56 protein-coding genes (1 of these 56 only partly in view) are annotated in these 55,564 nt (G+C 66.3%); 20 read left to right on the plus strand and 36 right to left on the minus strand.

Translation table 11 applies throughout. The annotated features are described in order from the left end of the window. Positions 1-62: 62 nt before the first annotated feature. The 3 genes from purL to AC4ELH_RS31180 are packed head-to-tail and all read left to right on the plus strand — an operon-like array spanning position 63 to position 4,707. Positions 63-2,333, plus strand: coding sequence for a phosphoribosylformylglycinamidine synthase subunit PurL (purL, locus tag AC4ELH_RS31170; protein ID WP_498889501.1), 2,271 nt, complete (start codon positions 63-65; stop codon positions 2,331-2,333). Further along, complete coding sequence (locus AC4ELH_RS31175; RefSeq protein ID WP_498888624.1) at positions 2,330-4,057, plus strand: alpha/beta hydrolase; 1,728 nt, start codon at positions 2,330-2,332, stop codon at positions 4,055-4,057. The genes purL and AC4ELH_RS31175 overlap by 4 nt, the downstream gene beginning before the upstream one ends. Beyond that, positions 4,057-4,707, plus strand: a complete 651-nt coding sequence (locus AC4ELH_RS31180; RefSeq protein WP_498888626.1) for an Rv0804 family intramembrane glutamic endopeptidase — start codon at positions 4,057-4,059, stop codon at positions 4,705-4,707. The genes AC4ELH_RS31175 and AC4ELH_RS31180 overlap by 1 nt, the downstream gene beginning before the upstream one ends. Here the strand turns inward: AC4ELH_RS31180 and AC4ELH_RS31185 are convergent. Next, positions 4,628-5,893, minus strand: coding sequence for a hypothetical protein (locus tag AC4ELH_RS31185; RefSeq protein ID WP_498888628.1), 1,266 nt, complete (start codon positions 5,891-5,893; stop codon positions 4,628-4,630). The two genes, AC4ELH_RS31180 and AC4ELH_RS31185, sit on opposite strands and share 80 nt — an antisense overlap. Positions 5,894-5,955: 62 nt before the next feature. Then, the gene (locus tag AC4ELH_RS31190) at positions 5,956-7,161 is read right to left on the minus strand and encodes an MCE family protein (protein ID WP_498888630.1); all 1,206 of its coding nucleotides are present in this window, start codon (positions 7,159-7,161) and stop codon (positions 5,956-5,958) included. 18 nt (positions 7,162-7,179) lie between these two features. Between AC4ELH_RS31190 and AC4ELH_RS31195 the strand changes: the two genes are divergently transcribed. Next, positions 7,180-7,566, plus strand: coding sequence for a sterol carrier family protein (locus tag AC4ELH_RS31195; RefSeq protein ID WP_064884766.1), 387 nt, complete (start codon positions 7,180-7,182; stop codon positions 7,564-7,566). Here the strand turns inward: AC4ELH_RS31195 and AC4ELH_RS31200 are convergent, their stop codons facing one another. Continuing rightward, positions 7,567-8,919, minus strand: a complete 1,353-nt coding sequence (locus AC4ELH_RS31200) for a DoxX family protein (protein WP_498889503.1) — start codon at positions 8,917-8,919, stop codon at positions 7,567-7,569. 211 nt (positions 8,920-9,130) lie between these two features. Here AC4ELH_RS31200 and purF point away from each other — a divergent pair, with 211 nt between their 5' ends. Further along, complete coding sequence (gene purF / locus AC4ELH_RS31205; protein ID WP_448447494.1) at positions 9,131-10,675, plus strand: amidophosphoribosyltransferase; 1,545 nt, start codon at positions 9,131-9,133, stop codon at positions 10,673-10,675. 104 nt (positions 10,676-10,779) lie between these two features. Continuing rightward, the gene (gene purM / locus AC4ELH_RS31210) at positions 10,780-11,871 is read left to right on the plus strand and encodes a phosphoribosylformylglycinamidine cyclo-ligase (protein WP_064884772.1); all 1,092 of its coding nucleotides are present in this window, start codon (positions 10,780-10,782) and stop codon (positions 11,869-11,871) included. Between the two features lie 82 nt (positions 11,872-11,953). Here purM and AC4ELH_RS31215 read toward each other — a convergent pair whose 3' ends face one another. Together AC4ELH_RS31215 and ygfZ are read right to left on the minus strand one after the other, a co-directional pair. Then, a complete protein-coding gene (locus AC4ELH_RS31215; protein WP_082449106.1) occupies positions 11,954-12,127 on the minus strand; it encodes a DUF3073 domain-containing protein in 174 nt (57 codons plus the stop codon). A 263-nt stretch (positions 12,128-12,390) separates the two neighbouring features. Next, positions 12,391-13,485, minus strand: a complete 1,095-nt coding sequence (gene ygfZ, locus AC4ELH_RS31220; RefSeq protein ID WP_498888633.1) for a CAF17-like 4Fe-4S cluster assembly/insertion protein YgfZ — start codon at positions 13,483-13,485, stop codon at positions 12,391-12,393. Between the two features lie 66 nt (positions 13,486-13,551). Between ygfZ and AC4ELH_RS31225 the strand changes: the two genes are divergently transcribed. After that, the gene (locus tag AC4ELH_RS31225; protein WP_064958893.1) at positions 13,552-14,430 is read left to right on the plus strand and encodes an aminodeoxychorismate lyase; all 879 of its coding nucleotides are present in this window, start codon (positions 13,552-13,554) and stop codon (positions 14,428-14,430) included. 248 nt (positions 14,431-14,678) lie between these two features. On the opposite strand, the gene AC4ELH_RS31230 is transcribed toward AC4ELH_RS31225, so the two are convergent. The 9 genes from AC4ELH_RS31230 to lmeA all read right to left on the minus strand — a co-directional run bounded on the left by AC4ELH_RS31230 (position 14,679) and on the right by lmeA (position 19,534). Continuing rightward, positions 14,679-15,140 (minus strand): hypothetical protein, encoded by a 462-nt coding sequence (locus AC4ELH_RS31230; protein WP_498888635.1) that lies wholly within the window; start codon positions 15,138-15,140, stop codon positions 14,679-14,681. An 82-nt stretch (positions 15,141-15,222) separates the two neighbouring features. Further along, on the minus strand, positions 15,223-15,471 hold the full coding sequence (locus AC4ELH_RS31235; RefSeq protein ID WP_055117705.1) for a hypothetical protein: 249 nt from the start codon (positions 15,469-15,471) through the stop codon (positions 15,223-15,225). Continuing rightward, a complete protein-coding gene (locus AC4ELH_RS31240) occupies positions 15,471-16,154 on the minus strand; it encodes a heme-binding beta-barrel domain-containing protein (RefSeq protein ID WP_088304623.1) in 684 nt (227 codons plus the stop codon). The genes AC4ELH_RS31235 and AC4ELH_RS31240 overlap by 1 nt, the downstream gene beginning before the upstream one ends. A 263-nt stretch (positions 16,155-16,417) precedes the next feature. Beyond that, complete coding sequence (locus AC4ELH_RS31245) at positions 16,418-16,720, minus strand: DUF1416 domain-containing protein (RefSeq protein WP_003884652.1); 303 nt, start codon at positions 16,718-16,720, stop codon at positions 16,418-16,420. Between the two features lies 1 nt (position 16,721). Beyond that, the gene (locus AC4ELH_RS31250; protein ID WP_498888639.1) at positions 16,722-17,558 is read right to left on the minus strand and encodes a sulfurtransferase; all 837 of its coding nucleotides are present in this window, start codon (positions 17,556-17,558) and stop codon (positions 16,722-16,724) included. Between the two features lie 48 nt (positions 17,559-17,606). Continuing rightward, positions 17,607-18,089, minus strand: a complete 483-nt coding sequence (locus AC4ELH_RS31255) for a DUF4395 domain-containing protein (RefSeq protein ID WP_064884786.1) — start codon at positions 18,087-18,089, stop codon at positions 17,607-17,609. A gap of 91 nt (positions 18,090-18,180) precedes the next feature. Further along, on the minus strand, positions 18,181-18,270 hold the full coding sequence (locus AC4ELH_RS31260; RefSeq protein ID WP_350222965.1) for an Ms5788A family Cys-rich leader peptide: 90 nt from the start codon (positions 18,268-18,270) through the stop codon (positions 18,181-18,183). Positions 18,271-18,299: 29 nt separating this feature from the next. Further along, positions 18,300-18,722: a thioredoxin family protein gene (locus tag AC4ELH_RS31265; RefSeq protein WP_064958897.1), complete on the minus strand. Its 423-nt coding sequence runs from the start codon at positions 18,720-18,722 to the stop codon at positions 18,300-18,302. After that, positions 18,719-19,534, minus strand: a complete 816-nt coding sequence (lmeA, locus tag AC4ELH_RS31270; RefSeq protein ID WP_064884790.1) for a mannan chain length control protein LmeA — start codon at positions 19,532-19,534, stop codon at positions 18,719-18,721. The genes AC4ELH_RS31265 and lmeA overlap by 4 nt, the downstream gene beginning before the upstream one ends. A 161-nt stretch (positions 19,535-19,695) precedes the next feature. Here lmeA and AC4ELH_RS31275 point away from each other — a divergent pair, with 161 nt between their 5' ends. From AC4ELH_RS31275 to pstB, 6 genes are all read left to right on the plus strand, one after another. Further along, positions 19,696-20,499 carry a winged helix-turn-helix transcriptional regulator gene (locus AC4ELH_RS31275; protein ID WP_498889505.1) on the plus strand — a complete coding sequence of 268 codons (804 nt, stop codon included), beginning with the start codon at positions 19,696-19,698 and terminating at the stop codon, positions 20,497-20,499. Continuing rightward, positions 20,496-21,389, plus strand: a complete 894-nt coding sequence (mshD, locus tag AC4ELH_RS31280; RefSeq protein WP_064884794.1) for a mycothiol synthase — start codon at positions 20,496-20,498, stop codon at positions 21,387-21,389. Before AC4ELH_RS31275 ends, mshD begins: the two co-directional genes overlap by 4 nt. 121 nt (positions 21,390-21,510) lie before the next feature. Next, positions 21,511-22,638, plus strand: coding sequence for a phosphate ABC transporter substrate-binding protein PstS (pstS, locus tag AC4ELH_RS31285; RefSeq protein WP_448447481.1), 1,128 nt, complete (start codon positions 21,511-21,513; stop codon positions 22,636-22,638). A 54-nt stretch (positions 22,639-22,692) separates the two neighbouring features. After that, entirely contained in the window at positions 22,693-23,748 is a 1,056-nt protein-coding gene (pstC, locus tag AC4ELH_RS31290; protein WP_064884798.1) for a phosphate ABC transporter permease subunit PstC, read from the plus strand. After that, positions 23,745-24,659 carry a phosphate ABC transporter permease PstA gene (gene pstA / locus AC4ELH_RS31295; RefSeq protein ID WP_064884800.1) on the plus strand — a complete coding sequence of 305 codons (915 nt, stop codon included), beginning with the start codon at positions 23,745-23,747 and terminating at the stop codon, positions 24,657-24,659. Before pstC ends, pstA begins: the two co-directional genes overlap by 4 nt. Before the next feature lie 9 nt (positions 24,660-24,668). Continuing rightward, entirely contained in the window at positions 24,669-25,445 is a 777-nt protein-coding gene (pstB, locus tag AC4ELH_RS31300) for a phosphate ABC transporter ATP-binding protein PstB (RefSeq protein ID WP_055117691.1), read from the plus strand. Between the two features lie 88 nt (positions 25,446-25,533). On the opposite strand, the gene AC4ELH_RS31305 is transcribed toward pstB, so the two are convergent. Further along, positions 25,534-26,508 carry a quinone oxidoreductase family protein gene (locus AC4ELH_RS31305; protein ID WP_498888645.1) on the minus strand — a complete coding sequence of 325 codons (975 nt, stop codon included), beginning with the start codon at positions 26,506-26,508 and terminating at the stop codon, positions 25,534-25,536. A gap of 81 nt (positions 26,509-26,589) precedes the next feature. Between AC4ELH_RS31305 and AC4ELH_RS31310 the strand changes: the two genes are divergently transcribed. Next, positions 26,590-27,111, plus strand: a complete 522-nt coding sequence (locus AC4ELH_RS31310) for a MarR family winged helix-turn-helix transcriptional regulator (RefSeq protein ID WP_448447476.1) — start codon at positions 26,590-26,592, stop codon at positions 27,109-27,111. A gap of 3 nt (positions 27,112-27,114) precedes the next feature. Here AC4ELH_RS31310 and phoU read toward each other — a convergent pair whose 3' ends face one another. The 4 genes from phoU to AC4ELH_RS31330 all read right to left on the minus strand — a co-directional run bounded on the left by phoU (position 27,115) and on the right by AC4ELH_RS31330 (position 32,618). Next, positions 27,115-27,780 (minus strand): phosphate signaling complex protein PhoU, encoded by a 666-nt coding sequence (gene phoU, locus AC4ELH_RS31315; protein WP_064884804.1) that lies wholly within the window; start codon positions 27,778-27,780, stop codon positions 27,115-27,117. An 84-nt stretch (positions 27,781-27,864) separates the two neighbouring features. After that, positions 27,865-30,198, minus strand: coding sequence for an LCP family protein (locus AC4ELH_RS31320; RefSeq protein ID WP_448447474.1), 2,334 nt, complete (start codon positions 30,196-30,198; stop codon positions 27,865-27,867). 237 nt (positions 30,199-30,435) lie between these two features. Then, positions 30,436-31,620, minus strand: coding sequence for a tRNA dihydrouridine synthase DusB (gene dusB / locus AC4ELH_RS31325; RefSeq protein ID WP_110777516.1), 1,185 nt, complete (start codon positions 31,618-31,620; stop codon positions 30,436-30,438). Next, positions 31,617-32,618 carry an acyl-ACP desaturase gene (locus AC4ELH_RS31330; RefSeq protein ID WP_064884807.1) on the minus strand — a complete coding sequence of 334 codons (1,002 nt, stop codon included), beginning with the start codon at positions 32,616-32,618 and terminating at the stop codon, positions 31,617-31,619. Before AC4ELH_RS31330 ends, dusB begins: the two co-directional genes overlap by 4 nt. A 210-nt stretch (positions 32,619-32,828) precedes the next feature. Here AC4ELH_RS31330 and AC4ELH_RS31335 point away from each other — a divergent pair, with 210 nt between their 5' ends. After that, complete coding sequence (locus AC4ELH_RS31335; RefSeq protein ID WP_064884809.1) at positions 32,829-33,275, plus strand: hypothetical protein; 447 nt, start codon at positions 32,829-32,831, stop codon at positions 33,273-33,275. A 170-nt stretch (positions 33,276-33,445) separates the two neighbouring features. Next, a complete protein-coding gene (locus AC4ELH_RS31340) occupies positions 33,446-33,886 on the plus strand; it encodes a hypothetical protein (RefSeq protein WP_064884811.1) in 441 nt (146 codons plus the stop codon). 22 nt (positions 33,887-33,908) lie between these two features. Here the strand turns inward: AC4ELH_RS31340 and AC4ELH_RS31345 are convergent, their stop codons facing one another. Beyond that, complete coding sequence (locus AC4ELH_RS31345; protein WP_055117677.1) at positions 33,909-34,493, minus strand: TetR/AcrR family transcriptional regulator; 585 nt, start codon at positions 34,491-34,493, stop codon at positions 33,909-33,911. Between the two features lie 80 nt (positions 34,494-34,573). On the opposite strand from AC4ELH_RS31345, the gene AC4ELH_RS31350 reads away from it, so the two are divergent. Further along, positions 34,574-35,584 carry an oxygenase MpaB family protein gene (locus AC4ELH_RS31350; protein WP_498888650.1) on the plus strand — a complete coding sequence of 337 codons (1,011 nt, stop codon included), beginning with the start codon at positions 34,574-34,576 and terminating at the stop codon, positions 35,582-35,584. Between the two features lie 10 nt (positions 35,585-35,594). Here the strand turns inward: AC4ELH_RS31350 and AC4ELH_RS31355 are convergent, their stop codons facing one another. Beyond that, positions 35,595-35,921, minus strand: coding sequence for a DUF732 domain-containing protein (locus AC4ELH_RS31355; RefSeq protein ID WP_498888652.1), 327 nt, complete (start codon positions 35,919-35,921; stop codon positions 35,595-35,597). 260 nt (positions 35,922-36,181) lie between these two features. On the opposite strand from AC4ELH_RS31355, the gene AC4ELH_RS31360 reads away from it, so the two are divergent. The 3 genes from AC4ELH_RS31360 to AC4ELH_RS31370 all read left to right on the plus strand — a co-directional run bounded on the left by AC4ELH_RS31360 (position 36,182) and on the right by AC4ELH_RS31370 (position 39,784). Beyond that, on the plus strand, positions 36,182-36,547 hold the full coding sequence (locus tag AC4ELH_RS31360) for a group I truncated hemoglobin (protein ID WP_498888654.1): 366 nt from the start codon (positions 36,182-36,184) through the stop codon (positions 36,545-36,547). A 629-nt stretch (positions 36,548-37,176) separates the two neighbouring features. Then, positions 37,177-37,692 carry a tyrosine-type recombinase/integrase gene (locus AC4ELH_RS31365; protein WP_498889507.1) on the plus strand — a complete coding sequence of 172 codons (516 nt, stop codon included), beginning with the start codon at positions 37,177-37,179 and terminating at the stop codon, positions 37,690-37,692. A gap of 580 nt (positions 37,693-38,272) precedes the next feature. Next, positions 38,273-39,784, plus strand: a complete 1,512-nt coding sequence (locus AC4ELH_RS31370; RefSeq protein WP_498888656.1) for a hypothetical protein — start codon at positions 38,273-38,275, stop codon at positions 39,782-39,784. Here the strand turns inward: AC4ELH_RS31370 and AC4ELH_RS31375 are convergent. From AC4ELH_RS31375 to AC4ELH_RS31445, 15 genes are all read right to left on the minus strand, one after another. Beyond that, positions 39,753-40,655, minus strand: a complete 903-nt coding sequence (locus tag AC4ELH_RS31375) for a DNA adenine methylase (RefSeq protein ID WP_498888658.1) — start codon at positions 40,653-40,655, stop codon at positions 39,753-39,755. The genes AC4ELH_RS31370 and AC4ELH_RS31375 overlap by 32 nt on opposite strands. A gap of 349 nt (positions 40,656-41,004) precedes the next feature. After that, positions 41,005-41,391, minus strand: coding sequence for a hypothetical protein (locus AC4ELH_RS31380; protein ID WP_497429779.1), 387 nt, complete (start codon positions 41,389-41,391; stop codon positions 41,005-41,007). Then, on the minus strand, positions 41,388-41,786 hold the full coding sequence (locus AC4ELH_RS31385; protein WP_498888660.1) for a phage holin: 399 nt from the start codon (positions 41,784-41,786) through the stop codon (positions 41,388-41,390). Before AC4ELH_RS31385 ends, AC4ELH_RS31380 begins: the two co-directional genes overlap by 4 nt. A 16-nt stretch (positions 41,787-41,802) precedes the next feature. Further along, entirely contained in the window at positions 41,803-42,984 is a 1,182-nt protein-coding gene (locus AC4ELH_RS31390) for a hypothetical protein (RefSeq protein ID WP_498888662.1), read from the minus strand. 1 nt (position 42,985) lies between these two features. Next, positions 42,986-43,915 (minus strand): peptidoglycan-binding domain-containing protein, encoded by a 930-nt coding sequence (locus AC4ELH_RS31395; protein WP_498888664.1) that lies wholly within the window; start codon positions 43,913-43,915, stop codon positions 42,986-42,988. 77 nt (positions 43,916-43,992) lie between these two features. Next, entirely contained in the window at positions 43,993-44,121 is a 129-nt protein-coding gene (locus AC4ELH_RS31400) for a hypothetical protein (protein WP_498888666.1), read from the minus strand. Beyond that, on the minus strand, positions 44,118-44,285 hold the full coding sequence (locus tag AC4ELH_RS31405; RefSeq protein WP_498888668.1) for a hypothetical protein: 168 nt from the start codon (positions 44,283-44,285) through the stop codon (positions 44,118-44,120). The genes AC4ELH_RS31400 and AC4ELH_RS31405 overlap by 4 nt, the downstream gene beginning before the upstream one ends. Positions 44,286-44,310: 25 nt before the next feature. After that, on the minus strand, positions 44,311-44,637 hold the full coding sequence (locus AC4ELH_RS31410; RefSeq protein ID WP_498888670.1) for a hypothetical protein: 327 nt from the start codon (positions 44,635-44,637) through the stop codon (positions 44,311-44,313). A gap of 11 nt (positions 44,638-44,648) precedes the next feature. Continuing rightward, positions 44,649-46,802: a DUF7257 domain-containing protein gene (locus AC4ELH_RS31415; RefSeq protein WP_498888672.1), complete on the minus strand. Its 2,154-nt coding sequence runs from the start codon at positions 46,800-46,802 to the stop codon at positions 44,649-44,651. Continuing rightward, the gene (locus AC4ELH_RS31420) at positions 46,786-47,070 is read right to left on the minus strand and encodes a hypothetical protein (RefSeq protein ID WP_498888674.1); all 285 of its coding nucleotides are present in this window, start codon (positions 47,068-47,070) and stop codon (positions 46,786-46,788) included. The genes AC4ELH_RS31415 and AC4ELH_RS31420 overlap by 17 nt, the downstream gene beginning before the upstream one ends. Then, positions 47,070-48,134: a phage tail protein gene (locus AC4ELH_RS31425; protein ID WP_498888676.1), complete on the minus strand. Its 1,065-nt coding sequence runs from the start codon at positions 48,132-48,134 to the stop codon at positions 47,070-47,072. Before AC4ELH_RS31425 ends, AC4ELH_RS31420 begins: the two co-directional genes overlap by 1 nt. Further along, a complete protein-coding gene (locus tag AC4ELH_RS31430; RefSeq protein ID WP_498888678.1) occupies positions 48,131-48,523 on the minus strand; it encodes a phage gene 29 protein family protein in 393 nt (130 codons plus the stop codon). The genes AC4ELH_RS31425 and AC4ELH_RS31430 overlap by 4 nt, the downstream gene beginning before the upstream one ends. A 73-nt stretch (positions 48,524-48,596) precedes the next feature. Then, the gene (locus tag AC4ELH_RS31435; RefSeq protein ID WP_498888680.1) at positions 48,597-50,315 is read right to left on the minus strand and encodes a Gp37-like protein; all 1,719 of its coding nucleotides are present in this window, start codon (positions 50,313-50,315) and stop codon (positions 48,597-48,599) included. Further along, the gene (locus tag AC4ELH_RS31440) at positions 50,315-51,412 is read right to left on the minus strand and encodes a hypothetical protein (protein ID WP_498888682.1); all 1,098 of its coding nucleotides are present in this window, start codon (positions 51,410-51,412) and stop codon (positions 50,315-50,317) included. The genes AC4ELH_RS31435 and AC4ELH_RS31440 overlap by 1 nt, the downstream gene beginning before the upstream one ends. Further along, on the minus strand, positions 51,409-55,564 hold the 3' portion of the coding sequence (locus AC4ELH_RS31445; RefSeq protein WP_498888684.1) for a phage tail tape measure protein. It continues 140 nt past the right edge of the window; only the last 4,156 of its 4,296 coding nucleotides appear in the window; its start codon lies off the right edge, out of view — the gene reads right to left on this strand; its stop codon occupies positions 51,409-51,411. The genes AC4ELH_RS31440 and AC4ELH_RS31445 overlap by 4 nt, the downstream gene beginning before the upstream one ends.

Genomic DNA, 55,564 nt, shown 5'->3' on the forward strand with positions numbered 1-55,564 from the left:
GTCGGACGCGCGCGAGCGGCAACGATAGACTCTTGGGCGTGACGTCTGAGCTCACCCACGCTATCGACACGGTGCAGCGGGCAGCCGCCACCCCTGATCAGCCCCAGCCGTACCGCGAACTCGGCCTCAAGGACGACGAGTACGAGCGAATCCGCGAGATCCTGGGTCGCCGCCCCACTGATGCCGAGCTGGCCATGTACTCGGTGATGTGGAGCGAACACTGCTCCTACAAGTCCTCCAAGGTGCACCTCCGCTACTTCGGCGAGACCACCACCGACGAGATGCGCGCCGGCATGCTGGCCGGGATCGGCGAGAACGCCGGCGTCGTCGACATCGGCGGCGGCTGGGCGGTCACCTTCAAGGTCGAATCGCACAACCACCCGTCCTACGTCGAGCCCTACCAGGGCGCGGCGACCGGCGTCGGCGGCATCGTCCGAGACATCATGGCGATGGGCGCCCGGCCGGTGGCAATCATGGATCAGCTGCGCTTCGGCGCGGCCGACGCACCCGACACCCGCCGCGTGCTCGACGGCGTGGTCCGCGGGGTCGGCGGCTACGGCAACTCGCTGGGCCTGCCGAACATCGGCGGCGAGACGATCTTCGACCCCTCCTACGCGGGCAATCCGCTGGTCAACGCGCTGTGCGTCGGTGCGCTGCGCAAGGAAGACCTACACCTGGCGTTCGCCTCGGGTACCGGCAACAAAATCATCCTGTTCGGTGCGCGCACCGGCCTGGACGGCATCGGCGGTGTCTCGGTGCTGGCGTCGGACACCTTCTCGGGTGACGAATCCGGCGCGGGCCGCAAGAAGCTGCCGAGCGTGCAGGTGGGCGACCCGTTCACCGAGAAGGTACTCATCGAGTGTTGCCTTGAGCTGTACTCGGCCGGCCTGGTGGTCGGCATCCAGGACCTCGGCGGAGCCGGATTGTCCTGTGCCACATCCGAACTCGCTTCTGCCGGCGATGGCGGCATGCGCATCGAGCTGGACCAGGTGCCGCTGCGGGCCAAGGACATGACCCCAGCCGAGGTGCTGTCCAGCGAGTCGCAGGAACGCATGTGTGCGGTGGTGACGCCGGAGAACGTCGAGGCGTTCATGGCCGTCTGCCGCAAATGGGACGTGCTGGCCACGGTGATCGGAGAGGTCACCGACGGGGACCGGCTGGAGATCACCTGGCACGGTGACACCGTGGTGGACGTCCCGCCTCGCACCGTGGCCCACGAAGGCCCGGTCTACCAGCGGCCGGTGGCGCGCCCCGACACCCAGGACGCCCTCGTCGCAAACACCTCGGCCAACCTGTCGCGGCCCAAGACCGGCGACGAGCTCAAGGCCACCCTGCTGGCACTGATCGGCAGTCCGCACCTGTGCAGCCGGGCGTTCATCACCGAGCAGTACGACCGCTACGTCCGCGGCAACACCGTGCTGGCCGAGCATGCCGACGGTGGCGTGCTGCGCATCGACGAGACCACCGGCCGCGGCATCGCGGTCTCCACCGACGCGTCGGGCCGCTACACCCAGCTCGATCCGTACACCGGCGCGCAGCTGGCGCTGGCCGAGGCCTACCGCAACGTCGCGGTCACCGGGGCCACCCCGGTCGCGGTGACCAACTGCCTCAACTTCGGGTCCCCCGAGGACCCTGGGGTGATGTGGCAGTTCAGCCAGGCCGTCCGGGGGCTGGCCGATGGCTGCGCGGCCCTTGGCATTCCGGTCACCGGCGGCAACGTCAGCTTCTACAACCAGACCGGCTCGACCGCGATCCTGCCGACCCCGGTGGTCGGCGTGCTCGGCGTGATCGACGACGTGAAGCGACGCATCCCCACCGGCCTGGGTACCGAACCGGGTGAGACGCTGCTGCTGCTCGGAGACACCCACGACGAGTTCGACGGGTCGGTCTGGGCGCAGGTCACCGCCGACCATCTGGGCGGGGTCCCGCCGAAGGTGGACCTGGCCCGCGAGAAGCTGCTCGCCGAGGTGCTGACCGCGGCCTCGCGCGACGGACTGATCTCGGCCGCCCACGATCTGTCCGAGGGCGGGCTGATCCAGGCCGTGGTCGAGGCTGCGCTGGCCGGTGAAACCGGTTGCCGGGTAATCCTTCCGGAAGGCGCCGATCCGTTTGTCACCCTGTTCTCCGAGTCCGCCGGCCGGGTCCTGGTGGCCGTGCCCCGCACCGAGGAGAGCCGGTTCCGGTCGATGTGTGAGGCCAGGGACCTGCCGGTGACCCGGGTCGGCGTGGTGGACCAGGGAAGCGATTCGATCGAGGTCCAAGGGCAGTTCAGCATTACGCTCGCGGAGCTACGGAGCACGTCGGAGGGCGTGCTGCCCGGGCTGTTCGGGTGACGGGGAAAACCCTCGACGAACGTCATCCCCTGCTGCGCTGGGCCTGGAGCCTGGTGCGACTGGACTTCACCGGCATCGCCGTCGGAGCCCTGTTCTTCTGTCTCTCACTGACCCCGTCCCTGCTGCCGCGCGACTGGCTGTTCGCCGGTTTGATCGGCGGCATCAACGCAGCGATCGGCTACGGCATCGGGGTCTTGCTGGGAAAAGCGCTGTACCGCTTCGTGTTACGGCGCAGGACGTGGTGGCCCCCGGGTAAGCGGGTGCTGCTGGGCCTCAAGGTGGTTGTCGTCGCCGGGGCGATCACGGCATCGATCCTGATGCTGATTCCCGCCGCGGCCTGGCAACGGCAGGTCTCGGCGCTGATGGGCATGGAAGGTCCGGCCACGGCGGGCTATCTGCGGACCCTGATCATCGCGGTCGCGGTGGCGGCAGGTTTGATCGCCACGGCGCGGATGCTGCGCGACTTCGTGCGACTGCTGGCCAAGGTGTTCATCCGGCGCTGGCATCTGCACCGGGAGGTTGCCCAGTTCATCGGTACCGCAATCGTGGTGGTGCTGGTGGTCACGTTGGTCAACGGTGTGCTCTACCGCGGATTCCTGGCCGGGGCCAGCCGGGTGTTCCAGCCGCAGAACTCCACCACCCGTGAAGGCGTCAGCCAACCTTCCGAACCCGAAAGGTCGGGCAGCCCAGCGTCATTCGCAGCCTGGGATTCTCTGGGATTCCAGGGCCGCAACTTCGTCGCGACCGGCCCGCGCGCGGCCGAGCTCGAAAAACTCAACGGCGCGCCCGCCCGCGAACCCATCCGGGTGTACGCCGGCCTGCATACCGCGGACTCCGACGATCAGCGGATCGCGGTGTTGCTCAGCGAACTTGAGCGCACCCACGCGTTCGACCGCAAGCTGCTGGTGATCGTCCCGACCACCGGCACCGGCTGGGTCAACCCGACGGCCGCCCGTGCGCTGGAGCTGATGTACAACGGGGACACCGCGATGGTCGGCATGCAGTATTCCTATCTGCCGAGCTGGATCTCGTTCATGGGCGACCGCGAGAAGTCGATGAACAACGGCAGATTGATGATCGACGCGATCCACGCCCGTTGGGAACAACTGCCCCCCGACCACCGTCCCAAGCTGGTGCTCTACGGGGAAAGTCTGGGATCCATGGCCGGGCAGGGCGCATTCAGCTGGCTGCCCGACATCTCCAGGATGGGCTTCTCCTCGGTGCTGTGGGTCGGCCCGCCCAACGCGAGCCCGCTGTGGCGTGGCCTGACCGTGCGCCGTGACCCGGGCACCCCGCAGGTGCGTCCCCGCTACGACAACGGCCGCACCGTCCGGTTCTCCGAGGCCGCCGACGCCGCCGAGATCGCTGCCGACGCCGCCGAACCGTGGGAGGGGACCAGGGTCCTGTTCCTGCAACACCCCTCCGACCCGATCATCTGGTGGTCGACGGATCTGCTGTTCTCCGAACCGGATTGGCTCGTCGAACCGCCAGGGACGGACCGCACCGCCTCGATGCGCTGGTACCCGATCATCACGTTCTGGCAGGTGGCCGCGGACATCACCAACGCCTCCAGCGTGCCCAACGGACACGGGCACAACTACGGCGAATCGGTACTCGACGGCTGGGCTGCGGTGGCCGCACCGGACGGCTGGACGCACGACGACACCGAACGCATCCGGCTGGCACTGGAGAAGACCGAAGCCGACAACGGGCCCGAATACTGATGGCAGCGAACCGTGTTCGCGCCGTGACGCTGGCGGCCGGCCTGGTGGCGTGGAACGGTCTGGTCGATCCGAGGCTGCCGGCCCGGTGGCAACCGCTGGTGCGCGCGGTCCTCGGCAGTGCGTTGATGTTCGGAACCGGGGCCCGGCCGGGGTTACGGCCACCGGCGTTGTGGTCGGGTGTGCGCCTGGGCGCGGCGGCCGCGACCGCGGTGAGCGCCGGTGTGGCCGCGACCTCGGCGGTGCCGATCGTCCGCACCGGCATGCGCGAAAAGACCCTGCCTGCAGCGCCCGGCAGCTGGTTGCTGCTGCGGATCCCGCTCGGGACCGTCTGGCCGGAGGAGGCCGCCTTCCGCGCCGCACTCGGCAAGGTCGCTGCCGAAGCGTTCGGCCCAGCCGGCGGTCAGGTGCTGCAGGCGACCGCGTTCGGGCTGTCCCATATCGCCGACGCGCGCGCCGCAGCCCAGCCCGTGATTCCGACCGTGCTGGTCACCGGGCTGGCCGGATGGGTGTTCGGCCGGCTGGCGCAGCGGTCGGCGAGCCTGGCCGCGCCGATGCTGGCACACCTGGCGATCAATGAGGCGAGCGCGCTGGCTGTACTGGCCTTCCGAGCCGTGCCAACAGGGCTGCCACCGCGAGGATCGCGGCCGTGACGATCAGGGGCCACAAAGTGGGTATCGAGAAATCGGTGACCCGCAGCGGGATCAACACCACACAGACCGCCACCACGGCCAGGATCAACCGCGGCGCCTGCTGTGCCGCAGCCGAACCAGCTACACGCGAATTGGCCTCGGCGACAAGCACATAGACGGCCACCAGGAGCAGCGCGGGGACCACCACCGGCAGCCTGCCGACGTAATCCTGGAACCGGGAGAAGGTCACGGCCAGAACGCACATCACCGCGGGCACCAGGAGCGCCACCTCCGGGCCGGACCCGAACAGCCGTCCCGCGACCCGGGTGGCCGCCCACATCAGGGCCAGCAACGCAGCCGAGCCCAGGCACAATGCCCCGGTGGTGAACCAGTAGAAACCGGCATCGGCGAAGAACTGGGAGATGATCAGTGAGAGATTCACGGCGGTGCTGTGGAACCCGCCGGTCGCGCCGATGTTGGCGGCCGCCAGTAGGACCACTGCGCCCAGCGCCGTAACGCCCACCGCGGTGCCCACCGGCCGCGCCACCGACTCCAGACGACCGCTCACCACGGTCGCCGCCTCGAAACCGACCAGGCCGAGGCCGAGCGGGATGGCCGCCGCAGTTGCCAGCAGGACCGAATCGACGTGGGAGCTCCCCATCATCATCGGCGGTGTACCCGCCGCCACCCGGGCCATGATCGCCAGCGCCAGGTAGACGAAGATCAGCAGGCCCACGCCGGCCAGGGCGGCAGCCGTCGCACCCACCGCCCGGGTGGGCAGGTAGGCCACCACCGCACCCGCGATCACCACCACGGCCACCGACCAGCCGGGCCACCACCAGCCGGCCAGCGCGGTCTCCAGGTCCGGTGCGCCGGTCAGCGGCTGCAGTGCGAGAGTCAGGGCGGCGCCCACACCCAGAAGCGCATACGCGGCCAGTTGGACGAGGCTGGTGAACCGCCCAGCCGCCGGACCCACGGTGGCCGCGACCAGATCACCCGTCGACACCGCCTGCGGCGCGTACCGGTGCAGGCGGGCGAACGCGACGACCAATACCGCCGCGATCGCCGCGGCGCACAGGCCGGCGACCCCGTTGAAGATCGCAGCGCCGATCGGTGCGAGGGACAGTCCGACGGCACGCCACGCGGGCAGAGCGGGCGGCCAGGTCGCGGGCGGTTCGGGGCTCGCCGGTACTGCGCGTTTAGGCATCCGCACTGCCGTTCACAAAATCCCCTCTCACCCGAATCCCCTGGATCAAGATCGTAAGGCCGTCACGGATTGATCGTGGGCTCACCGATCTGACGGCCCCAGACGTAGTCGACAAAGATCGGTGAGCCCAGCTCGACATGGTTGTACGGCGCAATCGACAAACCGGTGTCCATCACCAGATACGGCGCAGGCCACAGGTCGGCCGTGATCGGCTTCCAACAGCCCGGCTTGCCCTCGGGCCCGCCCTTGGCGTTCACCCGCGGCAGATTGTCCGGATACACGTAGGTGTTGCCGACGCCGATGCTCGACAAGGTTCCCGTGCTCTCGAAGGAGTATCCGTTGTCGCCGCCGAACGTCGCATAGAAGGCGGGCGCCACGTCGTGGTAGTTGCGGATGGTGCAGAACAGTTGCCCCTGGTACTTGTCGAACAGCTTCGACGTCGGGATCAGGTCCTGCGCGCCGCGTTGCAGATACGGACCGCCGCGCTCGAGGATGTCCGAACCGGTTCCGGCGAAGCCAATCGCCGCGACCAGCGCGGCATCGAGGTTGCCGCGCTGGGAGTTGAAGGTGGCAGCGCTACGCGCCGCGTCGCCCAGGCCGTCGAACAGATCGGGACCGGCCGCCGCATAGCGTTCGCCGAGATCGGCCAGTGCGGTGATGTCGTGGCGCAGCGCGGGCATGCGCGGGTTCAGATCGTCGAGGATGGTGTTGCCGTCGGCCAGAGACTGGCCGAAGGCGCTGCCCAGCCCACTCAACGCCTGGGCCGTGGCAGACAAGGTCTGGTTCAGTTTGATCGGGTCGACCTGTTCGGTGATCGCGGTGATCGTCTCGAACAACGTGTTGAACTCGGTGGTGACCGCCGTGACGTCGAGTGGGGTCGAGATCGAAACCCGTTGCGGGCTGGGATGTTCCGGAGAGGTGAAGGCCACGTATTTGTTGCCGAACACCGTGGTCGCCTGGATCGAGGTCTGTACGTTGGCCGGGAGTAGGTCCAGGTATTTCGGGTTGATGTCGAGATGCACCAGAGCCCGGACCGGGTCGGAGTCGGCGTCCACCGAGCCCACCCGCCCGATCGGAACACCGTTGAAGGTCACCTTCGAACCCGGATCGAGCACCAGGCCCGCGCGTGAGGCCAGCAGTGTCAGTGGGGCCCTGGGCTCGAAGACGCCCCGGAACTGCGCCACGATCAACCCCAGTAGCAGCGCGATGATCACCAGAAACACGGCACCGGCCAAGCGGTACGGCGGATTTCGGTGATCGGCAGACATTTTGCGAGACTCTATGGCATGGCCGCGCGAGGCAATGTCGATCCGCAAAAGACCAGGGCGGCGGTCGCCGCCGTGGCCGACTGGCTGCGCGCACCCACTCACCCGGAGCCCGCCCGCACCGAACTGGCCGAGGCGGTCAGGTTGACCGCTCGCACCCTGGCCGCGATGGCGCCGGGTGCCAGCGTCGAGGTCCGGGTACCGCCCTTCGTGGCGGTGCAGTGCATCGAAGGGCCGCGGCACACCCGCGGCAATCCGCCCAACGTCGTGGAAACCGACCCGCGGACCTGGCTGCTGCTGGCCACCGGACTGCTCGATCTCGATGCAGCCGGATCCGCCGTGCAGATGTCAGGTTCGCGGGCCGGTGAAGTGGCCCGATGGTTGCCCGTGGTGCCGCTGGGGGCCTGATCACCGGAAGTAGGGATACTCCTGCACCCAGTGAAAGCCCCGATTACGCAGCGTGAACTCGTCGAGATCCATGCGATCCAGCCATATCGTGACGTTGCGACCGGACAACGTGCCGGTCAGCTGCAGCTGGTCCGGAGTCGGACAGGATGCGGTGAGTGTGGCCAGGGGCGTGCCGTCCGGTCCCGACACGGTGAGGTTGTGCCCGTCGACCTTGACCGGTGCGTCCACCAATTCGCCGCTCATGCGCTGATAGGTCACGACCTCGGGCAGGTCGAAAACGACTCGCTGCCAACGGTACTGGTCGGTGGTCAGCGGCGGTGCCGTCCTGTCGTCGACGTCGAACCGGCTCACCGTCCAGATCCCGTACAACTCGGGTTTGGCGCGCCCGCCGCCGTACTCGCTCCAGCTCTGCCATCCGGTCAGGACACAGCCGGCCACCATCCAGATGCCGAGTACGGCCTGGACCCGTGTCGCGATGGTGTTGGCCCTGGCACCGGCGAACAGTTCGGGTTGCACGGCCGGTTCCGTGTTGCGCTGCAGCACCAGGAAGTCGGCCAGCCGCCGGTACTGCGGCGCCAGCAGCACCAGGCCCATCAACATGAGATGCCCGGACAGGATCTTGACCGGCACGTCGAACGTCATGTTCAGCAGGAACACCTGGACCATGCTGGCCAGGGCGAGCAGCGCACCCAGCGTCGCGGTTCGGGGCACGAACAGCAGCAAGCCGGCGAGAACCTCGACCGCACCCAGTGCCATCTCGTACGGATAGGAGCTGCCCACCTGCAGCCACAGCACCGAGGCCGGGCTGAACTCGCCGTACGGGCGTAGCAACGCCGCCAACGGTGGAGCCGGCATCTGCGTCGGGATGAGCTTGGCGAATCCGTAGAACAACATCTGCCCGGCCACGCACAACCGCACAAACGTCAGGAACCACACCCACAACCTCGAGTAGTCCTGCCGCTGCCGGTCCACCCATGACCACACCGCGGTGCCGACCACCGAGAAGACGAGCAGGCAGAAGATCATCACCCAGATCGCGGCCTGGTCCCCGCTGCCCGAGTCCTGATGCAGCACCGCCTCGACGCCGAACACATGACGGCCGACCCAGGTCACTACCGGGCCCAGGACGGTCATCTGCCACATCACCGCCCGGTCCGGCAGCCAGTGGCCCACGATCCCAAGGAAGGCGAAGGTGATCTGCGCGAACAACAAACAGAACAGGCCGAAGTAAAGGAAGCAGAACCGGAATGCGATCTTCGTCACCTCCGGCCAGGGTTGCGGCTGAGCCGGGTCGTCGGAATCGAGGGGATCGGTTGCCGGCTTGTCGGAGAGTTGACGCGTCACGAAATCCATCCTTGCGGTTGGCATGTAGTGGGTCGATGGGGTTAACCCGACGGTTCCGGCTACGGCTGATCACACCCTGGCGAACGGGTGGGGGAATGGCGAAGGTGGCGCCGGTTGTTGCAAAAGCCGGTGCCAGACCGGCCATTCGATTCTTTTGTTGGCCCGCCTGGACCGTAGACTCGGTTATGTCACCAACCGCCGCCCCGGGAGCAGCCCTATCGTGACTGGTCAGCAACTCGACGAAAACGAACCGCGCGAAGAGTGCGGTGTATTCGGAGTCTGGGCTCCCGGCGAGGACGTCGCCAAGCTCACCTACTACGGCTTGTACGCGCTGCAGCACCGTGGCCAGGAAGCTGCGGGCATCGCGGTGTCCGACGGCTCACAGATCCTGGTGTTCAAAGATCTCGGGCTGGTCAGCCAGGTGTTCGACGAGCAGACCCTGGCCGCGATGCCGGGCCACGTCGCCGTCGGGCACTGCCGGTACTCCACCACCGGCTCCACCACGTGGGAGAACGCCCAGCCGGTGTTCCGCAACACGGCCGCCGGAACCGGCGTCGCACTCGGCCACAACGGCAACCTGGTCAACACCGCCGAACTGGCCACAAGGGCCCGCGCCGCCGGACTGATCGACATGACGATCCGGGGGAGCGCCACCGCTCCAGCGACAACGGACTCCGACATCCTGGGTGCGCTGCTGGCCCACGGCGCCGCCGATGCGACCCTGGAGCAGGCCGCCCTCGAGCTGCTGCCCACGGTGCGCGGCGCCTTCTGCCTGACCTTCATGGACGAGAACACCCTCTACGCCGCCCGCGACCCGCACGGTGTGCGGCCGCTGGCGCTGGGCCGGCTCGACCGGGGTTGGGTCGTGGCCTCCGAGACCGCCGCCCTCGACATCGTCGGCGCCTCCTTCGTCCGCGACATCGAACCCGGTGAACTGCTGGCCATCGACGCCGACGGGGTGCGCTCCACCCGGTTCGCCAACCCTGAACCCAAGGGCTGCGTCTTCGAGTACGTCTACCTGGCCCGCCCCGACAGCACCCTGGTGGGCCGCTCGGTCCACGCCACGCGCGTCGACATCGGCCGGCGGCTGGCCCGCGAGCACCCGATCGATGCCGACCTGGTGATCGGCGTCCCGGAGTCGGGAACGCCCGCGGCGGTCGGGTACGCACAGGAATCTGGCATCCCGTTCGGGCAGGGCCTGATGAAGAACGCCTACGTGGGGCGCACGTTCATCCAGCCCTCACAGACCATCCGGCAGCTGGGTATCCGGCTCAAGCTCAACCCGCTGCGGGAGGTGATCCGCGGTAAGCGGCTCATCGTCGTCGACGATTCCATCGTGCGCGGCAACACCCAGCGCGCACTGGTTCGCATGCTGCGGGAGGCCGGCGCGCTGGAGGTTCACGTCCGGATCGCGTCGCCCCCGGTGCGATGGCCCTGCTTCTACGGCATCGACTTCGCCACCCCGGCCGAGCTGATCGCCAACGCGGCGTCGGCCGAACACGAGGGCGAGATGCTGGAGGCCGTGCGGCACGCCATCGGCGCCGACAGCCTGGGCTACATCTCCCAGCAGGGCATGATCGCGGCCACCGAACAGCCCGCCACCCGGTTGTGTTCGGCGTGTTTCGACGGGAACTATCCGATCGAGCTGCCCGGCGAGACAGCACTGGGCAAGAACGTCGTCGAGCACATGCTGGCCACCGCAGCCCGCACCGGCGTCCCGCTGCAGCCCGACAACGACAACGCTTCGGCACTCAGACGTCCCTGACGTCTCCGGCATCGTGGCGTCCCTGACGGCGCCACCTCCTTGAGGGGTCCTTAACGCCTCCTGCGCTGTACCCCCGCAACGGCGGGGCGGTAGCCTTGCTTGCGATGACTAAGGGCGCCGAACAGCACGGCATCGCCGAACACAGCAACATTTCCTACGCTTCGGCCGGAGTGGACATCGAAGCCGGTGACCGCGCCGTCGAACTCTTCAAACCCCTCGCCGCGAAGGCGACCCGTCCGGAGGTCAGGGGTGGCCTGGGCGGCTTTGCCGGGTTGTTCGCCCTGCGGGGCGGATACCGCGAGCCGGTGCTGGCTGCCTCGACCGACGGGGTGGGCACCAAGCTCGCCGTCGCGCAGGCCATGGACAAGCACGACACCGTCGGGCTGGACCTGGTCGCCATGGTGGTCGACGACCTCGTGGTGTGCGGCGCCGAGCCGTTGTTCCTCCAGGACTACATCGCCGTCGGTCGCACCGTGCCGGAGCGCGTCAGCGCGATCGTGTCCGGTATCGCCGAAGGCTGTGTCCAGGCCGGCTGCGCCCTGCTGGGCGGTGAGACAGCCGAACATCCCGGCCTGATGGAACCCGACCACTACGACATCTCCGCGACGGGCGTCGGCGTCGTCGAGGCCGACAACGTGCTCGGGCCCGACCGTGTCCGCCCTGGCGACGTGATCATCGCCATGCGCTCCAGCGGACTGCACTCCAACGGCTACTCCCTGGCCCGCAAGGTGCTGCTCGAGATCGACCGGATGAACCTTGCCGGCCACGTCGAGGAGTTCGGTCGCACGCTCGGAGAGGAGCTGCTGGAGCCGACGCGCATCTACGCCAAGGACTGTCTGGCGCTGGCCGCCGAGACCCAGGTGCGCACGTTCTGCCACGTCACCGGTGGCGGCCTGGCGGGCAACCTGGAGCGCGTGGTGCCGCACGGGCTGACCGCGGAACTGGATCGCGGCACATGGACGCCGGCCCCGGTGTTCCAGATGATCGCCCAGCGCGGACGCATCGAGCGTGCCGAGATGGAGAAGACGTTCAACATGGGTGTCGGGATGGTCGCGGTCGTGGCCCCTGAGGACACCGATCGCGCGCTGGCCATTCTGACCGCACGTCACCTGGACTGCTGGACGCTGGGAACCGTGAAGAAGGGCGGCAAGGACAGTGTGCGCGCCCAACTGGTTGGACAGCATCCGCGGTTCTAGGCATTAGACAAGGTCGCGCTGATAAGCGACATGCGCTGTCAGCGCGACCTGTGTCTAGGTTCTACAACGGAGTGTCGACGGCTCAGCGCCGCCAGTCATCCTCGCCCGACCAGTCTTCGGCGTCGTCATTGGCGTCACCGGAATCGGGAGATCCCGACAGCTCACGTTGGAGCTGACTGAAGTCGGTATTCGGCGAGCTGTACTTCAGGTCACGTGCAACCTTGGTCTGCTTTGCCTTCGCCCGGCCGCGGCCCATGGGGGACCCCCTCGCGCAATAACGGAGCGGCCCAATAGCTAGGCGGCTCCGATCTGTGTGTCTTTATTGTCCTGCCAACACTTTACCGTGCCCGTCCGAGAAGTGCTGTCAGGCCCTGCCTCACATCGAGTGGCCGGGGCCCGGCTGCCCTGCGTCGTTGCACGGTTGGGCGACCGTCACCAGGTTCGCCGAAGGGGCGATGAGACGGTCGTCACGTCGTCGTTGACCGGGTGAGTTTACGTGCTGGTGAGCAGTTTCACGGCTTAACGGCCTCGGAGTCGGTCGACTGCCGCGCGGCCGGCTCCGGCGGTGGCGTCGGCCTCCGGCATCGAATCGGGGTCGATCACGGCCGGTGCCTGGGCCTGCTCCCCGACGACCAGCTCGATATCGACCGGTATTCCCCGCTTGACCAGGGCCAATGCGATCGGGCCCTCGTCGGCGTGCTCGACGACCGTGCCGACGCGACCGACGTTGCGGCCGCCCGCGGTCACCGCATCGCCGGTGACCGGGCGGTCCGTGGAACCGTCGAGTTGCAGGATCACCAGCATCCGGGGCGGTTTGCCCAGGTTGTGCACGCGGGCGACGGTCTCCTGACCGCGGTAGCAGCCCTTGTCCAGGTGCACGGCCCCGACGCCGGGCCCGCCGATCCAACCGACCTCGTGGGGGATGGTCCGCTCGTCGGTGTCGACGCCCAGCCGCGGCCGTGCGGCCGCCACCCGGTGCGCCTCATAGGCCCACACCCCGGCCGGTCGGACCCCGGCATCAGCGAGCCGCCGCGTGTAGTCCGCGATCGACTCGCGTGGCACCACCAGGTCCAGTTCGATGCCGGGTGCGGGCAACCGGCGCAGGAAACCGCCGCCGGGCAGTGCCACCGCGGTCGACTCCTGCAGCAGCTCCTCGACACCCACGGCCTTGAGCACCTTCTCGTCGGCCAACCCGGGCCCCAGCAGTGACAACACCGCCAGGTCGGCCGGCTCGATCTGCACGTCGGCCCAGAACACCATCTTGCGCAGGTAGGCCAGCAGCGGCTCGCCCCGCCACGGCTCGGTGTCCACATAGGTGGTCCCCGCGAGCTCGGTCTGGATCCAGTGATCTTCGACACGGCCCTGCAGGTCCAGGCTCAGGTTCTCGGTGACCGCACCGTCCGGCAATGCGCTGACGTGCTGGCTGGAGATGCTGTGCAGCCACGTCTGCCGGTCCTTGCCGGTCAGTGTGAGGACCGCCCGGTGCGAGCGATCCACCAGGACCGCGGCGCTTGCCGCTGCGCGCTGTTCACCGAGCGGATCACCGTAATGCCAGACGGCGCCGGCGTCGGGACCTGCCTCGGGCGCCGGAACCGCTGACGGTAGTGCAGTCATAGCCCAACTGTACGTTTGTCGCTCTTCGCCCAAGCTGCTCGCACGCGCAAACTACGCTGGGGCCCCATGGCGAGCCCACCAGCCGTGCTGGTCACCCTTGACGGGCAGATCCACGACCCCAACGCCCCGCTGCTGTACGCCGACGACCTGGCCGCGGTGCGCGGCGACGGGGTCTTCGAGACGCTGCTGGTGCGTGACGGCAGGCCCTGCCTCCTTGAGCCGCACCTGGCCCGCCTGGCCCAATCCGCCAAGATGTTGGATCTGCCCGTGCCGGACCTGGATGCCTGGCGGGCGGCGGTGGCGCTGGGGACCGAGTGCTGGATCGCCGACCACGACGACGACGGCGTGCTGCGCCTGGTGTACAGCCGAGGGCGCGAAAGCGGTGGCCCCGCGACTGCGTTCGTCACCATCGGCGCCCTGGCCGACCGGGTGGCCGGCGTGCGGCGCGACGGCTTGGCGGCGATCACCCTGGACCGAGGGTTGCCGCTGGGTGCCGGCGACATGCCATGGCTGGCCGCGGGTGCCAAGACCCTGTCCTACGCGGTGAACATGGCCGCGCTGCGGCACGCCGAACGCCAGGGCGCCGGCGACGTGATCTTCGTGAGCTCCGACGGCTACCTGCTGGAAGGGCCGCGGTCGACCGTTGTCATCGCGACCGAGGAGAACGATGGTCAGCCTCTGCTGCTCACCCCGCCGCCCTGGTATCCGATCCTGCGTGGCACCACCCAGCAGGCACTGTTCGAGGTAGCCCGCAACAAGGGTTACGACTGCGACTTCCGTTCCCTCAAGCCTGCGGATCTGCTTACCGCACAAGGGGTTTGGCTGATTTCCAGCATCACCCTGGCAGCTCGGGTGCACACCTTGGACGGCCGACGGCTGCCCGATGCGCCACTGGCCGCCGACATCTCCGGCCTGGTGGACGCGGCGATCCTCAGTGACCGCTGAGCCGCGCGTAAATCGCTTGTCGGCGTGAGCGGACGGGGGTAGCTTCGTGATCACACAGGGAAGGAGGTGGTCCGAGAAATTGAGTGACTTATGGACATGTGAGGTGGCTGCCCGCTAGCAGCGCCGGGGATACTGCCTGCGCGCGCTGGCGAATTCCCCCGCAGCCACCCGGCCCCCGAGCCCCTCGGTCTGTCCAACCAGGTACCAAGGCTCGGGGGCCGCCCCATATCTGGGGTCGGCTGAAACCGTTACTGCGGTGGCGGGTGTGGTGCCAGTGACTGGCAGGACTGCATCGCGTCCTCCCACTGCGCCTGATCGACTCCGGGTGGTGCCGGCGGCGTCGCACCCGCACCGGGCGGTGGGCTGTCTGACCCACCCGGAGGCGGACCGTCCGGGTGGTGACCGGGTCCGCCGGGATGCTCAGGTCCGCCGGGATGCTCAGGTCCGCCGGGTGCACCGGGTGTGCCCTCGGGAGGCGCGGGAATCCCGTGCTCCTGCATGCACTGTCCGAAGGCATCCGGGGTGACCGGTGCCGACGGCTGCCCCGACGATGACATGGGTGCCTGCGTTGACGACTGCGCGGCCTGCGTCGGGGAATCCGTCGACTCGCCGGAGGCGCACGCGGCCGCCGAACCGATCACCGCGAGCGCGGCCAGGCCCGAAAATGCGGTTCGCACAAAGGTTTTTCTCGTCACGGCGCTCTGTCTCATGCGATGACCGTATGAGACCCCGCTGAGCGCGGATTAATCGCCGGCTATGTGTCCGCTGTGCGGCGGGCAGTTACCGCGAGAACTAGCTCGGGCCGGGAGCCAGCGTGGAACACGCCTTGACGGCCTGCTGCCAGGTCTGTTGGTCGACACCGGCCGGTGGCCCGGCGACCGGGCCGGGCGCGACGGGCACGCCGTGTTCGGACAGGCAGTGCGCGTAGTTGCCGTGCTCGGCAGGCGGCTCGGTGGGAGCCGGTTGCGGCCCCTCCGACGAACACGCTCCGAGAATCGCTGCCGCGGCAAGCAGACCTGCCGCGATGATCGGCCGGCGCATCAGCCGACGTACCGGGACAGTCGGGCCGACAGGTGCGGCACCAGGCCGCCGTCGGCGTCTACACGTTCCTCCACGTAGCCCAAATCTCCGCCTTCGACGATGCCGTACAACCGTTTGGCGCCCCCCACCAGCAACCCGGACTTGCTGCGGGCCAGTGCATCGGTGACCAGCTCCCAGGACGCCTGGGTCAGGGGTTTGCCGTAGAAAAGCTCGACATAGCCGGCCGAATGGGCCAGCAGCAGTTCGATGGCCTGCGACTCGTCCCGGCCGGCGGGATCCTCGGGATCGGTCACGAATCGCCAATAGCCGGTCTCACGCAGGCCGGGGGAGTCGTATTCGCCCGATTCGTTCAGTCGCCACGACCGGGAGTCCCAGTTCAGGTAGTCGCCGCCGTCATGGGAAACAATGATCTGCTGGCCGAAACGGTAGTCGCCATGGGTGTCGCGGCCTTCGCCTTCCCCGCGCCAGACGCCGACCAACGGCAACAGTGCCAGCAGCGCATCGTTGAGTTCGACGCCGTCGCGCAGATTGGCGGTATCGGCGGGAACCGGGAGGTCATCGAAGACCGGAATGTTACGGGAGGCCGTGGCCTTGGCCCGTTCAGCGGCGGCCGCTATGGCTCGGTCACCTGAGCCTCGCTCAGGGACGGAGGCCTCGGCTGGAATGTCTCGGTCGGAGGTCACGACTCGTCGGTGACGAGGCGGTACAGCGCGTACAACGCGAACCACGTGATCACCACGACGGCCGCGACGAGCATTATCTCGAAGAAGAGCACCACGGGAGTGAGTCTAGTTCCTTGTCGAAGGTGTCGGCGCCCCGGGTCGGGACGCCCCTATACACGCCGAACGTGAGCTTGTGTGTCAGATTCGTGCGAATCCTCGTACACAAGCTCACGTTCGACTGGAGGAAGGACTAGGCCGAGCTGGATGGCCTAGCTCCTTCGTCGCTAGGCAACCTTGACGTCGACCTCGTGGATGCCGGCGCCGGTCGGGGCCACGCTGGCGTCGCCGTTGCCCGCGGGGGACAGGGCGCGCAGCGTCCAGGTACCGGGAGCGGCGAAGAACCGGAAATCACCGGTTGCCGAGGCCACGACCTCAGCGGTGAACTCGTCGCTGGAGTCCAGCAGACGCACGAAGGCACCACCGACCGCCTGGCCGGAGCCGTCCACCACGCGACCGGTGATGACGGTTTCCTTCTCCAGGTCGACGCCGGCGGGCAGCGTCAGTCCTTGCTTAGGTGCAGAGCACATATCAACTTCCCAACTCGATCGGGGCGCCCACCAGGGAGCCGTATTCCGTCCAACTGCCGTCGTAGTTCTTGACGTTCTGGTGTCCCAGCAGCTCCTGCAGCACGAACCAGGTGTGCGAGGAACGCTCACCGATCCGGCAGTAGGCGATGGTTTCCTTGTCTCCGTCGAGGCCCGCCGCGGCGTACAGCTGTGCCAGGTCCTCGTCGGACTTGAAGGTGCCGTCCTCGTTGGCTGCCTTGCTCCACGGAACGTTGATGGCGCCGGGGATATGCCCGGGGCGCTGGCTCTGCTCCTGCGGCAGGTGTGCCGGGGCCAGGATCTTGCCGGAGAACTCGTCGGGGGAGCGCACGTCGACCAGGTTCTTCTCGCCGATTGCGGCGATGACCTCGTCGCGGAAGGCGCGGATGTTGTTGTCGGGTGCCTTGGCCGAGTAGGACGTCGCCGGGCGGCTGACGGCATCGGTGACAAGCGGGCGGCCGTCGAGCTGCCAGCGCTTGCGGCCGCCGTCGAGCAGCTTCACGTCGTTGTGGCCGTACAGCTTGAAGTACCAGTAGGCGTAGGCCGCGAACCAGTTGTTGTTGCCGCCGTACAGGACCACCGTGTCGTCGTTGCCGATGCCCTTGTCGGACAACAGCTTCGAGAACTGCTGCTGGTCGACGAAGTCACGCTTGACGGCGTCCTGCAGGTCGTCCTTCCAGTCCAGCTTGACGGCGCCGGGGATGTGGCCCTCGTCGTCGTAGGCGCTGGTGTTCTCGTCGACCTCGACGAACACCACGCCGGCGGTATTGAGATTGTTCCCGGCCCATTCGGTCGAGACCAGGACGTCGGAACGTGCCATGTAACGAATTCCTTTCGGTTGCTTGCTATTTGATATGTCTGGTGGGTGTCATGCGGGATTGGGGACGCGGCGCAGCCGAGCCACCAGGGGATAGATCTGGCAACCCAGGCAGATGCCGAAGGCGGCGTTGAGGAAGGCCGCCACCAACGCGAACGCGGTGGCGGTAAGGCCGAGCGCAGTGATGCCGAAGGCGAACCCCACGGTCCCGGCGACGGCGAAAACGAACCCGACCAACTGGGCGAACTTCAGTGGCGCAACCGGCTCACGTTCGGTGACCGGTGCCAGGCGCGGCGCGACGAACGTGGCGAACAGCCGGCCGTAGGGGTGCTTGCGCGGGCCACCGGCCGCGCCGATCGCGAACACCACTGCCTGTGCGCCCAGCAGCACCGCGGCCGCGGGCTCACTCACTCCGGCGACCAGCAGCGTGCCGATCAGGACCGCGGTGGTGACCCAGGCCGCGAACCGCGGCCCCCGCACGTCCACCTGAGCAGGCTGAACACCGGTGATGGGGCGGGTGGATGTCGAAGACATGTGAAAGAACTCCTGTTGTTGTCGAAGGCCCGGTTGTGTGCAGGCTCAGGGCTCAAGGCCCGAGCGGGCGCGCGAAAGCGCGCGGCTGCGCTCAACAGCAACAACAACAGCAGCAACCCGCGACGCGGCACAGATCGACTGCGCGGCGCTTGGTGAGCACAAGCTCAAGGCGGGCTGACACGACCGACAGCTTACCCAATAACCGCCGGGTCAGGCCAACAGTGGCTCCAGCGCCGAGCGCAGGTCAGCGGCCTTGGGGACCCCGCTGGTGCGGTATCGGGGCCGCCCGTCCCGGTCGAAGATGATGGTCGTGGGCAAGGACAGGACCGAAAGCCGCCTGGCGGCTTCGGGATTGGTGTCCATGTCGATTTCGACGTGAGCAACCTCGGGCAGCTCGGCGCACACCTGGTCGACGACGCGTCGTACCCCGGCGCAGGGCCCGCACCATTCCGCTGTGAAGTGCAGCACCGTCGGGCCGGTGTCGGACAAGCCCAGGTCGCTGGTGTCTACGTCGGCGGCTTCCTTGCCCGCCCTGATCAGGCCGGCGCGCAGCGTGATGAGGCGACCGATCACATAAGCCACCCCGAGCGCGGCGATCAGCACCACGATCGCCAGCACCAACGAAGAGCTCATGACTGTCTGAACCCCGCCAGGTCGATGGTTACTCCCGACGCGATGCCCTCGATGATCACGTCGGATCCCCGGGCGCCCGCAGTGGTCGGGGCGATCCCGAACGGCAGCTTCTGCCCGGTGATGGTGTGGCTGAACTCGGCCAGCACCGCCGCGGTCTTCTCGTCGGGTACCGGTTCGTCGGCGGTTCCCGGGCCGGTCAGGATCCCGGTCGCGGTCAGCACCAACGTGGTGTCGTCCCGGTCGGCGAAGGACAGGTCCACCGAGACGCTGACCCGTTTGTCGAGACCCGAGCCCTTGGGGGTCCCGGTGAACACCAGCCCCTGACTGCTGGAGATGCCGGACTCGGTGGTGCCCCCGGTGGCGTCGTTGGTCTCCCGCGACGGAGCCTCCACCAGCAGATCGTCGATGCCCATGAACCGGCCGATGTGTGTGGAGTCGATGATGATGCGGCTCTCGGCCTTGTTGACGGGCAGTTTCGCGTCCGGCGGGATCAGCCACGACGAGCCGCTGATATCGATGCCGTGCAGGGTGGCCTCGAGCGAGGCTTTGCCGACCACCGGGTGGTCGACGCCGGCGGCACGGATCTCGATCTCTCTGTAACGGTCGTTGCGGACCTGGGTGAGGAACGGGAAACCGAGGATGGCGACCCATGGATCCCAGCTGAGGTCGGCCGCGCTGCGAACGTTGCGGGCCAGTCGGTACTCGGCGTAGATCGCCGAACCGAAATCCGTGCCGACGACGCCGACGACAAGCGCGGTCACGGTCGCGGTGAGCCCGATCAGCAGTTTGCGCACCGGCACATTGTCGCCCACGGCTGTCTGGTCTAAGCGCTTGGCGCGGCTGATCAGCAGGTGAGGCGTTATCGTTAGATCGCAAAAGGCCGGTAACGGCTACATGTCAGTCATGAATCCGACCGTGTGGACATCGGGGTCCGGGCGATCGTGGGAAGTGATTGCCGGCGCGCCGGAGGACCCTGTTGGATCTACTGCTACTGACCGTCGACCCGCATCCGGAGTCGGTGCTGCCCTCCCTGACGCTGCTGGCGCACACGGTGCGTACGGCACCGACCGAGGTGTCGTCGCTGCTGGAGGCAGGCAGTGCCGATGTGGCGATCGTCGACGCGCGGACCGATTTGGCGGCCGCTCGCGGTCTGTGCCGACTGCTGGGCACGACGGGCACCTCGGTCCCGGTCGTTGCCGTGATCAACGAGGGCGGGTTGGTCGCGGTGAACCACGAATGGGGCCTGGACGAGATCCTGCTGCCCAGCACCGGCCCGGCCGAGATCGACGCCCGGCTGCGGCTCCTGGTCGGCCGGCGTGGTGGGGGTGCCAGTCAGGAGAACGCCGGAAAGATCACCCTGGGTGAGCTCGCGATCGACGAGGGCACCTACACCGCCCGGCTGCGCGGACGTCCCCTCGATCTCACCTACAAGGAGTTCGAGCTGCTCAAGTACCTCGCGCAGCACGCCGGGCGGGTCTTCACCCGGGCGCAGCTGCTGCAGGAGGTGTGGGGCTACGACTTCTTCGGCGGCACCCGCACCGTGGACGTGCACGTCCGTCGTCTGCGCGCCAAGCTCGGTCCCGAGTACGAAGCGCTGATCGGCACCGTCCGCAACGTCGGGTACAAGGCGGTACGCCCGTCGCGCGGCCGCACCCCCGCAGGCGGGGCGGCCGGGACCGGAGAAGCGGCCCCTGACGAGGGCCACGGCGACGACGACTTCGAGCCGGCAAGCGACGATGCGGACGAGCCGCTCGCCGGGCGGCTACCCAGCCAGTGACCGAACTCGACTGGCGTACCGGGCTGTCAGACGCCGAACAGGCCGGGATCCGGGAACTCATCGGCGCAGCCACCGCGGTCGACGGCGTGGCCCCAGTCGGCGATCAGGTGTTGCGCGAGCTCGGCCTCGACCGGACCCGTCACCTGCTCGCGACCGACGGGACAAGACTCGTCGGGTACCTGAACCTGGCCCCAGCCGGCGCCGACGACCCGGCGATGGCCGAACTGGTGGTGCATCCGGACGCCCGACGGCGCGGTACCGGTGCGGCGCTGGCCCGTGCCGGGCTCGCCGAGGGTGGGGCCGGCACACGCATCTGGGCACACGGCAACCTCGAGGCGGCCCGCTCCCTGGCGGCCACACTCGACCTCAAGGTGGCGCGCGAGCTGCTGCAGATGCGTCGCCCGCTGAGCGACCTGCCGCCGCTGCGCACCGCCGAGGGCGTGCGGATCAGTACCTATGCCGGTCCCCAGGACGACGCCGAGATCCTGCGGGTCAACAATGCTGCCTTCGCCTGGCATCCCGAACAGGGCGGCTGGACCGAACAGGAGATCGCCGAACGGCGAAGCGAGCCGTGGTTCGACCCCGACGGTCTGTTCGAGGCGTTCGACGAGCGCACCGGCGCACTGCTGGGTTTCCACTGGACGAAAGTCCACGCCGGTGTGGGCGACGACGCGGGTCTCGGCGAGGTCTACATCGTCGGCGTCGACCCCGCCGCGCAGGGCAGAGGCCTGGGCTCGGTACTCACCCTGCTCGGCCTGCACCACCTCGCCGAGCGGTCCCTGCCGACGGTGCTGCTTTACGTCGAGGCAGATAACTCGGCGGCCGTGGCGACCTACCGAAACTTGGGTTTCGAGGTGTTCGGTGTCGACGCGGCGTATGCCGCCGGTTAACCCGTTTAGCTGTGAACACGCTGAACCTATTCACTGCTGATTCACCTGTTGTCCGCGAGCCGTCCACTGCGGCCGAATACGTTGCCGGAGAGTTCGAAGCCGTCAACTGAAAGTGGGACAAGTGAAGCTCATGAGCATTGGCAAGCCGTTCGGTGTCGCGCTTTCCGCGACGGCGATCGCGGCACTCACGCTGACCGCGTGTGGCAGCGACAACAACGCCGCGGGCACCAGCTCCCCGGCCGCGGGCACCGGCTCGGCGTCGTCGGCCGAGTGCGGCGGCAAGGCCGCGCTGACCGGCGAGGGCTCGACGGCGCAGCAGAACGCCATTGCTGAGTTCAACAAGGTCTGGGGCCAGGTCTGCTCCGGCAAGAACCTGTCCTACAACCCGACCGGTTCGGGCGCGGGCGTGGATCAGTTCATCGCCAAGCAGGTCGACTTCGCGGGGTCCGACTCGGCGCTCAAGGACGATCAGGTCGCCAAGGCCGCCGAGCGCTGTGGCGGCAACGAGGCATGGAACCTGCCGCTGGTGTTCGGCCCGGTCGCGCTGGCCTACAACGTCGAAGGCGTCGACAAGCTCGTGGTGAACCCCGACGTGCTCGCCAAGATCTTCCAGGGCCAGATCAAGAAGTGGAACGATCCGGCGGTGGCCGCGTTGAACGCCGGCACCACCCTGCCCGACCTGGACATCAAGCCGATCTACCGGTCGGATTCCTCGGGCACCACCGACAACTTCCAGAAGTACCTGGCCGCCGCCGCTCCGCAGACCTGGACCAAGGGCGCGGGCAAGGAGTTCCAGGGCGGTGCCGGCGAGGGCGCGCAGAAGTCCTCCGGCGTCGTGCAGGCCGTTCAGGCCACCCCCGGCTCGATCGGCTACGTCGAGAAGAGCCCGGCCGCCGCGGCCGGCCTGCCCTACGCCCAGATCGACAGTGGCGCCGGCGCGGTCCCGCTGGACGACCAGTCGACCACCAAGGCCGTCGGCGCCGCCACCTTCAAGGGTGAGGGCAAGGACCTGGTGCTGGATCTGAACGCGCTGTACGCCTCGAAGGAAGCCGGTGTCTACCCGCTGGTGCTGGCCACCTACGAGATCGTTTGCTCCAAGGGCTACGACGCCGAGACCGCAGCGGCCGTGAAGTCCTTCCTGACCGTGGCCGCCAACGAGGGCCAGGCCAGCCTGTCGCAGGCCGGATACATCGCGCTGCCCGACGAGTTCAAGCAGCGCCTGCTGACCTCGGTCGAGGCCATCGCCTAGTAGCCGGACTGGCTTTAGAGGACGGATTTGGGCGAGGATGGATTTACCGACCGCATGACGACCAGGGGCCCCGACGGGACGACAGTGACAACGCCGAATCCAGCTGATTCGGGGTCAGGGGAGACGCTCGCCTCCCCCCACCCCGAGCCGGCACCTATATCCACCAATCCGTCCAAGGGAGCCAAGGTTCGCCTTGGCGACCGAATTTTCCGTGGGCTCGCCGAAGGCTCAGGCGTCCTGATCGTCGCGCTGATCGCGGCAATCGGGGTGTTCCTGCTCTGGCGCGCAGTTCCGGCGCTGGCCCGTAACGAGGAGAACTTCTTCCTCTACGGCGGCAACTGGATCACCACCGACACCTCCGCGATGCACTTCGGCATCTTCGATCTGCTGCAGGTGACGGTGTTCGTCTCCCTGTTCGCCCTGGTGCTGGCGATGCCGGTGGCCCTGGGCATCGCGATCTACCTCACCCAGTACTCGTCGAGGCGACTGGCGGGTCCGCTGGGCTATCTGGTGGACCTGCTGGCCGCGGTGCCGTCGATCGTCTACGGCGTCTGGGGCCTGTACGTACTGGCGCCGGCGATCAAACCCTTTGCCGTGTGGCTCAATACGAACTTGGACTGGCTGTTTCTGTTCAAGACGGGCAACGCCTCGGTCGCCGGAGGTGGCACCATCTTCACCGCAGGCATCGTGCTTGCGGTGATGATCCTGCCGATCATCACCGCAGTGACCCGCGAGGTGTTCACCCAGACCCCGCGCGGCCAGATCGAAGCCGCGCTGGCGCTCGGCGCCACCCGCTGGGAAGTGGTGCGTACGACGGTGCTGCCTTTCGGCTTGTCCGGCTACATCAGTGGCGCGATGCTCGGTCTGGGCCGGGCGCTCGGTGAGACCATCGCACTGCTGATCATCCTGCGCGGCACCCAGACCGCGTTCAGCTGGTCGCTGTTCGACGGCGGCTACACCTTCGCCAGCAAGATCGCCGCCACCGCAAGCGAATTCAACGATCAGTACAAGGCAGGCGCCTACATTGCCGCCGGCCTGGTGCTGTTCATCCTCACCTTCGTGGTGAACTCGCTGGCTCGCGCCGCGGTCGCCGGAAAGGGGCGCTCATGACCTCCACGCTTGAGCGGCCGGTCAAGGCGCCTGCGTTCCAGGGCGTGAGTCTGCGCCGCAAGCTGACCAACCACCTCGCCACGGTGCTGGTGACCATGTCGTTGCTCGTCGCCCTGGTGCCGCTGGCCTGGGTGCTGTACTCGGTGATCGTCCGTGGCTGGAGCGCATTGACCTCAGCCACGTGGTTCACCAACTCCCAGGCCGGGATGACGACGTTCACCGCAGGCGGCGGTGCCTACCACGCGATCGTCGGCACCCTGCTGCAAGGCATCGTGTGTTCGCTGATCTCCATTCCGATCGGCGTGATGGTGGGTGTGTACCTGGTCGAGTACGGCGGAGGTACCCGCCTGGGCAAGGTCACCACGTTCATGGTGGACATCCTCACCGGTGTGCCCTCGATCGTCGCCGCACTGTTCATCTACGCATTGTGGGTGGCCACGCTCGGGTTCGGCCGGTCCGGCTTCGCGGTGTCACTGTCGTTGGTGCTGTTGATGATTCCGGTGATCGTGCGGGCCACCGAGGAGATGCTGCGCATCGTCCCGATGGATCTGCGCGAGGCGAGTTATGCGCTAGGCGTGCCGAAATGGAAGACGATCGTCCGCATCGTGATCCCGACGGCGCTGTCGGGCATCGTCACCGGGATCATGCTGGCGCTGGCCCGCGTGATGGGCGAGACCGCGCCGTTGCTGATCCTCGTCGGTTACGCCCAGGCGATGAACTTCGACATGTTCGGCGGCTTCATGGGATCGCTGCCGGGCATGATGTACGACCAGATCTCGGCGGGTGCCGGCGCCAATCCGGTGCCCACCGACCGCCTGTGGGGTGCGGCGCTGACGCTGATCCTGCTGATCGCGCTGCTCAACATCGGCGCTCGCACGGTTGCCAAACTCTTTTCCCCCAAGAAGGTGTAGGAACTATCCATGGCCAAGCGGCTGGATCTCAAGGACGTCAACATCTATTACGGCGCGTTCCATGCCGTTGCCGAGGTTTCGCTGTCGGTGCAGCCGCGCAGCGTGATGGCTTTCATCGGCCCGTCGGGTTGCGGTAAGTCGACGGTGCTGCGGACGCTGAACCGCATGCACGAGGTGATCCCCGGCGCTCGCGTCGAGGGCTCGGTGCTGCTCGACGGTGAGGACATCTACGGCGCCGGGGTGGACCCGGTGGGTGTGCGCAAGACGATCGGCATGGTGTTCCAGCGTCCGAACCCGTTCCCCACCATGTCGATTCGTGACAACGTGGTGGCCGGTCTGAAACTGCAGGGCGTGCGCAACAAGAAGACCCTGGACGAAGTGGCGGAACGCTCTCTGCGCGGCGCCAACCTGTGGAACGAGGTCAAGGACCGCCTGGACAAGCCGGGCGGTGGCCTGTCCGGTGGTCAGCAGCAGCGGTTGTGCATCGCCCGCGCGATCGCGGTGCAGCCCGATGTCCTGCTGATGGATGAGCCCTGCTCGGCGCTCGACCCGATCTCCACGCTGGCCATCGAGGACCTGATCTCCACGCTCAAGCAGGATTTCACGATCGTCATCGTCACGCACAACATGCAGCAGGCCGCCCGGGTGAGCGATCAGACCGCGTTCTTCAACCTCGAGGCCACCGGCAAGCCCGGCAAGCTGATCGAGATCGACGACACCGAGAAGATCTTCTCCAACCCCACCCAGAAGGCCACTGAGGACTACATCTCGGGCCGCTTCGGCTGAGTCTCCCCCCCACATTTCTCCCGCGAGCAGACTCGGACTCGCACTATCTGACTCGAAAACGTGCGATTTCACGTCTGCTCGCGAGGGATCAGGGTGTGAGCACGACGCGGGTTCCCGAGGGCTCGCCGCCGGCCCAGACCTCGGCAACGTCGGCCAATGTCCTTGGCTGGGTGCGTAATTCGAGCCGGCTGTCGGCGACCATCTGAAACAACTCCGGCAGCGCGTCGGTACGGGCCTTGATCAGGACCTCGGGTGGGACACTGCCGATGCCGACCCCGGTCAGGGTGATCCCGGTGCCGCGCAGCACCCCGGCGTCCAGGGGCAGCGTCGGCCCCGCCATCGACCCGATCTGCACGAACCCGGTCGGGTGGTAGTGCGCGGCCGGATGGGCGCCGGCCAGGGCGGTGAGCACCTCCGCGGCGAGCTCGCCCCACAGGTAGTCGAGCACTGCGTCGAACGGGCGCTCGGCGTGCATCTGAGCGACCACGGCACCCAGGTCCTGCTCGCCCATGGCGATGGTCGCGTGCGCCCCGGCCGACCGCAGCCACGCAAGCCGCTCGGTGTTGCGTCCGGCCGCTACCACCATCCCGGCGCCGAACATGGCCGTGGCCAATTGCACTGCCATCGAACCGGTTACGCCGGTGGCGCCCAGTACGAGTACGTGATCGCCGGGCTTGACGGCCGCGGCGTGCGACAGTGCGGTCCAGGCCGAGATACCCGGATTGGGCAGCGCGGCGGCAGTCACCGAGTCGACGTGCTCAGGGATCTCGACGCCACCGGCTGGCTGCACCAGCGCGCGCTGCGCCATCATGCCGGAGGACCCCAGCGCACCGGTGTAGATCCGACGGCCGTCGGCGAGCCGGGCGATGCCGTCCACGCCGGGAATGGCTGGGAGCTGAATCTCCTTGCTGGCGTAGTGCTTTCCTGACACCAGGGCTCGGGTGAGGTTGGTCAGGGCCGACGCCTCGACCTCGGCCACCTCGGCTCCGTCGCGTGCTTCGGGCTCAGGGACCTCGGTGTAGACGGGGTGTCGCCCCCACTCGGTGACCACGGCAGCCAACATGGCGACTCCTTTGGTTTCTGAAGATATGGTTTCTATGGAAACAATCTACGCATCGCCGCGGTCGGTGGCAAGATGGTTTCCGTGAAAACCAAACTCGAGCTGATCGACGCCATCACGGCACTGATCGCCACGGTGGGCGATCGGCTCGGTAACGACGGCGACGGCGACGGCGACGCGGAGCGTGATTTCATGGCCGCCGGATGCCCGCAGCGCCTGCAGCAGTTGGTGCGGACGCTACCCACGTCCTCGATGCACCTGCTGGCAGAGATCGCCGAAGGTCCGGTCAGTGTCGTCGGGCTGGCGGCGCGCTCCGGCCGGCTCAAGGGCACGGTCTCCAAGCATGTGCAGCGACTCGTGGAGGCGGGCCTCGTCGTCCGTACGCCGGTGCCCGGCAACCGCAAGGAAATCGAGCTCGGTCTGACCGCGGACGGAGAACTGGTCGCCGACGTGCACCGGAGGATGCACGACGAGATGAACCGCGGGGCCCGTGACTTCCTGCTCCGCTACAGTGGGGCTGACCTGCAGGTATTGGTGAAGATCCTGGGGGACCTGGCCGGGGCGCACAAGGACGGGGTCCGCCTCGTGCCGCCCGACCGGGCCTGAGTTCTACTTCGAGGAAACGGAGTCGTCTTCCGGGTAGGAGCCGGTGACCTGGAAGATGACCCGACGGGCCACCTCGACGGCGTGATCGGCGAAGCGCTCGTAGAAGCGGCTCAGCAACGTCACGTCGACGGCAGCGGTCACGCCGTGCTTCCACTCCCGGTCCATGAGCACCGAGAACAGGTGGCGATGCAGGTCATCCATCGCATCGTCTTCCTCCTGGATCCGCGCGGCCTTCTCCGGATCCTGGGTGAGCAGCACCTCACGCGCAGCGTGTCCCAATTCGACCGCCACCCGGCCCATCTCGGCGAAGTAGCCGTTCACTTCCTCCGGCAGCACGTGCTGCGGGTGGCGTCGGCGTGCGATCTTCGCCACATGCAGTGCCAGCGCGCCCATCCGGTCCACATCGGCGACGATCTGAATCGAACCCACCACGGAGCGCAGATCACCGGCAACCGGCGCCTGCAGCGCGAGCAACACGAACGCAGACTCCTCGGCCTGGGTGCTCAGCGTGCTCATCTGGTCGTGATCGCTGATCACCTGTTCGGCAAGTGCCAGATCGGCCTGCAGCAGCGCCTGGGTGGCGCGCTCCATCGCGGTACCCGCCAACTCGCACATGGCTCCGAGTTGGTCCGTGAGTGAATGCAGCTGCTCGTGGTATTGGGTACGCATGCTGCAAGATTAGGCGGTCAGCGGCCGTGTCGTCACGATGCAACGGTGAACGAACGGTGAATGCCGTCCATGCGGGTCACCGGCTTATTCGCAGGTGGTGTCCGCGGCGTTGGTGACGGTCAGGTCCTCGGGCAGATGCGTCGGGCTGGCGCCGGTGCCCTTCAGCACGTGCACCTGCACTTCCGACCCGCTCGGGGTCGGGGCGTTCACCGTGTAGAAATCAGAGCCCAGCACCACCTGCACCACGCTGCCCATGCCCGTCACCCGCTCGATGGTCGGGTTGGTGAAGGAGCTGGCCACGGTCGCGGCCGCCTCCTCGTTCCCGGGGGAGAAGAACACCGTGGTCGCCGGAAGCGTGCTCGGGTAGTCGTCGGGGGTGTTGACGTTGAAGCCGTGTTCCTGCAGTTCGGTGGCCGCCGTGGAGGCCAGGCCGCTCTGGCCCGTCGAGTTCGACACCTGCACCGTGACCTGCTGCGGTTCGGTGGTGATGGCGTTGACCATCTCACCACTGTCGGTGGCCGGCGCCGGCGCCGGAACCGACGAGGGCGTCGCTGATGCTTCGGGGGGAGCGGCAGCCTGGACGGACGATGTCGCCGATTCGGGAGTGCCCGGGACCGGGGTGTTGTCCGGGTTCTTCTCACCAGGGAGCGGGTCGTCGTTGATGATCGCGTCGAACAGGGAACGCATGTCGTCGGTTCGCGGGACCTCGTTGCCGTACTCGTCGGCGTAACCCACGGTCGGCACCGTCACGAACGTGATCCGGCCCGCGTTCACCCCTTGGACCGACTGCCCGAGGTCGACGAGGTCCCTGGTCCTGATGTTGTCGACGAAGCTGTCGCTGATGAACATGTTGACCACGTTGTTCAGCTTGTTCAGCGAGAAGAAAGTGTCCCGGGAGATGAGCGTCCGCAGGAGCGACGAGAGGAACAGCTGCTGTCGTTTGATGCGGCCGTAGTCCCCGTTGTACTCGGTGGTGACCTGGCGGGCCCGCACGTAGTTCAGCGCGGTGTGGCCGTCGATCGTCTGACGACCGGCGTTGGCCAGCACGGTGCCCAGCTCGTAGTCCTCAAGCGGGGTGGTGCTGCACACCTCTATCCCCCCGAGCGCGTCGACCATTTTCGAGAAGCCGGCGAAGTCGACGGCCATGAACCGGTTGATGGAGAGGCCGGACAGCTTCTGGATCACCTTCACCAGGCATTTCGGACCGCCGAAGGCGAACGCCGAGTTCAGCTTGGTTTCGGTGTAGACCTCGTCCGGGCCGTAGGTCTCGGTCTCTTCGTCGTACAGCGGACCATAGGTCGCGGTCTCGGCGCTCCAGGGCTCGCACTTCATCGGAGTGATCGAGAGGTCACGCGGGAACGACACGGCGACCACACGTCGCCGGTCGGCGGGGATGTTGACCAGCATGATCGTGTCCGACCGGGCGCCACCGGCGTCCTCGGTGCCGCCGGCGCCCATGCCGCCGTTTTCACCGAACCGGCTGTCGGTGCCGACGATCAGGAAGTTTTCGTCACCGAACTGAGCGTTGGGGTCGACGATGTCGCGCGAATTGAGGTCGAGCGCGGCCACCTTGTTGAGGCTGTTGTTCTTCGAGCTCTGCCACTGCCAGGCCCCGCCGGTCAGCACCAGGGTGAGGACCGCGAGCATCGCCGCGGCGGCTCGGCCGGCCAGCATCACGCGGCGGTTGATCGGTGGCCGCACCCGTTCGATCTCGTCGGTGTCGGCGCGATCGTGCTCGGAATCGTGCTCGTCCGCCGAGGTCGGGCGGACCCGCCACGACGGGCGTGCCTTGGGTACGTCGTACTCGTAGACCGCCAGGGCCGGCAATACGTCGGTGTTCTCGACGTCGATCTCGCGGTGATCCGGCGAGGCCTCGAACGGCTCCTCGAAGCGTTCCTCGAAAGGTTCCGGGTAGTCCTCGGCCTCGGGAGAATGCCGGGGTTCGTCGAGTTCGGCGTCGATCCGCACCGCTTCGATCACGTCGGTCGGGTCGGGCACCCGCGGGCGGACGTACGCCGGTGCGTACGCGGGTTCAGGTTCGACTTCGAGCTCGGGTTCAGGGTCCGGCTCTGGCTCCGGGTCCCAGGCGTGGGCGGGCTCGAGGTCTGGCTCTGGCTCCGGGTCCCAGGCGTGGGCCGGCTCGAGTTCTGGCTCGGGCTCGTCGGGTTCCAGCCGATGACGGGTCGGTGCGTATCCGGTTCCGGCGACCTTGGCGATCAGATCGGCGACAGTTACCCCGTCGGCGTGACTGCCGGTGGGCTCATCGAGGGGCGAATCATCGGGTGAAGGCGGATCCTGGCGTTCCCACGGCGCGGCGCCTGGCAAAGGCTCCCGGGATCGGGTAATCCATTGGTTGTCCGACGAATCCTCCGGAGCGCGGCGCCGACGGCCGGGAGTGGCGTTATCACCGTCACTCATGTCGTTACCGGCCTCCGACTCTTCGAACTAGTGCATGCGCGTCGGTGCGCATCGTTCCTGCGTTGTGTGAATGGGTGCTGCTGAGGTTTTCTCCTCATCTCTTCTAGCAGCACTGTGCCGGACTGGCTACCTGAGCCGGCCGCGGCAAGGTTTTCATCGTACTGAGCGACCCTGAGCCTGAGCTAGACCCAACCCGGTGACAGTGCCGTCTCGATGTCATCTCGGAGCGAGCCCAGCTCAGCCCCCGGAATGCATCACGTCGGCTCCGGCCGGCACCGCGCAGTCGTCGGGATCGTCGAGCCACCCCTCCGGCAAAGACACCGAGGCGGCCGAACCCTGGCGCCCACGCGGACCGGTGGCCGCGGGCGGGAACGGGGCGTCGCCGTCCAGTTGGTCGAGCAGCGCGTCGAGTTCGGCCCGGGTCTTGACGAGCGCCAGTCCACGCCGCAGGTCGGCGCCGGCGGGGAACCCGTGCATGTACCAGGCCACGTGCTTGCGGATATCGCGCATGCCCTTGTCCTCGCCGAAGTGGTCGCTGAGCAACTCGCCGTGGCGGCGCACGATGTCGGCCACCTCGCCCAGGTTCGGCGGGGTGGCAGCGGGGCGCCCGTTGAAGGCCGCCGAGAGTTCGGCGAACAGCCATGGCCGCCCCAGGCAGCCGCGGCCGATCACCACGCCGTCGCACCCGGTCGCGGCCATCATCGCCAGTGCGTCGTCGGCTTCGAAGATGTCGCCGTTGCCCAGCACCGGAATGCTGGTGACATGGGCCTTGAGTGCCGCGATCTGATCCCAGTCGGCCGTGCCCGAATAACGTTGTGCCGCAGTGCGGGCGTGCAGTGCGACGGCTGCCGCGCCTTCCTCGGCGGCGATCCGTCCCGCGTCCAGGTGGGTGTGGTGGGCGTCGTCGATGCCGATCCGGAACTTCACCGTCACCGGAATATCGGTGCCTTCGACACCACGGACCGCGGCCGCCACGATCTGACCGAACAGGCGCCGCTTGTACGGCAGGGCCGATCCGCCGCCACGCTTGGTGACCTTGGGCACGGGGCAGCCGAAGTTCATGTCGATGTGGTCGGCCATGCCCTCGTCGGCGATCATCTTGGCCGCGAGGTAGGTGGTCTCCGGGTCGACGGTGTAGAGCTGCAGCGACCGCGGTGATTCGTCGGGCCCGAACGTCGTCATGTGCAGGGTCACCGGATGGCGCTCGACCAGGGCCCGGGCGGTGACCATCTCGCAGACATAGAGGCCGCTGACGGTGCCGGCACGGGCGATCTCGAGCTCGCGGCACAGTGTGCGGAATGCCACATTGGTCACCCCGGCCATCGGGGCGAGTACGACCGGGCTTGGCAACGCGAACGGCCCGATCCGCAGCTGGGATCGGGCCGACGCTGCAGTTGCAGGAGGCGTGGCGGTCAGGGTCATGAAGACGAAGACGACACCAACAGGTTCTTCATGGCCTTCTTCTCGGCCACCTTGCGCTCGCGCTCCAGGCGACGCTCCTTGGCCACCTCGAACTTGTCGCAGGCGTCCTCGAGCTCCTCGACGATGCGGCCGATGTCGTCACGCAGGCGTGCACCCTCGCCCGTGAAGTCCTCGCGCTCGAAGATGCGCCACTTGCGCAGCACCGGCATCACCACGTCGTCCAGGTGGATGCGCGGGTCGTAGACGCCACCGACCGCGATGATGACGGCCTTGCGGCGGAAGTCGGGCACGGTGTACCCGGGCATCTTGAAGTTGTCCAACACCCGGTGCAGCGAGGCCATGCCCTGGTTGGGGGCAATGTCCAGGCCGGCCGCCGAGACGTCGCGGTAGAAGATCATGTGCAGGTTCTCATCGGCCGAGATGCGCTGCAGCAGTTGGTCGGCGATCGGATCGTCGCAGGCCTTGCCGGTGTTGCGGTGGCTGACACGGGTCGCGAGTTCCTGGAACGACACGTACATGACCGAGTCGAACAGGCTCTCGGCGAACAGATCGCCCTGCTGGTTCTGGCCAGGCGAGAAACCGCGGGTGACCTGCTCGACGCGCAGTTCCTCCAGCTCGACCGGGTCCACCGCGCGGGTCACCACGAGGTAGTCGCGCAGGGCGATGCCGTGGCGGTTCTCCTCGGCGGTCCAGCGGTTGACCCAGTTGCCCCAGGCGCCGTCCATGCCCATGTTCATCGCAATCTCGCGGTGATACGAGGGCAGGTTGTCCTCGGTGAGCAGGTTCTGAATCATCGCGGTCCGGGCAACCTCGGACAGCTTGGACTGCTCGGGATCCCAGTCCTGCCCGCCTAGTGCGTAGTAGTTCTTGCCGTCCGACCACGGAATGAAGTCGTGCGGATTCCAGTCCTTACGCATCCGCATGTGGCGGTTGATGCTGGTCTCTACGACAGGCTCGAGTTCATGCAGCAGCTGCAGGTCGGTGTATTCCTGCGACATGTGCTCCACCCTCCTCGCGTCTCGGGGACGCTCAGTTATCTGTACCTGTTGGTAGCAGTCAATATATCTGTGTAACTCGGTGACATCAAGTTGCCCCGCTGGTGTTGCGTGAGCCCTGTTTCGCGAGCCCTGCGCCGCGTGCGATGCGCCGGTAGGATCCGCACGAACATCTGTCGGATACCCACGCTCGGAGGTTGGGCACACGTGAAAATGTTTGTCGTCGGCGCCGGAGCCGCGTTCGCCACCGGTGCGGCCGTATCCCTGCTGTTCGGTGCCGGCATGGCAGCCGCCGCCCCTGACGTGGTGGGTCAGACCTACTCGGACGCCTCGAGCGCGATCGAGGATAGCGGTTCCAGCGCCAAGGTGGCGGTCACCGTGGGAAGCAAGCTGTCCCAGGGGGATTGCATCGTCACCAACGCGTGGGACGCACCGTTCGTGCGTGACGGTAGTCACGCCTCCGGCGAGGTCATGGTCGCCCTGAACTGCGACGGCGCTCATGCCAGCGCCAACCATCCCGGCGCTTCGGTCGCCAGCCCGGCGGGCCGCGAGGCCAAGGCTGCTGACGATCTCGAGGAAGCGAAGCAGGCGTACGCCGAGCAGCAGGCCCAGCTCGCCGAGCAGGAAGGGCTTGCCGAGGCCAGCACCCCCGACGAGTAAGGGTTAATTACTCGATGTGAGCCCCGCTGCCGACTAAAATCCAGGTCAGCTCCCAAAGAGTGTTGCCGTGACACCTTGTCGCGGACCGCGGGGTTGCTGACACGTACGGCCGGAAGCGCCGTCGCCCCACCTCTCCGGGAGAGATCGCCGGACGGGGAAGGTCGGGCCATATGAAGATCGCGATCGGGTTCGGAAGCGCTATCGGCATGTCCGCGGCGGGTTTTGCGTTCGCGGTGATGGGGGCGGGGGCGGCTCAGGCGGCGCCGGACGTCGTAGGGCAGACATACAGTGACGCGGTCAGCACCATCGAGGACGGTGGCGGCACGGCGCACGTCGCGGTGACCGTGGGCAGCCGGTTGCCGCGTGACGAGTGCATTGTCACCAACGCCTGGACCGTGCGCCAGCTGGTGCCGCAGACCTCCGACACGTACTACGAATACCGCGAGGACGTGACAGAGGTGTCGCTCAACTGCGACGGTGACCACGCCACCGAGGCTCACCCCGGTGCGTCCATCGCCAGCCCGGCCGGACGTGAGGCCAAGGCTGCCGAAGACGAGGCCGCGGCCGCCGAGCAAGCACCGATCGCCGAGGCCAGTACCCCCGACGAGTAGCCGGGGACCTCGGGAAGTCTGCTCAGAAACTGCCGATGCGCCCGAGGAGCATGTCGACGCAGTAGTCGATGAACTGTTCGCGGCTGGCCGGCAGCCTCTCGTCGAGGTAGGCGCTGAACAACGCCGTCAGTGCTCCGATCAGGCTGGTGGCGACCATGGCCTGGCGCACCGGGTCGGCGATGCGGGTCAGTTTGCGCTGCAGCAGTCCGATGAAGTTGGGCATCCATTCCGCGCCCGAGCGGGTCAGCACCGGTTCGGATTCCGGGGCCAGCAGCAGCACGCGGCCCTGGGTGGGGTCGTCCACCATCAGTGCGACGAAACGCTCGACCGCGTCGCGGGGCGTAGCCGCCGTGGTCAGGGCCGACATCGCCCGGGCGCAGACGTCGTCGTAGACGGCCCGGACGAACGTGTCACGGTCGCTGAAACTCTCGTAGAAGTAGCGTTCGGTGAGTTCGGCCGCACGGCAGACGGCGCGGACGGTCAGGGCCGGGCCCTCGGCTTTGCCGAGTAGGCCGACCCCCGCTGCGATCAGCTCGTCGCGACGACGGGCCGCGCGTTCCTGCAGCGGAACGCCCGACCATCGGCCGCGTCGTTGACCGGATGGCACATCTACTCCTAAGCTCTGATGACAACGTGTGTAGTCACAATTGAAACAGGACCTTCGTTCTGCCGGCAGAAAGCGCACCTGTGACACAAGATACTTCTGAGACATGCCCGGTGACCAGCGGTTCCGATGCGGTGGCGGCGGGTTGCCCAGCTGCCCCGGGCGGGTACGAGGCACCGCCGATACCCCTCGGGCCGGATTCGCTGACGTGGAAGTACTTCGGTGACTGGCGCGGCATGCTGCAGGGTCCGTGGGCCGGTTCGATGCAGAACATGCATCCGCAACTCGGTGCGGCCGTCGAGGAGCACTCGATCTTCTTTCAGGAGCGCTGGCCCCGGCTGCTGCGCTCGCTGTACCCCATCGGCGGCGTCGTGTTCGACGGCGATCGGGCGCCGCAGACCGGCGCCGAGGTGCGCGACTACCACGTCAACATCAAAGGCGTAGACGCTCAGGGGCGCCGCTATCACGCGCTGAATCCCGAGGTCTTCTACTGGGCGCATTCGACGTTCTTCGTCGGCACGATCATCGTTGCCGACCGGCTCGCGGGCGGGATCTCCGAGGCCGAGAAGCGGCAGCTCTTCGAGGAGCACAAGCAGTGGTACTCGATGTACGGGATGAGCATGCGCCCCGTACCGGAGACCTGGGAGGACTTCCAGGTCTACTGGGAACACATGTGTTGCAACGTGTTGGAGAACAACACCGCGGCCCGTGAGGTCTTGGATCTGTCCGAGCTGCCCAAGCCGCCGTTCGCGTCGAAGATGCCCGACTGGATGTGGGCGCTGCAGCGCAAGTATGTGGTGCACCCGCTGTTCGTCTGGTTCACCGTCGGTCTGTATCACCCAGCGGTGCGCGAACTGATGGGCTACACCTGGTCGGAGCGCGACGAGAAAGTACATCGCCTGTTGGGCAAGGTGATTGGCAAGGTGTTCGCAATGGTGCCGCGTCGGCGCCGCATGCATCCGCGGGCGCGCACCGCGTGGGATCGGGTCACCGGCCGTCTCCCGGCGAACGCACCGCTGGTGCACACGCCGGCCCGCAACTTGCCGCCAATCGGCCACCGCGACAACGGGATGCACTACTGCCCGAAGGTCTGAGCGGACCGCCTCAGCGCCCGACGAACGGGGCGTTCTGTGGGCAGTAGACCTTGACCGCACCCCGGACCAGGTTTGCCGCCTGGTGCTTGTCGATGCCCGCCTGGTTCATCAGCTGGCTGATCACTCCACGCACCGTGCGGGCGGGCTCGATCTTGCCCTTCGTCAGCGCGTCGCAGACGCCGCGACCGACCTGGCCGGCCTCCTCGGCGGACGTGGTGGGGATTTTCAGGTCGTTGACGATCGTGAAGAACTGGTCGTCCTGAGTGTCCGCGTGGGCCGGCGCGACCCCGAATGCGGCGCTGGCCGCGAGCGCGGCGGCGCCGAGCGCGGTCGCCATGGCTCGAGTGCGTAGGCGCCGGGAGAACATGCTGCTGACTCCTTCATGCTGTCGACCTCGACCGTGAACATGATCGTGAGGTTTCTCGGCGATCTCGCCATCTTCGTTACGTTGGGCCGTCCGACCTCAGTGCACCACGATAAACGGCCCTGGCCCACGCCGCGCGGGCCGCGTCGTCGCGTCGCGCCCGTGAGGGGGCCGTAGCGGCTCGGCTACGCGTCTGAAATTGGGCGGCAACGACGCCAGGCGAGGCTGGCCCCATGACGACCATCTATGACCAGATCGGCGGAGGAGAGGCACTCGAGACCGTCGTTGAGGACTTCTATCGGCGGGTGCTCGCGGACGACGAGCTGGCCGGGTTCTTCACCGGGACCAACATGGCCAGGCTCAAGGGCAAGCAGGTCGAGTTCTTCGCCGCGGCACTGGGCGGCCCCGTGCCCTACAGCGGCGCACCGATGCGTCAGGTCCATCAAGGGCGCGGCATCACGATGCATCACTTCAAACTGGTGGCAGGCCACCTCGCCGACGGCCTCGCCGGTGCCGGAGTGCCTGAACCGATCGTGGGCCAGATCATCGCCGCGATCGCTCCGATGGCCGACGAGATCGCGACGGCGCGCAGCGCGTAATCCGCTGGAGCGCGGAGCGCGTGAACCGCACCGTGACCCGCCTTGCGGCGGGTGTGTGGTGCCCCCAGTAGGGCTCGAACCTACGACCTGCGGATTATCAGGTCGGAACTTGAGAGCGAACTTGCGGAAGTAGCTTACGAAGTTCCGGACAGGCACGTCGCGTGAACGCCAACAGCCGACTCCGAGCAATGCCACTCGACAGTGGCAATCGTGATGACGTTGTGATCGCAAAGACCTGTGAAGGCGAATGGCAGGCCACCAAACTGACGGCCATGAAGGTTAGTCATGCTCAACACCCATTGATCCAGGAGTGGGAGCTCTGGCAATACGCCGCCCGGAGGTCGCCCGTCACGATCACCGAGCGCATCAGGGTCATCGCGCAGTTTGCCGAGGAAACTGGTGTTTCCCCTGTTTCGGCACAACCTATAGATCTCATGAGGTGGTTGGCCCGCCACACGGAGTGGTCCCAGTCGACCGCAGCCACCTACCACTCTTATCTCCGGGCGTGGTTCAAATGGTTGAACGTGATGGATCACAGGGCCGGCGATCCGATGTTGAAGTTGCCGGCACCGCGTTACCCCGATCGTGTTCCACGCCCCGTGCCAGATGCAGACCTCGTAGACCTACTGATGACCCGGATGCACCACCGAACACGCGTGATGATCCTCCTCGGGGCGTTGGCTGGAATGCGCGTCTCCGAGATCGCGCGGGTCCGCGGCGAGGACATCGACGTCACCGGCCCCCGGATCTACGTGCTGGGCAAGGGCGGGTCGAAAAACTGGCTTCCGTTGCATCCGCTGCTAGTCGATGCCTCCCTCACGATGCCGCGCCGCGGCTGGTGGTTCCCGTCCAACCGCCGCCGTCCGGGCGATCATGTCCGCGGCAAGGGCGTCTCGGACATCATCGGTGATGCGATGCGTCGAGCCGGCGCCCGCGGAACTGCGCACAGCCTGCGGCATTGGTTGGGCACGACGGTTCTGGATGACGGTGCGGACTTGCGCACGGTGCAAGAGCTCCTGCGCCACCGATCGGTCGCCACCACGCAGATCTACACCAAGGTCCCCGATGTGCGTCGGCACGACGCCATCAATCGGCTCGATCCATTCCGTGGCCTTCCTCGCGACATCGAGGAATCCGTGGCATAGGTTCCGCGTCGCGCTCGCCGCCGATGGCACTACGATCCTGCGCATGACAAAGCCTGCAGCCCGCCGACTGGAGACTGTTGAGGCCGAGTTGCGCACCCTGGCGGCGTACCGAGCTGCATGCGCTGAGAGTGGCGACCCGGTGCGCTCCATGTCAGTGGTTGATCCGCTACTCGATGAATGGTTACGAGCGGACGGCAGCGGGCCCAGCGAGGGGCCTACAGTCGGCGGATAGCGCCGGCCCGTAGACCGGGGTATCGCACTCGCGGCACCGCCAAGAGGTGTGACCGCCTCGAATCCCACGTGAGCACGGCGCGTGTCCGACGAGCACCCGGCCACCGGTGAGTGGATGCCCATTTGGGCAACGCCTGGGCGCCAGGGTCATCCAGCGACCTTCGGTGGTGGGGACCAGGTCGCCGACGTGAAGCATGAGTCACAGCTTACGGTGACGTCACTTTTGTGACAGAAATCGCAACACGCCATTCACTGGTGGCACTAAGCTTCAGCAAAGTTGGACTTGCCCTCAGCCTGAAGCCAGGCTGAGGGCAAGTCCCGTGCGGACACGGGGAAGCGAGAGCTGGGTATGGCGAACGGGCAGTGGCCAATCATCGACGTTCCACTCAAGGACCTTGTGCTTGACACGAAGAACGTGCGAATCGCTGTCGAGAATCTCGATGAACAGGGAATCGCGACCTATCTGTGCGAGGCCGAGGACCTTCTCGGTCTCGCGCGCGATCTTCTCCGCGATGGCTATATCGATAACGAGATGCCGCTCGTTGTGTCTGAAGACGGCAAATACACTGTGTTGGAAGCTAATCGTCGCGTTGCCGCGTTGAAGGGTATGCGCGATCCGGAGCTTTTGGGCAGGTTTGGATCCGTGATGGACCGTTTGCTCAGTCGCTTTCCGGACGCTAACCGCCCATCCGAGATTCGCGTGATGGTGGCACCATCACGGGCTGCCGCTCAACCGGTACTTGCTCGACTTCATACGGGAAAGCCGAAACGGTCCTGGCTCCGCGAACAGCAGGCAGTCTTTTTCCATGCCCAGCTCTCGGAGACGACTTCGGTGGACGACCTGCGTACGTCCTATCCGAGAGAGTCCGGCAAAATCGTTGGCTTCATCCGTATGGGGGAGATGCGGGATCTCATCCGGTCCGTGCGGTACAACGACAGGGACCTGGAGGAGTTCGTCAAGTCGAGTCAGCTCAAGATGACTTCCTTCGAATATGCCTATGACCGACCTCGTATCCGTGAGTTACTCGGACTGGAGTTCGATGACGACGGAATCTTGCGAACGAAAAAGCTGAACGCTGGGCAACTTCGCGGACTGATGTACTTGCTCGGAAGATTCAAGGACGGAACGCTCAACACCCGCTCGAACGAACTCAAGGAGCGTCACCCCGACCACGTTTTGTTCGTGGACCGGTTGTCGCGGGTTATCTCGGGTGAGCAAGGGAACGCGACGTCGGCCGACGATACCCCGCAGGAGTCCGAGGGTTCGAACGAAGGTACACAGGGCGGCGGTGGCGGCAGCGGAGCAGGCCAGGGCTCCGGCGAGGCTTCTGATGCGAATGCATCGGGCTCAGGCGGCGGTCAGAGGAATGGCAACCAGGATTCAGGTGATGACGGGAGCGCATCGGGCGCCAGCTCGCGGGCACCGAACCGTGGCGATACTCTCGCTCGGCTGGACTTCACAGGTTTCGAGTACAACGGAAATTCGGCTGGTCTGCGTCGGCGGTTGGAGGAGTTGAGACGTCTCGACCTTCGCGATTTCCCTAATGCCGCACATGATCTGGTTCGCACGGTTTTCGAGTGCGCGATCAAGGATTATTTCGCCCGGCTGGGTAAGCCGTTGGGGGACAAGATGCTTAAGGGATGCGTCGAGGAGCTGGGTAAGGAGTTCCAAAGCGATCGACGCATGACCGGCCTCATCAATTCGATTAATCGCAGAGGCAAGATGACAGCCGATCAGTATGCCGGCACGGCGTATTCACTTAACGCGAGCAATCATGATCCCGACTCGTTCGTACGAGCGGCGGACGTGCATGAGGCGTGGGAGCGCATCAAGCCGATCGTTGTGACGATTCTTGGCTGAAGGTTGGATCCAGCTGGTTGGCGAGCGTTATCGAGACCGGGTCCGACGCGATCATTAGCTCTTGAGCTTTGCCTGGACGGTTGGCGCTGTAGGTCAGCTGGTAGTCGTGGACGTCATGGTGGCGGTACAGGCGCCGAATGAAATCCGATGGGTCGTAGGTGAGTACCCAGTTGCCGTTGCGTTCTTCGCTCAGAAGCTGGGCGAGATCGGCGTGGTCGCGGTGCGTAAATGCGTTGAGGTACAGGCTTCCTCCCATGTCGACGTAGGGAGGGTCGATGTAGATGAACGATGATTTCTTGCGTATGTAGCGGCGGATGACTGACATCCCGTCGACACTGAGAACAGTGATTCGATCTGCGAGCGCTCCGATTGCAAGTATGCGTTCTGCCAACTGTTTTCGGTTGTAGCGTGCATCGATTTTGTAGTTGCCGGTTTGTTTGACGCCGCCGATTGGGCCAGCGTTCAAGATACCGGATCTGTTGGTGCGGTTGAGGTAGAAAAAGGCGAATCCTAGTGCGAATGGATCAGATTCGTCAGCCTGGCGGTAGATCGCTTGCTGAGTTCGCCATTCGTCGACGTTCAGCGGGGCGTCCAGTACCGCGGAGGCAAATTCTTCGGGGTGCTCAGTGACTGACTTCCAGAAGGAGTACACAGCGGGGTCGATGTCGTTGATGACAAGCCTGCGCACCAGGCCCTTTTGGAGAAGCACTATGCCGGCGCCGACGCCGCCCGCATAGGGCTCGATGTATGTGGTGGAGCGGATCCCGACGCGCTTGATGATGTCGGCAAAGAAGCCGGCGAGTGCGGCTTTGCCTCCTGGGTACCGAAGGGGACTGACTGCCGCGCTGCGATTTTCGGCCCTGATGGTCAACGGCGCCGGCGTAGTTCTTGTCGCCACTGAAGCATTCCTATCTGGCCGGGCTATGTCCTTACGTGCGCGTGAGCGGCAGGCCCGAACGCGGCATGAAGATGAACAGTAGCGGGCGCCGCGGCGACCGGTGAAGGGGCTTGCGCAACTGAGACATTTCTGTGTCTTCCCGGCGCGACGCATCTGCTCATGGCGGAGTTCACGGATTTGCTTGTCCAACTCACTGTCTGACAAGTTCGCTAACCCTTCCACGTAACGATTGTATCCGTTACATAGTGCTTGATCTGGCGATACGTAGATGCTGGCCCCAGAACTCCGCGCGGGTACGGTTCGCACGTCAATCCCCACTTTTCTATTTGCAGCGCCGCTTGTCGCCCTCGATGCGCTCTTGGCGTTCGGTGCGCATCTCTTCGCGGATGCCGCCGATGTCTCGGGCCTGGTTGATCTGCGTTCGCCGTATGTCGCCCAGCGCCCTCTCCATGCGGTCCATCTGATCGCGCAGATTTTCCTCGTCGGGGTGGTCGTTCTTGACCTCACCCCGAACGACTTTGACGTCCTGCTTGACCACCTCCACTTGCGTGCTGACAGCGTCAACTTTCTCGGCGGCCTGGGCGATGACGGCGCGGTCCTCGGATCGGCCGGCCTTGCCCTTGTGCTGGCCGTAGAACAGCGCGGCGAGACTTGCCAGCTGCACGACCACCACGCCGAGGAATGCCCAGGCGTTGTCGACCTGGCTCATTCGGCGGTGGCATTCGAGCTCTGCACCGTCTTGGCCGCGGCGGTGGTGATGCCGAGGACCTGGGCGACAGCGGCGGCCACGAGCGGCCAGTTGACGCCGGTGGCGATGCCGTACCAGGTCAGGACCGCCGCGAGCGGCACGATCAGCCCGTAGAGGGCTGCCCGCCAGCTCGACGTGGCGTAGAGAACCGCGAACAGCAGTGTCACGGTAGAGATCCCGAACTGCGACCACACGAGCGCCTCGTCCTGGGCGAGGACCCCGCCGGCCCACAGCATCAGGAACAGCCCGGAGATGGCGCGATACCAGCCTTCGCGTTGGGCCGGGTTGATCTTGGCGGCGAGGGCACCGAGCCAGCCGGGCAGCTTCACGACCGGGGTTGCGGATTGATCGACCATTGGTGTGTTGCGCCTTTCAGTTGCGAACCGGCGCGCGGCCGGCCCAATCGCGGACGTGTTGGATTGCCAAACCGAGGTAGGTCTGCCCAGGCCAGACCTCCCAGGCGTGGTAGTTGATGTGCGCGGCAGTGCCGGATGCCGCGAACTTGAGCGCGATGATCGCGCCTTGCACCGCGGCGGCCGGCCCGGTCAGCTGGCCGCCGGCTGGCCCGATCAGTCCGGTCAGGGTCGATGCGAGGACCGGCAGCAGCACGCCGGCCATCGCAGCGGGGTTGCCGGTCATCGCTCCGGCGCCGAGCTGGGCGAGCAGCGGGGTCGAAACCCCAGCCTCGAGGAGAACCTTCGGGATGGCCGCGATGATGGCCTGCAGCGTGCCGAGCGGGTCGGAGAGCTGCGTGTTAGTGACAGCCTGGTAGATCGCGGTCATGATGTCCCCGGCGTCCCCGAGCGGCACGTTGGCGTACATGTCGTCGGGGTGTGCGAGGTCGCACCAGTCCCAGGTGCAGCACGCTTGCGGCAGTTGGAAGTCGGAGATGCCGCGGCCGTTCGGTATGGAACCGAGGTAGTAGGTGTGCCCGAATGCCCGCGACGGGCCGCCGATGGTGAAGCCGCACACGTAGTTCTGTCGGTATGCGGCGAGCGGGCCCCCGGGCTCCAGCTCGGCGCGCAGCATCGCAGCGACGATCGCGCCGAGCGAGTATCCGCCGAGGATGAAGGTCCGTCCGGATTGAATCTCGCGCCGCCCGCTGGCTACGCCGATCTGGATGGCCTTCTGCGCGGACGGTGTGCCGGCCGCGCCGGGTGGCAGGCCGCCCATGCTGGCGGGGAAGTCGGGGTTGCGTTCCTCGACCAGGTCGGCCGCCCCTTGGCAGACCTGGGACACGTAGTCCTGGCCGATGATTCCGCCGGTGCCCCTGAACACGATGCCGAGGTGCCGTGGTTTGGCCGGCACCGGCGCGGCCTTGACGAGTGCGCCGTATTCCTCGTGGGTGACCACGACGCCCGGCGGTGGTGCCGGCAGACTGCGGCGGCGCCGGTATTCGGCGGCCACCTTGGCGTCGTCGTCACCGATCCAGCCGTCGACCTTCAGCGGGCCGCCAGCATCCGACAGGGCGTAGGCCGGCGCGAACGCGACGATGGCCCGCTGCCAGGCCATCGCCTCGGCGGCCTGGGCGCCGCCGTACCGCAGCACGGTCATCTCAGATGTCCGCGCCGAGCAGCTTGCCGATCGCGTTGCGCACGGTCAGCGGCCGGCCCTGCTTGTCGTTGCCGATCGCCGGCCACGTGGGATCGCCGGTGCCGAGCTGTGCGCGGATCTCCTTGGTATCGGCGGCAATCTGTTCGAGCAGCTGCCGATCGGAGAGCGGGGGTGCGGTCACGGGCGGTACCTCCTGTGGTTGGAACGACAGGCCGAGAGCCGCCAGGGTGGCGGGGCCGGCGATGCCGTCGATGGTGAGGTTGGAGCGGGATTGGAACTCGCGGACGACTGCAGCTGTGGCGGGCCCGAATTCGCCGTCGATGATGAGATTCGAGTAGGCGGGGAACCAGAGATTGAGCCGCGTCTGCAGTTGGAGTACTCGGTCACCGGTGTTCTCGTAGTCCTCGCCGAGGTACACCGCGCCGGGAGCGGTTGGCGTTGTGGGCGTGGTGGTTCCGGTGCCGACGATCGGTCCAGGAAGGTAGAACCAGTCGTGAAACATCGGGTGGTTGTAACCGCGAGCCGGGCCCCCACACTGTTGGCCGTAGCTGCCCGACGATTCGATGTTGACGCCCAGTAGGGTGCACGCCATGTGAGAGTTGGCGCCGCCGCCGGGACCGTGCTGCAAGCCGATGCGCAGCGCGGCGTCTGCCGGAATGTCTGCCGGACGGGCAACGCGGATGGTGCCGAAGGGGCCCTTACTGCCCGGGCCGCCAACGTAGCGATACGACTCGGTCGAGATTCCGTGGCGAGACCACGTCATCTTGATGCCGTTCGCGAGCCCGTCGAGCGTGTGCGTGACGATCCCGCTGCAGTCGGTGGTCCGGGCGAGATTGGTTGGATGCCAGACACCGCCGTAGCCGTAGGCCCGATCGTCGCGGGCCCGGGCGTTGCCCATGGCGTAGTCGGCGTTGGCGCGGAGAACAGACATGTCGTATTCCTTTCGGGCACAACAGAAACCCCGGTCACCGATGGCGCCGGGGCGAACGATTTAGCGAGAGTTGAGAGTTAGAAGGGGGCGATGGTGTCGCGGTCGAGCAGAACGCTGATCGGCCAGACCCCGTAGCAGAACGCGGCGGCGGCTACGCCGAACACCGCAGCGCCGATGGACACACCGAACGCGAGTGCTCGGGTCATGGCCACGTGCCGGCGGGCCAGTCCTTGACCTCGGCGGTCGTGGCCCAGTGGCCACCATTGACGGGGTGCATGACACCCCAACGGTCCTCAGCGGACTGAACGGCTACCGCGCCGAACATGTGCGACTCAGTGTCCATGCACTGCTTGACTTCTGGACGTTCCATTTCCAGTCATTCCTTTCAAGTGTTCCTACGGTCGGGGCGTGTAACGGGTCAGGAAATCGGAGGTACTGAGCACAGACAGCCGGTTGTTGTCCCACACAAGAACCCGGTCCAGCACGAGCGTCACGGGGTTCACGCCGTTCTTGCTGATCTGTAGCGTCACAGTGTCGATGACCTGCTCCGAGGTACCGGGGTTCTCACCTTCGGCCGGCACGGCGGGAATGATGACGCGATTAGCGTTCAGATCGACGTTGTAATTGATCCCCAACATGAGCGTGAGAATCCGGGGCAATTTGTCGATCGTATCGAAATGCTCGTAGGTCACTTCATATGAATTCGTGTCCGCCTGCGGCATTGTTATTCCCTTCATCCACTAATGCGAGTTATCTCGAAATAGGTCTCTGTGCCGGATGCCTCACCGCGGCAATTGCTCTGTGTGGCGTCGTGGACATAGGCCAGATCCACGTAGTCGCCTGGCACGAGGTAGATGGTCCAGGTGGCCATCTCCCAATACGCGGTGTTGTTGCCGATGTTTGAGGCGCCGAAGCCGTCGCCCCTTCGGGCCATTACCCCGTTCTTGTACAGGCCCAGGTAACCCTCGTTGTTTGCGCCCCAGTTGCCCATGAGAATGCGGCCCACGACGATGTAGCTGCCTTCTTTGGTGACCGTCATTCTGCGGCCGAAAGTGATCGCGATATCGGACGTGCAGTAGTCCACGGTGTCAAAGAAGTTGGCCGGCACGAATTGGCCGGCGGTGGCCGCGGGGAATGAGACCCCGGTTGTGGAGGCGCGGAAGATGCGCGCGGTGGTGCCCTTGTACGTCGGCGGCACGTTGTCAGAGATAGACATCGACCCGATTGACGGCGGGCTGTGCTGAGTGTTGGTGGTGGCGAACAGCCATGTGCCCCAGAACAGTTGGACTCCCCAGCCCAGGTTGTTGACACCTTCCGCAACTAGGGCCGACGAGCTGTCATCCCATTCGTTGATGAAGACGTTGTTGCGGAACACCTGGTATTTGCGCAGTCCAGTGACGTTGTTGGTGCCGATGATGAGCACGATTTTCACGCCCGCTGTGGGCTCGGCCAGCGTGAACGCCGAACCGACCATGACGTCCGAGCCGCCGTTTTTGTAGCCCCATTGCGCCTGGTTGTTGCCCCCGAATTCGAGGAACCCGTACTGGGTTTCTGCCGCGTTCTCACGGAACTTCAACCGGGTGTGCTGCATGATGCTGGACGCGCCGGCAGGGTTGTCACCCGAGACAGCGCCACAGGTCCACGTGATCTTCTGGTAGCTGGTGAGCGTTTGCCCGAAAACCGGGCTCAAGCACCGCATATCCACCGACGCACCGCCCACGCCGCTGGTCGAGTCCTTCATACGCAGATCAGCACCGTCGCAGTAGATCCCGGTAGTGGGGTTGCCGGCCCAGGTCTCAGACCAGAAACCCGGACCGCCCGCACCGCTGGCGGTGACGCGGTCGAATGTGTCGGTTCCCGAGACGCCATTGAACGTCGAGCTGTCCTGCTCGGATTGCAGAGCGGCGATGGCAGATGCCAACGCGGCCTGGGTTTCGGCGATAGCCGCGGCCTGGTCCTGCGCATCGGCCACCGTGACACCGCTGGCGGTGTCGCCGCGGTAGCCATTCCAGAACCCGTCGATCCAGTTCTGGGCCCTGGTAAGGGCGCCGCTAGCGTTCGTGTTCGCAGTGCCAAGATCAGCCACCAGGCCCGTGATCCTGGACTGGGCGAAACTGCCGGTGCCGATCTTGCTGGCGTCCAGTATCGGAATATTCGCACCCGACAACAGCCCAGCCACGATCGAACCCGGAATGCTCAAGATATTCAGGAACGTCTGCGCGATCGTGCCCGAAGTGATCTTCGACCCGTCCAAACCAGGAACGTTGATCGCACCGATAGGCGATCCGATGTTCGGGCCGGGAATGTTCATCAGTGCGTTGTAGGCATCGGTAACCGTGTGGCCAGTTCCCGTTACGCCCAACGCATTACAGATCTTGTCGATCAGTGCCTGACCACCGGGGATGGAGCCAATCGCGTTGTCGAGCGCGTCCAGTGTGTCCTGCAGATTCCCGATCCGACTGATCGGGAACAGCCCGGACACGATCTTGCTGGCGTCCAGGCCAGGGATCAGGCCACCCGGTATCAGACCGCCGACGAGGCCCGCGAACAGGTTCAGCGGCACCACGAACGCCGACATTACGGCCGCCCAAATGTCTTCAGGCGTAGGCGGATTGGTCAGATCAATGTTGCCGAACACCGAGCGCACCCAGTTGAGGAAGGCTTGCACGCCACCGGTGGCACCGAGCCCCAGCGCTGCCCCGATCTGGTCGAGGAATTGCACGATGCCCGACAGGTCGATGCCGGTGGCCTCTTTGATGAGTTGCAGCCAGCCAGTGATGAGATCGGCGGGGTCGAAGTCGGGCAGCTTGGGCAGGGTTTGGTCCAGCCGCAGGTTGGGGTTGTGGGTGATCGCCGCCGGCCGGCCGAGATCAATTGAGGCTGGCATCGGCAACCTCTCTCGTCGCGACACCTTCGAACATGCGCCAGCGGTAGTCGGTGGCCGGCCGTTTGAGTACTTCCCGCTCGGTTTGTGGCGATACGTCGGCGGGGTCCATGTCGCCGCCGTCGCGCCACTCGGTGATCACCAGGCCCTGGCTGGCCGCCTCGCGTTCGAAGCTTTCGCGGACCAGCCACACCAGTAGCGCGTCATCCTCTTTGGTGTGCTCGGCGGCCAGGACGGGGACAACTGTCCTCAGTTCGCGTGTGTAGGCCATCAGAGCCCCTGTGGCACGACGAGGAAACCGAGCTGGGCATCGGTCCTGTTGAAGGCGTACATGCCAAGCAGGCCGTCGTTGACGAGGTTGACGGTGAGGTTGGCCTGTTGCCCGGCGTTGATCTGGCCGACGCCGTTGTCCGGCATGGCGGCGGTGTCTGGATCACCCGGCGTGGAGAAGTGGGGGACCACCGTGGTTTCCTGCGCAACAGTGCCCTTGCCGCGGCCGATGATCTGCCCGGTATTGGGATCACCCAGGCGGACCTCGGCGCCGATCTTGAAGGGGTCCAAGATATTCAGGTCGATCCCGAATGCCTTGAAGTGACCTGTAACCCACGGGACCCAGGCGAAGTCGAACACCGGCAGCGGGTAGGTCAGGATCGGCACGCGGCCGTTGACGACCTGCGAGATGTTGGTAAATGCCGACTCCGGGATTGAGTACGCCTGGACACCTTTGGAGGCGAAGTCGCTGGGGACCCATTTCTGCTTGGTCTCGTTCCACGTCGGGATCTGACCGTTGTTCGGAGGCGCCGTGTTGTCGTAGTCGGTGGCAGCCCTGATCGCTGCGGCCGGCCCAGTGAAACCTCGGGGGGCAGCGATCTTGAAATGCAGCTGCGGGTTGAGCGCGTTTCCGCCCTGTATGACGTCGCTGGTTTGGTCCGGGGGGATGACCTCGGTGGTAACCGTGAATTGCGGGACGGGCCCGGGCCGGCCCGGGTAGCCGGCCGGCCTCGTGATGTAGCTGGTGCCGGTCCAGTAGTACAACAGGTCACCGAGCCACCACGTCTTGCCCTTGTCGCCCAAGCCAAGGTTGCTCGGCAGATCTGACGGCTGTGTGACCTCCGTATCGATCTGCATGTCGACGGCCGGCGCCGGCAGGCCGTCCCTGCCCGGCTCGCCCTTGGCGATCGGGACGGTGATCACCAGATCGTCGCCAATGCCCTCCATGGTGACCGTTTGCAGCCCAGGCACGTCCCCGTCAGACAGGTAGCCAAAGAAGTGCAGCATGGCCATCACGTCCATGATGTGGAACGGCTGCCCGGCGGGCGTCATCGCGGAAGTCACGAGAAATCTCCTTCGATTCGAGGGGTGGTGTGCCAGGGCGCCAGGGCGTCGAGGTCGGGCAGCTCGGGCGGTTCCGGGACCGGGCCGACAGCCGAGATCGGTTCGGGGGCATCGGGATCGTCGGGCGAGTCGACAGGCACCCAGTCGATGACTCCGGGGAGCTGGCCGGGCCGATCGGGGATTGCGCGGCGCTTGATGATGGCCTTGTCGGCGTGCACGTCGCCGCCGGCTCGGGCGAGGTGGAATGCGAAGCAGACACGTTGGTCGTCGGTGAGGTACAGCACTTCACCGCGTGGGCCGCGAGCGAACGCCAGCGCGTCAGTGATGCGTGCCGCCGCTTCGATCAGCTCTCGCGCCTTGGGATCTCGGGCTTTCGTGTCGCCGGTCATATCTGTCCTTTCGGGTATGACGAATCACCCCCGGACCGCCGAACGGTGCAGGGGCAAAGGGGGAGAGGTTGGTTCAGGCCGCGATTGCGGCGCCACCGATGAGCGAGCCGATCGCGTTCCATCCGTCAGCGAGCGCTTTCATGCCGGCCTCGAATGCGTCGTGCTTTCTAGCCTTGCCGATGACCAGATCCTGTGTCATGGCGGTTGATTCGGTTACCGCCCATTTGATTCCGCGGATCTGATTGACGTAGTAGATCTGGTCGATCTCCCACATGCCGCGGTCACCCGCAAGGTAGTCGAATCCGTACACCCACGGGTGACCGTCGCGGGTGGTCATGGTGAAACTCACCTCGGGCCCGGTCTTACTGATGCCCTGGCGGAGGGTCAGCGCCGAGGAAACCACCCAGGCGAAACCGTTGCCGGGCTCTACGTGGTCGATCAGGGCGTAGTCGTTAAGCCACAGCGCCACTTTAGGATTCGTGAATTTCTGCCAACTGAAGAACAGATCGTCGGCCTGGCCCTGGTAGACGTTGTCGAGCCCGCTGGAGCCGAGTTGCTGGTATGCGCTACCCGGATAAGGGATCACCTGTTCCAATTGCGCCAACCCATAGCGGACACCAAATGTGATGGCCTGGTTAAGGATCGTCGGTGAGTGGCCACCGGTCCAGATGGTGCGGGCAGTGGCGCGTTGCATCCGGTGAGCGCTGGTGATGATGCCTGAGTGCTTGCACTCCCGCCATACCAGCGAGGGTTTCTCCGGGGCAACGCCGAGCAGCCGGCGGAAAAACGGATCTGTGAGCCCGTCGCCGTCCTGGTCGAGCGGCAGGATCACCTCGGTGATCGTGTCGTCGAGGATCGCCCCGATCGCTGAGATCGCACCGTCAGCGGCGGTGCCTGTCGGCCCGATGACACCGTCCTTTTGCTCGAACGCCAGAACGACACAGTTGCGGGTGGGCCGTGCCGCCTGCTCGCCCACGATCGCCGCCAGCTCGGGGTGCGGGCTGGTTTCGTCCTCTTCGAGCCAGAGATAGTCGATCAGGGTTACGCCGGTGTCTTCACCGATGGGCTCGTGAATGTCGTGCACCATTTGGGCTTTCGCCGCGATCGGCACGATTCGGGACGTATCGAGGATCGGGTTGACGAACTGGACTTGGATCGGCCAGTGCAGCGGTGAGAGGTTGCCGGCGCGGCTGGTAAGCCAGTGCACGGGGTCGGCCCACGAGGTGATCAGCGACAGGACCGGCCAGAACGTCCGAAGCAGGTTCAGGAATGTCGAGAACGCCAGGCCCGATCGCGCATTCTGCACCCATAGCCAGGCTTTCATCGGCTGGAATTCGGGCGCGCTCACGGGTGTGGGGATCATCGCGATGTGCTTGGCGTGCTCGCGCAGCGACATCAGTTCCAATTCGACCCAGTGGGTGCCGTCCTCGTCCTTGACCGCCACCACGGACTGGATGCGGTAGCCGAGACGGGTTTCCCACGATCGGATGTTGGGGTTGGGGTCGATGGCCAGGTGCAGATCTTCGAGGTAGCGAGTGCCGCGGGCCATCAGATCAGCGAGCCAATCCTGGCGTCGTACACGGATTTTCCCGACGCCGGTGTCATCGCAGAGCCGTTCCCAATCCCCGGATCGGACCTGCCCGCGCAGCGTCCCCATGTAGTTCAGCTGTTTGTCGAGCACTCGCATCAGCGGCGGCTGCTTGCTGGCGCGGCGCCACACTTCGCGCCGGCCGTCGAGCAGCCGGTACTTGGCCAACGGATCGGTCGGGGCGGTGTAGACCTTGCGGGCCATCACGCCACCCCGCGCCGGTACCACTGGGGCATGATCATGCTGATCTTGCCGGCCTTGTTTGTGTGGGTGACCTTGATGACCGCCATGGTCTGCGCCGGGATTGGTGACATGAATCCGATGCCGCCGGGCACCCGCCGACCGATCGGCAATCCAGCCTTGGCGTTGGTGAGATCGCCGAGTAGGAAGTCCAGGATCTCGCTGTTGCGGATCAGCTTGTAGAACGCGGTGTCGATCGGGTCATGCTCGCTGGTCAGCGTCCGCTTGGACGGGTCAGTGTCGACCAGGACCATGCCGTCCGATGGCAGGATCTCCAGCTCCACCATGCGCTCGGTCATGCCGTCCTGAATGGACACCTCGCCGGCACCTTCGACAATGAACTTGGGGTGCTGTTCGTAGTCGCCGCGGTTGGGCAGTCGCAGCACACCATGGTTGCGGCCGTTGATAGCTGCGTTGGCCTCGTCGTTGCGCCACTCGCGGGTCAGTGAGCGTTTGGCGTAGAACGGGAACGGCGCGTGGATGGTCATCGCCGCGGTGGCGTAGTTGTTGCCGTAGGCCTTCGGGTCGATCTCCACTTCGTCGAAGTTGGGTTCCCCGTTGCGAACCCGGGTCCAGCGCCAGCCGGTGAAGCGGCTGAATTCACCCCAGAACCCCATGGGTAGCTCGGAGTCCTCGGGCCAGTCGTCCCACCACTGCTCGCGGATCTCATCGAGGGCAAGACCGGTGTCGGCGTATTTCAGCCGCGTTACGGCGTTGAGGTGCGGGCCGAAGTGCACACCGAAGTGGATGACCCGTTTGCGGTAGTCGGTGCGCTCGGGCTCTTCGCCGAGCATCCACGGTCCCGACGAGTAGAGCTGACTGAACGCGGCGCCGGTGTGCCCTTTGAGGCCGGGCGCCAGGATGACCCCGTAGTTGCCCTTGAACCCGCCGGCCAACGTGTACACCCGCTCACCATCGGGCGAGACGTAGACGATCTTCGTCTGTTCGGATTGCAGCTGTTTGGTGAACGGCCCCATGTCATCCCAGGTTTGGAACGTCGGCGCCGACACGCGGTTGAGAACCGGATCATAGGGCAGCCAGCTGCTCTGACTCTTGCTCATTTCAACGCTCCCGACTGGCGACGTTGCGCCGAGTTCTGGCGGGCCTCGATCTTCGGCAGGATCTCGTTGGGTGCGACACCGGAGATATTCCAGGTGTCCCCACCGCGCGCCGGCCCGGGCGCTGCGCCGCTGCCGGCGTGCTGTCCGTCAGGCCCGCGTAGAGGCATGGTGGAACCCGGGGGCGGTATGGGCTTAAGGAAGTCCGCGGCGTTGGGGATGCCGAGGCCCCCCGCAAGCCCGCTGCCGATTCCGCCGCCGAGGCCGCCGCCGGCCTGGTCCTCGCTGCCGGCGCCGGCCCATGCCTTGGCCAGCCCGCCACCCCAGTTGGCCAGAGCCATCGCCGATTTCACGTTGGGCCATTCCAGCGGGTTGGAGAAGACCGAGCCGTCCAGGCCGATGCCTTGCAGTAGACCGGAGAGGATGCCCTGCCCCAGCGACTGCCCGTCACCACCGCCCGATGCCGCCTTGTCGGCCTTCTGCGCTTCTTTGTCCTTGACCTCAGAGAGTCGGGTTTCAGCTGCGCTCTGCCGTTCCTGCGCAGCGGTCAGCTTCTCCTGCGCCACATCACGTTTCTTCTCCGCAGCTGTGACCTTGTCGGCACTCGCGACCTCAGCCTTGAGCTTGTTCACCTCGGAATCGGCCTTGTCGTAGGCGTTCTGGGCGGATTGCGTCGAGGCTTTCGCGCCGGTCACGCGAGCCTGCGCGGTCTGCACCGCCGCGGACGATCCACCGCCGCCGGATTTGGTCGGATCGTCGCCGTAGCCGGCCAGCGCGATCCACGCCCGGTTGGGGAATTCCGATGCCCCCGAGGCGCTGCCGCCGTACTGGCCATTGCCGGCCTTGCCGCCCATCTCGACGTTGACGTTGCCGCCTTCGGGGTCGACGATCGTGCCGGCGGTGTGACCGCCGCCCGGGCCGCCGTTCTTCCACCCCACCCAGTAGGCGGCGATGCCGGCCGGCGGATCGCCCTGCTGGAAACCGCGGGCCAGAAGCGCCTGGGACTGGTCGGCGGTAGAGAATCGGCCACCAGCGCCGGTGATGAAGTTCGCGATGGTGGATTGCGCGCCCGAGCAGTCGGTATCGAATGTGTCGCCGTTGCCGGCACCCCATGCGTACTTGTGCCCACCGACCCCAGAGGCGAACGATTTCAGGTCATCGACGGTGATGGAGCCCTCAGCGTTGGAGTTGACCCCAAACAGCCGGCCAACCTCTTTGAGGATGGCCATCGACCGGCCACGCTTGGACCGTGCCAGCGGAATGTACGCCTCGCCGCCGGTTTCTTTCTCGGCGAAGATCGTTCCCGCGCCGCGGCCCTGATAGATGCCGGCCGACTGCGGCTTGTCGATCCAGCGCAGCCCGCCGTTGGCCATCGGCACGATGGCGCCGAAGGGAACGATGGCGCCATTGGCTCGGCGCGCCGGTCGATCGAGTTCGACGGTGCCCGATGCGGTGATGCCGGCGAAGGCCGCTTCGATCGTGACTTTTCGATCCTTGGCGGCCTTGTCGATCTGATCGGAGGCCTCTTCGGCACCGGTCTGCTTGACGACGATCAGCTTGCCGTTGTTGTTCTTGACCTCGTAGCCCAGCGATTTGAGAGTGGCCAGCACGTCCGGGGCCAGGGGGGCATCGACGTTGATGGTCTTGTCGTTGTCCTGGGAAACCCTCTGCCCCAACTGAACCAACAGGTCAAACACGGCCTGGCCGCCCGGCGCGGACACATTGACCGGCACATCTTTCGGCACGGCGTCGAACGCGGTCTTGATCCTCGAGGCTGACCCCACGACGTCGTCGCCGAGCTGCTTGAGCACCGGGTTGACGGTGGCGCCGGCCTGCTGCGCCCCCAGTAGGTCAATGCGCAGCTGCTTGAGCTTCTCGGACGCGACGACCCCACCGGCGCCCTGCTTTTCGAGGTTGGCCACCAGGGCGTCGAACACCGGCTGGCCGCCGCCGACCTGCTTGGCCAGTTCCTCCTGTGACAGGCTGAGGTTGTCGATCGCGGCGCTGGCCGACTTCGCGGTGTCGGCCTGCATACGGATCTTCGTGTCCAGGTTGCCCTCGGGGTTGTCCCCGAGCGAGAAGATCTGTTTCTTGAAACCGCCCCACAGGCTGCCGGATTCGTCGCGGAATTGGTCGGCGAACGAACCCGTGCGGTTGCCCTCGGTGTCCAGCTCGCCCTTGAGCGTGCCGAGGCGGTTTTGGAGGTCCCCCAGGGCCTTCTCATCGAGCACGCCGCCCGAGGCGATCAGCGCATCGTTGAGGGTGGTTTGCGCGTCCTTCGACCGCTTGAGCGCCTCGTTGTAGTTGTCCAGCGAGGTGGTCGCAGCGTCGTTCTTTGATGCGATCGCGGTAAACGCGGCGCCGGCCACTAAGAGCGCCGCCGAGAACGGCCCGCCGAGCGCCCCCACGACACCGCCGGCCGCGCCCTTGAGTGCGTTGAATCCACCGGTGACCGCGCCGCCAACATTCGACCCGAGCACCCGCAAGTGAGCACTGGCGGTCTGCGCCTGCGATCCCATGCCGAACAGCACACGGCCGGCATTCGAGACGGTCGGGTTGGACTGGCGCATCCACTGCACCGAGGTCCGGTATGAGTCGACGAGGTTCTTGACCCCGCCACCAGCTGCGCCGACCGTCTTTCCCATCGAGGACACCGCCGTGTTGACCGTCGTCAGCGCCGGGGTGACCCGGCCCATGATTCCGGGCACCAGCTTGAACGCGAGCCAGGCCGCCGCGGCGGTGGTGACCAAACCCTGATGTTCGGACATCAGGTCGCCGATCACCTTGAGTGGGGGAGTGATGACGCGCACCACGGCCGCCGCGCTTTCCAGCGTGACGACGAACGCTTTCCAGGCAGCTCCACCGATGGTGACCGCGGCCGACCCCAGCGACTTGCTGATGTTGAGCAGGGTCGGCGCTGCGCCCTTCGCGCTCTCACTCAGCGATGCCAGAGCCGCCTTGGATTCGGTCAGTAGCGACTGCGCCTGGGGGTTGCCGGCCAGACGGTCCCACGAGTCGCCGAGCTTGTCGAGGCCGCCCGAAAGCCCGTCCAGCACCTTGGAAACCGGGCCCTCAGCCGCGTCATACGCTTTCAGCTGCAGCGACTCGATGCCGTTCTTGACGCGCTCCCACGCGCCCGGCAGGCCCTTGGTCTTGGCCGCTGCGACGTCGGCCGCGGCGCCCTGGCGGTCGATCGCGGTGCGCATCGCGTCATAGGAGGCCGAACCGTCCTTGGCCGCCACGCCTGCGATACGCATGGCATCCGAGCCGAACAGCACCGCGGTAGCGGCCTGGTATTGCTCGGGGGTCATCCGCTTGGCGGCCTCGCCGAGCTGCCCGTAGAGCGAGTGCAGGCCGACGAACTTGCCGGTGGTGTCGTAGACGGTCAGGCCGAGCTGCTCGATCGCGCCCTGGGCCGGGTTGCCCTGGTCGGTCAACGCCAACAGTGACGTCTTGAGCAAGGTGCCGGCGTCAGAACCTTTGATGCCGTTGTTGGCCAATAGGCCGATGGCCGCGGCGGTGTCCTCAGCGGACAGCCCGAACTGATTGGCCACGGTGCCGGCGGCCTGCAAGGCGTAGGCCACGTCGGTGATCTCGGCCGAGGATGCGTTGGCGGCATTGGCCAGGGTGTCCGACATTTTGCCCGCGCCGGCTGCCTGCAATCCGAATGCCTGCAATGCCTGAGACTGGATCGTGGCCGCGTCAGTGGCCGAGATGCCGGCAGCCGCGGCCAGCTGCAGCGACCCCTTGGCCGCGTCCATCGCCTGCTGAACAGTGAACCCGCCCTTGGCGAGTTCGGTCATCGCCGCGGCGGCATCGTTGGCCGAGGTGGCCGGCAACGAGACGTCGTTGCCCAGGGCCCGGGCAGCGTCACCGGCCTGCTTGAGTTGGTCGGCCGTGGCACCCGTGACCGCGGTCAGGGTGTTCATGTTGTTGGTCCAGTCCATGCCGACCGACATGACCGCTTTGAACTGTGACGCCAGGGCGGCAACCCCGACCCCGACGCCGATGGTCGCCATCGCCGTCTTGGCCGATGACGAGAACCGTTCGCCGAAGCTGCGGCCGGCGGCGGTGCCCTGGCCGGCGATCCCGGCGGTGTCCACCTTGGGGTCCAGCTTTGCTGCGGCTGAGAACCGGGACCCGAACCGCCGGCCG

It is taken from the genome of Mycobacterium shunyiense (assembly GCF_058270075.1).

Bases quoted from the DNA above. Each gene is read 5' to 3' on its own strand.
- AC4ELH_RS31180 (WP_498888626.1), top strand. From the start codon at position 4,057: ATGGCAGCGAACCGTGTTCGCGCCGTGACGCTGGCGGCCGGCCTGGTG.
- AC4ELH_RS31185 (WP_498888628.1), bottom strand. From the start codon at position 5,893: ATGCCTAAACGCGCAGTACCGGCGAGCCCCGAACCGCCCGCGACCTGG.
- AC4ELH_RS31190 (WP_498888630.1), bottom strand. From the start codon at position 7,161: ATGTCTGCCGATCACCGAAATCCGCCGTACCGCTTGGCCGGTGCCGTG.
- AC4ELH_RS31195 (WP_064884766.1), top strand. From the start codon at position 7,180: ATGGCCGCGCGAGGCAATGTCGATCCGCAAAAGACCAGGGCGGCGGTC.
- AC4ELH_RS31200 (WP_498889503.1), bottom strand. From the start codon at position 8,919: ATGGATTTCGTGACGCGTCAACTCTCCGACAAGCCGGCAACCGATCCC.
- purM (WP_064884772.1), top strand. From the start codon at position 10,780: ATGACTAAGGGCGCCGAACAGCACGGCATCGCCGAACACAGCAACATT.
- AC4ELH_RS31215 (WP_082449106.1), bottom strand. From the start codon at position 12,127: ATGGGCCGCGGCCGGGCGAAGGCAAAGCAGACCAAGGTTGCACGTGAC.
- ygfZ (WP_498888633.1), bottom strand. From the start codon at position 13,485: ATGACTGCACTACCGTCAGCGGTTCCGGCGCCCGAGGCAGGTCCCGAC.
- AC4ELH_RS31225 (WP_064958893.1), top strand. From the start codon at position 13,552: ATGGCGAGCCCACCAGCCGTGCTGGTCACCCTTGACGGGCAGATCCAC.
- AC4ELH_RS31230 (WP_498888635.1), bottom strand. From the start codon at position 15,140: ATGAGACAGAGCGCCGTGACGAGAAAAACCTTTGTGCGAACCGCATTT.
- AC4ELH_RS31235 (WP_055117705.1), bottom strand. From the start codon at position 15,471: ATGCGCCGGCCGATCATCGCGGCAGGTCTGCTTGCCGCGGCAGCGATT.
- AC4ELH_RS31245 (WP_003884652.1), bottom strand. From the start codon at position 16,720: ATGTGCTCTGCACCTAAGCAAGGACTGACGCTGCCCGCCGGCGTCGAC.
- AC4ELH_RS31250 (WP_498888639.1), bottom strand. From the start codon at position 17,558: ATGGCACGTTCCGACGTCCTGGTCTCGACCGAATGGGCCGGGAACAAT.
- AC4ELH_RS31255 (WP_064884786.1), bottom strand. From the start codon at position 18,089: ATGTCTTCGACATCCACCCGCCCCATCACCGGTGTTCAGCCTGCTCAG.
- AC4ELH_RS31265 (WP_064958897.1), bottom strand. From the start codon at position 18,722: ATGAGCTCTTCGTTGGTGCTGGCGATCGTGGTGCTGATCGCCGCGCTC.
- pstC (WP_064884798.1), top strand. From the start codon at position 22,693: ATGACGACCAGGGGCCCCGACGGGACGACAGTGACAACGCCGAATCCA.
- pstA (WP_064884800.1), top strand. From the start codon at position 23,745: ATGACCTCCACGCTTGAGCGGCCGGTCAAGGCGCCTGCGTTCCAGGGC.
- pstB (WP_055117691.1), top strand. From the start codon at position 24,669: ATGGCCAAGCGGCTGGATCTCAAGGACGTCAACATCTATTACGGCGCG.
- AC4ELH_RS31305 (WP_498888645.1), bottom strand. From the start codon at position 26,508: ATGTTGGCTGCCGTGGTCACCGAGTGGGGGCGACACCCCGTCTACACC.
- phoU (WP_064884804.1), bottom strand. From the start codon at position 27,780: ATGCGTACCCAATACCACGAGCAGCTGCATTCACTCACGGACCAACTC.
- AC4ELH_RS31320 (WP_448447474.1), bottom strand. From the start codon at position 30,198: ATGAGTGACGGTGATAACGCCACTCCCGGCCGTCGGCGCCGCGCTCCG.
- dusB (WP_110777516.1), bottom strand. From the start codon at position 31,620: ATGACCCTGACCGCCACGCCTCCTGCAACTGCAGCGTCGGCCCGATCC.
- AC4ELH_RS31330 (WP_064884807.1), bottom strand. From the start codon at position 32,618: ATGTCGCAGGAATACACCGACCTGCAGCTGCTGCATGAACTCGAGCCT.
- AC4ELH_RS31335 (WP_064884809.1), top strand. From the start codon at position 32,829: ATGTTTGTCGTCGGCGCCGGAGCCGCGTTCGCCACCGGTGCGGCCGTA.
- AC4ELH_RS31340 (WP_064884811.1), top strand. From the start codon at position 33,446: ATGAAGATCGCGATCGGGTTCGGAAGCGCTATCGGCATGTCCGCGGCG.
- AC4ELH_RS31355 (WP_498888652.1), bottom strand. From the start codon at position 35,921: ATGGCGACCGCGCTCGGCGCCGCCGCGCTCGCGGCCAGCGCCGCATTC.
- AC4ELH_RS31360 (WP_498888654.1), top strand. From the start codon at position 36,182: ATGACGACCATCTATGACCAGATCGGCGGAGGAGAGGCACTCGAGACC.
- AC4ELH_RS31365 (WP_498889507.1), top strand. From the start codon at position 37,177: ATGACCCGGATGCACCACCGAACACGCGTGATGATCCTCCTCGGGGCG.
- AC4ELH_RS31370 (WP_498888656.1), top strand. From the start codon at position 38,273: ATGGCGAACGGGCAGTGGCCAATCATCGACGTTCCACTCAAGGACCTT.
- AC4ELH_RS31380 (WP_497429779.1), bottom strand. From the start codon at position 41,391: ATGAGCCAGGTCGACAACGCCTGGGCATTCCTCGGCGTGGTGGTCGTG.
- AC4ELH_RS31385 (WP_498888660.1), bottom strand. From the start codon at position 41,786: ATGGTCGATCAATCCGCAACCCCGGTCGTGAAGCTGCCCGGCTGGCTC.
- AC4ELH_RS31390 (WP_498888662.1), bottom strand. From the start codon at position 42,984: ATGACCGTGCTGCGGTACGGCGGCGCCCAGGCCGCCGAGGCGATGGCC.
- AC4ELH_RS31395 (WP_498888664.1), bottom strand. From the start codon at position 43,915: ATGTCTGTTCTCCGCGCCAACGCCGACTACGCCATGGGCAACGCCCGG.
- AC4ELH_RS31400 (WP_498888666.1), bottom strand. From the start codon at position 44,121: ATGACCCGAGCACTCGCGTTCGGTGTGTCCATCGGCGCTGCGGTGTTC.
- AC4ELH_RS31405 (WP_498888668.1), bottom strand. From the start codon at position 44,285: ATGGAACGTCCAGAAGTCAAGCAGTGCATGGACACTGAGTCGCACATG.
- AC4ELH_RS31410 (WP_498888670.1), bottom strand. From the start codon at position 44,637: ATGCCGCAGGCGGACACGAATTCATATGAAGTGACCTACGAGCATTTC.
- AC4ELH_RS31415 (WP_498888672.1), bottom strand. From the start codon at position 46,802: ATGCCAGCCTCAATTGATCTCGGCCGGCCGGCGGCGATCACCCACAAC.
- AC4ELH_RS31420 (WP_498888674.1), bottom strand. From the start codon at position 47,070: ATGGCCTACACACGCGAACTGAGGACAGTTGTCCCCGTCCTGGCCGCC.
- AC4ELH_RS31430 (WP_498888678.1), bottom strand. From the start codon at position 48,523: ATGACCGGCGACACGAAAGCCCGAGATCCCAAGGCGCGAGAGCTGATC.
- AC4ELH_RS31435 (WP_498888680.1), bottom strand. From the start codon at position 50,315: ATGGCCCGCAAGGTCTACACCGCCCCGACCGATCCGTTGGCCAAGTAC.
- AC4ELH_RS31440 (WP_498888682.1), bottom strand. From the start codon at position 51,412: ATGAGCAAGAGTCAGAGCAGCTGGCTGCCCTATGATCCGGTTCTCAAC.